Raw genomic sequence first — 56017 nt, 5'->3', positions numbered from 1 at the left:
GCGTACGGGGCTGCGCGCGGTAGACCCCGGCTCCGGGGCGGGTGACGACCAGACCTTCGGCGGCGAGCTGGGCGAGGGCCCGGGAGACGGTGACGGGACTGACCCGGTACTGCTCGACCAGGGCCCTGCTCGACGGGAGCTTTCCACCCACCGAGTAGCGGTCCATCTCGACTCGAAGGGATTCCGCCAGTTCCGCCACACTGCTACGCTCGTACATGACAGCACAGAATAGCGCTACTCTCCCCAACGCGATAGCAGTTCGAGGAATCGGCGCCCGCCGGCCCGCCCTCGGGGGCACCACCCTCGCCGCGGCCGGAGTCGTCACCTTCTCGCTGACCTTCCCCGGCACCGCCTGGGGCCTGGAGAGCTTCGGCCCGTGGTCCCTGTTCGGCCTGCGCTGTCTGCTGGCGGGCCTGACGGCCGGCGCCTTCCTGCTGGCCCTGCGCGTCCCGGTGCCGGCCCGCGCCCACTGGGCGGGGCTGGCGGTCGTCGCCGGCGGCGTCGTCGTCGGCTTCCCCCTGCTCACCACCCTGGCCCTGCAGACCTCCACCACCTCGCACGCCGCCGTGGTGGTCGGGCTGCTCCCGCTCACCACGGCGGTCGTCTCCTCGCTGCGCACCGGAGCCCGGCCCTCGCGGCGGTTCTGGGCCGCGGCCGTCGCCGGAGCGGTCGTCGTCCTCGGCTTCACCGTGGCCCAGAGCGGCGGCGCCCTCTCGGCGGGAGACGCCTTCCTCTTCGCCGCGCTGCTGGTGTGCGCGGCCGGGTACACCGAGGGCGGGCGCCTTGCCCGGCTGCTGCCCGGCTGGCAGGTGATCGCCTGGGCGCTGGTGCTGTGCCTGCCCATCGGCCTGGCCGGCTCCGCGCTCGGGCTCGCGTACGAACCGGTCGAGTTGACCGGCCGCGGAGTGGCCGGGCTGGTCTGGGTGGCGGTCGGCTCCTCCTTCCTCGGCCTCTTCGTCTGGTACCGGGGCATGGCCGAGATCGGCGCGGCCCGCGCGAGCCAGCTCCAGCTCGCCCAGCCGCTGCTGACCCTGCTGTGGTCGGTGCTACTGCTCGGCGAGCACCTGTCCCCGGCCGCGCCCGTCGCCGCCTGCGCGGTGCTCGTCTGCATCGCGGTGACGCAGCGGCCCGAGGGGCCAAAAAGAGGCTGAACGACCTAAACTGCTAACACCGGATCGGACCGCCACCGAGGAGGTCAGCATGCGCGCGACCGAGGGCGACCAGCTGGTTCAGCACGGCAGGATCGTGGGCCAGCACGACAAGGTCGGTGAGATCACCCAGGTCCTGGGAGAGAACGGCACCCCTCCCTACCGCGTCCGCTTCACGGACGGACACGAGGCAGTCATGTCCCCCGGCCCCGACTGCATCGTGAAGCACCCCGCCGACCACGACCAGTGACGGGCTGCCCCTAGAAGACGGCCTGGTCAGCGCGGTGGCACGGCCACCGCCGTCGGATAGTGGTCGGCGACCACCCGGGCCATCGCCCCGTTGGGGTCCGCGTCCACCTGCTTCGCGGAGAAGTAGACGTGGCCGCGGACCTCCGGGTATCCGGCGGCGAACCGCAGGTGCCGGGACAGCTCGCGCGGATCGCGCCAGGCGGCGGTGGAGCTTTCCGCGTCGCAGCGGTACAGCGCCTCCCCCACGTAGAGCTGGACGCGGGTGCCGGCGACGGTCCGCGCCCACCAGGGGACGATGGCGGCGTAGTCGGCGGCCGGGTGGCCGATCTGCCAGTACGCCTGGGGCACGATGTAGTCGATCCAGCCCTCGCGCACCCACTTGCGGGTGTCCGCGTACAGGTCGTCGTACGTGCCGACGCCCGCCTGGGTCGGCGAACCGAGGGGATCGCGGTCGGAGTTGCGCCAGACGGCGAAGGGGCTGATGCCGAAGCGCGTCGCGGGGCGCAGCGCCCGCAGCCGCTCGGACATCTCGCGGACCAGGGTGTCGGTGTTGTGGCGGCGCCAGTCGGCGCGGGTCGCGAAGGCCCGGCCGTACTGCTCGTAGGCAGCGTCGTCGTCGAAATCGCGGCCCTCGACGGGGTACGGGTAGAAGTAGTCGTCCCAGTGCACCCCGTCCAGGGGGTAGCGGGCGACGGCGTCCAGCATGGCGTCCTGTACGAAGCGGCGGACTTCCGGCAGCCCGGGGTTGTAGTACAGCTTGCCGCCGTACGGCACGGTCCAGCCGCGGTTGCGGCGGGCCGGGTGCCCGGGTGCGAGCAGGCTCCGGTCGGTGTGGTTGGCCACCCGGTACGGGTTGAACCAGGCGTGCAGTTCCAGCCCCCGGGCGTGCGCTTCGGCGACCGCCGTGCCGAGCGGGTCCCAGCCGGGGTCGACCCCCTGCTCGCCGGTGAGCCACTGCGACCAGGGCTCGCGCGCCGAGGGCCACATCGCGTCGGCGGTCGGCCGGACCTGGAGGATCACCGCGTTGAGGCGGCGGGCGACGGCGGTGTCGAGGAGGTCCAGCAGCTCGGCGCGCTGCTCCCGCGCGGACAGCCCGCTCTGCGAGGGCCAGTCCACGTTCTGCACGGAGGCGACCCACATCCCGCGGAACGCCGCCGTGTCCGCCGCCCCCGCCCGCGCCTTCCCACCGGCCCCGCCCGCCTCCGGCGGCCCGGCCGCTCTCGCGGGGGCCGCCGCCACCGCCGCCAACACCCCGGCCGCTGCGGCCAGCATTCCCCGCCTCCCGATGGACGCCATGTGACGACTCCGTTCCGCTCCGTGACATTGCCTCGTGTCCGCCCAGCATGCCCGCCCCGGCCCGCCACGCCGGGGAAGGACGGGGGTAACGTCGGGGGGCGTGGCGGGCGCCGGAACGCAGTTACCACTGCACGAGTACGGGGGACCCGCGATGGAGAGCAGCGAAAGGCACGATGTGACGGACCTCCCAGACGACATCGCACGCGTCGGCGTAGTGGGCTGTGGCCAGATGGGCGCGGGCATCGCGGAGGTGTTCGCCCGGAGCGGGCTCGAGGTGATGGTCGCCGAAACCACCGGCGAGGCCCTCGAGCTCGGGCGGACCCGGCTGCACACCTCTCTGACCAGGGCCGCCGAACGCGGCAAGATCAGCGAGGAGGAGCGGGACGCGACCCTGGCCCGCCTGTCGTTCACCACCGATCTCGGCGAGTTCGCCGACCGCGACCTCGTCATCGAGGCGGTCGTCGAGAACGAGCAGGTCAAGACGGAGATCTTCCAGGTCCTCGACCAAGTGGTCACCCGCCCGGACGCGATCCTCGCCTCCAACACCTCCTCGATCCCGCTGGTCAAGCTGGCCGTCGCGACCTCGCGGCCCGACCAGGTCATCGGCATCCACTTCTTCAACCCGGCCCCGGTGCAGCAACTCGTCGAGCTGATCCCGGCGCTGACGACGAGCGACGAGACCATCAAGCGCGCCGAGGCCCTGGTCGGGGGCGCGCTGGGCAAGCACGCCATCCGCGCCCAGGACCGATCCGGCTTCGTCGTCAACGCGCTCCTGATCCCGTACCTGCTGTCCGCGATCCGGATGTTCGAGTCGGGCATCGCGAGCCGCGAGGACATCGACAACGGCATGGAGCTGGGCTGCGCCCACCCGATGGGCCCGCTGAAGCTCGCGGACCTCATCGGTCTGGACACGGTGGCCTCGGTGGCCGACTCGATGTACGCGGAGTTCAAGGAGCCCCTGTACGCGGCTCCCCCGCTGCTCCAGCGCATGGTCGACGCCGGCCGCCTCGGCCGCAAGACCGGCTCGGGCTTCTACCCGTACGGCTGACCCGTACGGCTGACCCGTACGGCCGGCCCTTGCGGTCGGCCGCGGGCAGCCGCGGGGCGGCTCAGCCGAGCCGCAGGTGGTGCAGCAGCAACAGCCCGGCCGCCATGTTGGCGGCCGGGATCTCGCCGCGCGCGATCATGTCGGGGACCAGCTTGAGCGGTACCCACTCGCGGCGCGAGGACTCGAAGTCGTCCTCGGGGTGGCCCACGTACGTGGCCCCGTCAGCCCAGTAGAGGTGGTGGCGGGCGTCGGTCAGCCCGTTGGACGGCTCGACGGTCATCAGGTGGTGCAGGGGTCCGGGCCGCCAGCCCGACTCCTCCTCCATCTCGCGGGCGGCCGCCCGCTCCACGGACTCCCCGTCCTCGACGACCCCGGCGGGCAGTTCCCAGCCCCAGCTGTCGGTGATGAAGCGGTGGCGCCACAACAGCAGCACCTCGTTGGCCGCGTTGACGGCCGTGGCGACGGCGACCGGCCGCAGCCGGATGACGAAGTGGTCCAGGTGCCGGCCGTCGGGGAGCTCCACATCGGCGAGATTCACGTCGAACCAGCGGTTCGTGTACACGGTTTGCTCACTCAGGTTCATCCACTGCACGGTTCTGCCACCTTCCGATCGAGTAGGTGGCAACATGGCAGCAGTTCACCCCGGCCCAGGGGAACGCGCAAAGGGCGGCGCAGAGAACGCCACGGGGGATGTCACAGCGGAACGCGCAGCGCCCCGTCGATGAGCTCGGCCGTGTCCTGCGCCCCCGAACAACCGCTGGTCAGCAGCTGTTCCCGGACCGCCCGCAGCCGGTCGCGCAGGCGCAGCGACTCCATCCCCTTGGCCCGCTCGGCCATTTCGGCCGCCGAGGCCACCGCCTGATCGGCCTCGCCCTGGCGCAGCTGGATCTCGCACAGCATCGCGAGCCGGTGCACCCGGCCCCGGTCGTGCGCCGGGGTCCCGACCGCGGCCGAAGCCTGCTCCCGGGCCGCCCGCAGATCGCCCAGACCGAGCAGCGCCTCCGCGACCTGTACGTTGACCAGCCCGGGCTGTACGTACCCCGTCTCGTCCGGCTCCGTGCCGGGCCGGATCCGCTCCGCCGCCGCCTCGGCCTTGCGGATGCAGGCCAACGCGGCCGCCGTATCGCCGAGTTGCGCGTACGCCTTGGCCTGCATGGCGTACAGGTCCGCGGCCAGGGCCGGGGTGGTGTGCCGTCCCGCGGCGCGCAGGGCCGCCTCGGCGAAGGCCACGGCCTGGCGGAACTCCCGTAGGTGCAGGCACTGGTTGACGATCAACGCGATCACATAGGCACCGAGCCCCCGGTCCCCGCTCGCCTTGGCCAGCCGCAGCGCCTGGTGGAAGTAGCGCTGGGCCAGCCCGTGCGCGTCCGAGTCGTACGCGCAGATGCCCGCCACGGCCACCAAGGAGCCGCCGGCCCGGTGCAGGCTGCGGCCCAGCCCGTCCGAGTAACTGCCGCGCAGCATCGGGGCGGTCTCGGTGCCGAGGAAGCGGACGACCCGGTCGCGGGTGGCCACGCCGCCGGCCCTGCGGTACATCAGCTCGTAGTGCGCGCGGGCAGCCTTGAGGATCTCCACGTGCTCGGGTCCGACGCGGGTCGGCCCCGCGCGGGACACGTCCGCGTCCTCGGGCGGGTTCTCCCACTCCCACACGGGCATCACCGCGGGGGTACCGGTGAGGGCCCCGGCGTCGAGGGGCTGCCGGCCGTTGCCGTCGGAGCGCCACAGGGCCGCCGCCCGGTCGACGAAGCCGCTCAGCGGGGACCCGTTGGCGTCGGCGGGCTGACCGGGCAGCCCGAACCCGACGTCGTCGAGGGAGAGCGGCCGCCGCAGCCGGCCCCCGATCACCTCGCAGATCAGGTCCGGGACCTGACCGCGCGGGCGCTGGCCCTTCAACCACCTGGTCACGGCGGTGTGTTCGTACCTCAGGGCGAGTCCGCGGGTGCGGCCCGCCTGGTTCACGTGCGCGGCGAGTCCGGCGTGGGACATGCCCGCCTCGGCGAGGAGGGCATCGAGCAGTGCATTGGGCTGCATGGGCCCCTCCAAGGGCTCGTCGGATCCAGGCTAGTGGGTGCGCGCTTCACACGGGGTGTGAACGGAGTACGCGCATAAATGCGATACGCACCCTGCCGCCGGGGTCCCCCGGAGCGCTTCACTTAAGGGCCTCGCCAAGAGGTAGCTCGGGTCGTCGGCTCCCCCTCGTACAGTGCGACGACCCGTCAACCGCGCCGCCCGTCCTGTTGTCTGCCCGACACTCCACGGCAGGCGGGCGGCGCGCTTCGGCTCCGCCGGGTCCTGGTTGGTCGCCGGGCCCCGGCCGAGCCGGACCGAGCGCGCGCCGGGCCCACCCACCGGGCCCGGCCCGCGTGGTCCCCCCTCCGGCCCGCGAGTTCCCCGATACCGGCGCGGACGTCCGCGCCCCAGCCGCACGGACGTCCGCGCCCCTCCTGCGGACCCGTCCCTCAGGGGACCGGCCGTCCTCCGACGGGCGTGGCCGGGGTGCGCCCGTCCACCCTCCGCGCGATGCTGGCCGCAGGCAGGCGTGCTCGCTCGCCTGAACCGGACAGGCCGACACGCGGGAGCCGTGAACCAATGGGCCAGTGCACGAGACGTCTGCTGGGCGCCCTGGTCCTGGCCGGCGTCCTGGCAGTACCGGCCTGCGGGTCGCACGGTGACATCGCGGTGTCGAGCGGCAGCGACGGCGACGGTGCCGCTCTCGACGCGCCGACCGAAGCCGAGGTCAGACGAATCGTCCGCCGGTTCCAGGACACGAACCGCACCCCGGGCGTCCTGGTCGGCATCTGGAGCCCGAAGGGAACCTTCGTCAGCGCCACCGGCGTCGCCGACCTCGCGACCGGAGCCCCCCTTCGAACCGACATGCAGTTCAAGATCGCGAGCCAGACCAAGACGTTCACCGCCAACCTCGTCCTGCAACTGGTGGGAGAGGGGAAGGTCGCCCTTGAGGACCACATCTCCACGTGGGTGGCCGGCGTCCCCAACGGGGACCGGATCACGATCCGCCAGCTCCTCAACCACACCAGCGGCCTCGCGGACGGTTTCACGTCGCCCACCGTCCAGGCGAAGATCCCGACCGGCTGCACCGTCGAGGAGCTCCTGGAGGCCGAGGCGAAGTTCCCCCCTGTCGCTCCCCCCGGCACCAAGTGGTCGTACAGCAACTACGGTTACAACCTGCTCGGCCGCGTCGTGGAGCTGGCCGGCGGCCAGAACCTGAGCACCGCGGTCCAGCAGCGCATCGCCCGACCGCTCGGACTGCGCCGCACCCTCCTCCCGACAACGGGCAACGGCCTCAGCGAGCCCTTCACCCACGGGTACGGACTGGGCGACGTGGGCCCCACCCAGGCACCCACCGCCGCCGATGACGCGACGGCGATTCCGGCGTCGTGCCTCTGGGCACACGGAGCCATGGTCTCGACCCTCTCGGACATGCGGATCTGGTCCCGCGCCCTGGCGACCGGCGCGCTGCTCAAGCCGGACGTCTGGGCCGAAGCGACCAAGAACACGATCCCCTTCGTCTTCGCGGGGAACTACAACGGGCCCGGCACGTGGCGGTACGGACTGGGATTCGTCGAGTCCGGCGGGTTCATCGGGGGAGAAGGAAGTTTCGCCGGCTACGAGTCCACCGCCATGTACTCGCCCACGCTCCGGACGGCGATCGAGGTGGTGTCCACCAAGAACCCCAACGCCATCACACCTCCGCCGATGTTCCAGGCCCTCGGCATGGCGGTCTACGGCACCGGTCTCGACTTCGGCCTCACACCCGAACAGGCTCTCGCACCCGCGTTCAAGGGAGCGGCGGGAGCTCCCGGCACCGGCTGACGCACGCGAGGGGGCACACCCCGGAACCGGGATGCACCCCCTCGACGACGAGCGGCAGCGGCTATGCGCCGCGCAGCACCGCGCCCGTGCGCTCGCCCGCCAGGGCGACCGCCGCGTCGCGGGCCGCCGTGGACTCCTCGGCGGTCAGCGTGCGGTCGGCCGCGCGGAAGCGCAGCGCGTACGCGAGGGACTTCTTGCCTTCGCCGACCTGCTCGCCCTCGAACACGTCGAACAGCCGCAGGGACTCCAGCAGTTCACCGGCGCCCTTGTGCAGCGCGTCCTCGACGGCCGAAGCCGGCACCGACGCGTCCACGATCAGCGCGACGTCCTGGGTCGCCACCGGGAAGGAGGAGATCCGGGGCGCCTGGAGGGCCTCGCCGCCGGCCGCCGCGAGGCGGTCCAGGTCGAGCTCCATGGCGCTGGTGCGGGCCGGCAGGCCCATCGCCTTGACCACGCGCGGGTGCAGCTCACCGGCGTGGCCGATGACCGTCTCCACCCCGTCCAGGGTGACGAGCAGCTCGGCGCAGCGGCCCGGGTGCCAGGGTCCGTACTGGCCCTGGCGCACGACGAGCTCCGCACCGGCCTCGACGGCCAGCGAGCGCGCCGCCTGGACCGCGTCGGCCCAGTCGGCCGGACGGCCCTTGCCCCACCAGCCGGCCTGCTCGCGGGCACCGGCGAGCACGACCGCGGCGTAGCGCGGCTGCGCGGGCAGGGCCGCGTTCAGGGTGGCGATCTCCTCGTCGGTGGGACGCCGGTCGACGCCGAGGCGTACGGCGACGCCCGGCTGCGCGGCGGCCCGGAAGACCGAGCCGGTCTCGAAGAGGGCGAGGTCGTGACTGCCCCGGCTGTCGTTGCGGCGCAGCGCGCCGAGCAGACCCGGCAGCAGCGTGGTGCGCAGCGCCGGCTCCTCGTCGGAGATCGGGTTGACCAGCTTGACGACCTGGCGGGAGGCGTCGTGCGCGGACAGCTGGAGCTGGTCGAAGACCGCCTCGCCCAGGAACGGGTAGCTGAGCGCCTCGACGTAGCCCGCGCCGGCCAGCGCGCGGCCCACCCGGCGGTGCAGCTGCTGCCGGGCGGTCAGACCGCGGCCGGAGGGCACCTGCGGGAGGGTGGAGGGAAGGTTCCCGTAGCCCTCCAGCCGGATGACTTCCTCGGCGAGGTCGTTGGGCTCGGCGAGGTCGGGCCGCCACGAGGGCGTGGTGACGACGAGCTCGTCCTGGCCGTAGACGTCGCAGCCGACCTCCTGCAGGCGGCGTACGACGGTCTCCCGGCCGTAGTCCATGCCCGCGACCTTGTCGGGGTGGTCCGCGCTCATCGCGATGGTGCGCGGGGCACCCGGGGCGGTGAGCTCGGTGACGCCAGCCTCGGCCGTGCCGCCCGCGAGCAGCACGAGCAGGTCGACGGTGCGCTGCGCGGCAGCGGCGGCGGCCTGCGGGTCGACGCCGCGCTCGAAGCGCTTGGACGCCTCGGAGGACAGCTTGAGGCGGCGGGCGGTGCGCGAGATCGACACGGAGTCGAAGTGCGCGGCCTCCACGACCACGTCGGTGGTGCCGGTGACGGCGCCCGTCGAGCCAGAGGGATCAAACACAGTGGTGACGGAGTCGGCGATCTCGGTGTTGGCACCGCCCATGACACCGGCGAGCCCGATCGGGCCGCTGTTGTCGGTGATCACCAGGTCCTCGGAGTCGAGCTTGCGCTTGACGCCGTCGAGGGTGGTCAGCTCTTCGCCCTGCTCGGCCCGGCGGACGCCGATGGCGCCGTCGATCCGCGAACGGTCGTAGGCGTGCAGCGGCTGGCCGAGCTCGAGCATCACGTAATTGGTGATGTCGACGGCGAGCGAGATCGGGCGCATGCCCGCCTTCTGGAGGCGGCGCGTGAGCCAGATCGGGGAGCGCGCCTCGGGGTCGAGGCCGGTCACCGTGCGCGCGGTGAAGCGGTCGCAGCCCTGCGGGTCGTCGACCTTGACGGCGTAGCCGTACGAGTTCGGCGCGGGCACGTCGAGCAGCGCCGGGTCGCGCAGCGGCAGGCCGTACGCGGTGGCGGCCTCGCGGGCCACACCGCGCATGGACATGCAGTAGCCGCGGTCCGGGGTGATGTCGATGTCGAGGACCTCGTCGACGAGCTCCAGGAGCTTGATCGCGTCGGTGCCGACCTCGTGCTCGTGGGGCAGCACGATGATGCCGTGCGTGCCGTCGTCGCCCATGCCCAGTTCGTCGCCGGAGCAGATCATGCCGTGGGAGGTGCGGCCGTACGTCTCGCGCGCGGCGATCGCGAAGTCGCCGGGCAGCACCGCGCCGGGCAGCACCACGACGACCTTGTCGCCGACGGAGAAGTTCCGGGCGCCGCAGACGATCTCCTGCGGCTCGCCGGTGCCGTTGGCCGAGCCGACGTCCACCGTGCAGAAGCGGATCGGCTTGCGGAAGCCTTCGAGCTCCTCGATGGTCAGCACCTGGCCGACGACGAGCGGGCCCTTGAGCCCGCCGCCGAGCTGCTCGACGGTCTCGACCTCCAGGCCGGCGTCGACGAGCTTGGCCGCGACGTCGCGACCGGTTTCACCCGCGGGGAGGTCGACGTACTCCCGCAGCCAAGAAAGCGGGACCCGCATCAGATCTCCATCCCGAACGGCCGGGTGAAACGGATGTCACCCTCGACCATGTCTCGCATGTCTTCTACGTTGTGGCGGAACATCAGCATCCGCTCGATGCCGAAGCCGAAGGCGAACCCGCTGTACTTCTCCGGGTCCACACCGCAGGCGATGAGCACCTTCGGGTTGACCATGCCGCAGCCGCCGAGCTCGATCCAGCCCTCGCTGGAGCAGGTACGGCACGGGCGGTCGGGGTTGCCCACCGACTCGCCGCGGCACACGTAGCACTGCATGTCCATCTCGGCGGACGGCTCGGTGAAGGGGAAGAAGTGCGGGCGCAGGCGCGTGGTGGTGCCCTCGCCGAACAGCTCCTGGACCATGTGGTCCATGGTGCCCTTGAGGTCCGCCATGGTCAGGCCCTCGTCCACGGCGAGGAGCTCGACCTGGTGGAAGACCGGGGTGTGCGTCGCATCGAGCTCGTCGGTGCGGTACACCCGCCCCGGGCACACGATGTAGACGGGGGGCTTGCGCTCCAGCAGCGAGCGCGCCTGCACCGGGGAGGTGTGGGTGCGCAGCACGACTCCGGACTCGTCGCCCTCGGTGCCTTCCGGCCCCCGGACGAAGAAGGTGTCCTGCATCTGGCGCGCGGGGTGGTCGGGCGTGAAGTTGAGGGCGTCGAAGTTGAACCACTCCGCCTCGACCTCGGGGCCCTCCGCGACCTCGTACCCCATGGCCACGAAGATGTCCGCGATGCGGTCCATCAGCGTGGTCAGGGGGTGCCGGGCGCCGGCGGGCACGCGGTCGTAGGGCAGCGTGACGTCCACCGCCTCCTCGACCAGCACCCGCTCGTCGCGCTCGGCTTCGAGCGCGACCGTGCGGGCCCCGAACGCCTTGTTCACGGCGCCGCGGGCCTGGCCCACGAGCTTGCCCGCCGTGGCCTTGGCCTGCGGGGGCAGCGCGCCGATCTCTCGGTTGGCGAGCGCCAGGGGCGAGCGGTCGCCCATGTGCGCGGTCTTCGCCTCGCGAAGTTCGTCGAGGTCGCCGGCGGCGGCGAAGGCGGCGAGCGCCTCGTCCCGCATGCGCTCGATCTCTTCCGGTTTCAGTGCCTCGACCTCGACAGGGTCGTACGACTTGTTCGGTGCCGACATCTCTTCCCGTACTTCCGATGGCTGGCTGGTGGGTCCCCCGCGCGACGCGCAGGACGCGCTCGGCACAAGGACACAAAGGTGCCAAAGGTCGAGTCTAAAGGTCGCTGGGGGTGAAGGGGCCCGTGGGCCGCCTGGCGAGACGCTCCGCAGGGCTACTGCGTGAGGTACGCCGGGGCGCCGACGGGCAGGATAAATCGGAACTCGGCGCCGCCGCCGGGGCCGCGGCCGACCGTGATGGTGCCGCCGTGGGCTTCCACGATGCCCTTGACGATGTAGAGGCCCAGGCCGGTGCCGCCGCGCTTGCTGCCCCGCCAGAAGCGGGTGAAGACGCGCTTCATCGACTCTTCGGGGATTCCGGGGCCCTCGTCGGTCACGGTGACGGCGGTTCCCTTCTCGGTCTTCCCCGCGGCGTTCGCGAAGCTGGTCGGCGTCACGTCGATGGTGACGGTTCCCTCGCCGTGGCGCACCGCATTTTCGAGCAGGTTGCCGAGGATCTGGTCAATTTTGTCCGGGTCCGCCCACAGGTCGGGCAGCGGTCGGCTCACACTGACCAGGAACCGCTCCGGGGCCTGCCCGTTCGCGGTGAGCGCCTGGACGTGGCGTCCCACGGCCGTGGAGATGTCGACCGGCTGGCGGCGCACCTCCAAGCGGCCCGAGTCGATGCGGGAGATGTCCAGGAGCTCGGCGATGAGCCGGGTGACACGGTTCGCGTCGGCGTCGACGGTCTCCAGCATCAAGCGCTTCTGGTCGTCGGTGAACCGCTCCCACTTGGCGAGCAGGGTCGCCGTGAACCCCTTCACGGAGGTGAGCGGGGAGCGGAGCTCGTGCGCGACGGTGGCGATCAGCTCGGCATGGCTGCGCTCGGTGCGCCGCCGGGCCTCGGTGCCCCGCAGGGTGACCACGAGCCGGCGCACCGGCCCCTTGGGGTGGGTGCGCACGTACCGGGCGGAGACGAGCACCTCGCGGCCGCCGGGGAGCAGCAGGTTGCGCTCGGGCTGTCCGCGCCGGGTGGCGAGGCCTCCGTAGGGGTCGGTCAGCGCCCACCAGCGGCGGCCTTCGAGGTCCTCCAGCGGGAGGGCGCGCTCGATGCCCAGGCCGAGGGCCTCGCCCGCCACGAGGGCGGTGATCCGGGCGGCGGCGGAGTTGAAGCAGATGACCCGGCCGGTGGCGTCGGCGATGACCAGCCCGTCGGGCAGGTCGTCGGGATCGATCCCGAGCGCGCCGTACCCGCCGTGCCCGTCCGCATCCTCCGGCGCGTCGGGCCCCGGCCCCTCTGGGACGGGACCTACGGGGCCTACGGGGCTCGCGGGCGCGGTCCGGGCCTGCGGGGGCGGGGCGGCGGCTCCCTGGGGCTGCTGTACGGGCACCCGGGCGGCGGGGGCGGCCAGCTGGGGCACGGTCGCCAGGACCGGTGCACCGGCCGCCTTGGCGGCACCTGGCGAGCTGTTCGTACCGACGGTCATGTCCCCGTACCCCACATCTCCGAGTACCACAGTGGGCCCCCCGGGCCGCCACATTACTAGCTGGGGGTCACGGAGCGGCACCCTCCGGGCGCCCGCTGTGCACGCGCGGAGGCGTACAGACACACGGCGGCGGCCGTGGCGAGGTTCAGGCTCTCGGCCTTTCCGTGGATCGGAACCCGTACGACCGCGTCGGCGAGCGCCCTGGTCTCCTCGGGCAGGCCCCATGCCTCGTTGCCGAAGATCCAGGCCGAGGGGGTGCCCATGGTGCCCGCGTCGAGCTCGGCGTCGAGGTCGTCCGTGCCGGCCCCGTCGGCGGCGAGGATCCGTACGCCGGCCGCGCGCAACCCCTCGACGGCCTGCTCCACGGGCACGCCGACGGCCACCGGGAGGTGGAAGAGGGAACCCACGGAGGCGCGTACCGACTTGGGGTTGTACAGGTCCACGGAGGCGTCGGTCAGCACGACCGCGTCGGCTCCGGCGGCGTCCGCGCAGCGCAGCACCGTACCGGCGTTGCCGGGGTCGCGGACGTGCGCGAGGACGGCGACGAGCTTGGGCCGCGCCTTCAGGATCTCCTCGAACGGGGAGTCCAGGAAGTGGCAGACGCCGACCAGGCCCTGCGGGGTGACGGTCTGCGAGACCTCCGCGAGCACCTCGTCGGAGGCGTAGTGGACGCGGGCTCCGGCGGCGTACGCGGCGTCGACGATGTCGGCGTAGCGCTCGGCGGCCTCCACGGTCGCGAACAGCTCGATCAGCGTGGACTCGCCGCCGGCGCCGCGGTGCTCCACGGCCTCGCGCACGGCCTGCGGGCCCTCGGCGATGAAGCGGCGCTCCTTGGTGCGGAAATTGCGCCGCGCCAGGCGCCTGGCGGCGGCCACCCGGGTGGACCGGGGGGAGATCAGCTCGGCGGGGGTGCCCATGGCGGTCGGCTCGCTTCCGTACGTACAGCGGGTGGAACTCAGTCGAACTCGGTGTTCAACGCACCGGACCCGCAGGCGCGAGGCCTGCGGGTCCGGGCAAGTTACTGCAGCCTTGAGGGCGTGCTGCTTAGGCAGCGACCTTCGGGGCGTTGACATCGGCCGGGAGGGCCTTCTGCGCGACCTCGACCAGCGCGGCGAACGCGTTGGCGTCGTTGACGGCCAGCTCGGCGAGGATCTTGCGGTCCACCTCGATGTTGGCGGCGTTAAGACCCTGGATGAGGCGGTTGTACGTCATGCCGTTCTGGCGGGCAGCAGCGTTGATGCGCTGGATCCACAGCCGACGGAAGTCGCCCTTGCGCTTCTTGCGGTCGTTGAAGTTGTAGACCAGGGAGTGGGTGACCTGCTCCTTGGCCTTGCGGTACAGGCGCGAACGCTGACCGCGGTAGCCCTTGGCCGCCTCGAGGATTGCCCGGCGCTTCTTGTGCGCGTTTACTGCCCGCTTGACGCGTGCCACTTTGTACTCCTTGTAGCGGGGCCGTGGATGACTTCACACGACCCGAATTCGATGGGGTCCCGGTCTTGACGTGCTCCCGCTCCCGGAAGGGGAGCGGAGGACGTCACTTGCCGAGAAGCTTCTTGATCTTCGCGGCGTCGCCGGGGGCCATCTCCGCGGTGCCGGTCAGGCGGCGGGTGACACGGGACGACTTGTGCTCGAGCAGGTGGCGCTTGCCGGCGCGCTCACGGAGCACCTTGCCGGTGCCGGTGATCTTGAAGCGCTTCTTGGTCCCGGAGTGCGTCTTGTTCTTCGGCATGGCGCCGTTATCTCCTCGTCGGTGGCGCCCCCACCGGCCCTGGTGGGGGCCGGCTCGCGGGAGCGTCATGTTGTATCGGTGATCCGAGACGGGCTGCCTCGGAATCAGGCCTGTGTAGAGGCCTCGTCCGAGGCGGCTGCCTCGTCGGTGCCGGCCTCGGCCGCGTCGGTCGCCTCGGCCGCTTCGTCGGAAGCGTCCTCCACGTCCACGTCCTCGGCTTCGAGTGCAGCGTTCTCCGCCTCGAGCGCGGCGTCGGCGGCCAGGGCCTCGTCACCACTCTCGTCGCTGGCACGCTCACCCTGGCGCTCGGCCTTGCGGGCGGCCTGCGCCTCGCGGGCTTCGGCCATCGCCTCGGTCTTCTTCTTGTGCGGACCGAGAACCATGATCATGTTTCGGCCGTCCTGCTTCGGGTTCGACTCGATGAACCCGAGGTCCTCGACGTCCGAAGCGAGACGCTGCAGCAGTCGGTAGCCGAGTTCCGGCCTGGACTGCTCGCGACCACGGAACATGATCGTGATCTTGACCTTGTCGCCCTGCTTGAGGAACCGAACGACGTGACCCTTCTTGGTGTCATAGTCGTGCGGGTCGATCTTCGGCCGGAGCTTCATTTCCTTGATGACCGTGTGCGCCTGGTTCTTGCGCGCCTCACGGGCCTTCATGGCCGACTCGTACTTGAACTTGCCGTAGTCCATGAGCTTGCAGACCGGCGGGCGTGCGGACGCCGCGACCTCGACCAGGTCGAGGTCGTACTCCTGCGCGAGCTCGAGCGCCTTGGCAAGCGGCACGATGCCGACCTGCTCGCCACTCGGGCCGACGAGTCGTACCTCGGGAACGCGAATCCGGTCGTTGATGCGGGGCTCGGTGCTGATGGATCCTCCTCGGTAGCACCACACGGCTGCCTGGAGGACAGCCGCTGACGTTTTTCCGTCAGACCGACCGCGGCGGGGAATGAAAAAAGCCCCGCCGGGCACAGGCGAGGGCTCCAATACAACCGGAGCACCGTCGCGTGCGAACCGCGGGGCGCAAAATCGGGCAGCTTTCCATCGTCCGTACGGAACGATGGATACCACCTGACCGGTGACCCGCCTCCCGTGAGGGCGGCTGGGTGGGAGAATCGGAGCCTCCACTTGTGGGCCGGGCACATAAGTGTCCGGCCGGTCGAAGTACATACTAGCACCCGCGTTGCAAGCCCGCCGCACGGCATATCGTGGGGCACATGACTGACGCGACGCCCTCCGGTTCCACCTCTGCATCCCCGGCCGCTCCCGACTACGACGACCTGACCCGCGACATCGCGGACGTGCCGGCCGTCGAGGTCATCACCACGGTGGCCGTCCACCTGCTCAGTGCGGCAGCGGTCAACCTGGGCCTGGACAAGCCGGACTCCGAGTACAAGGACCTCGACGAGGCCCGCAAGCTGATCACCGCCCTGGCCGGGCTGGTCACCGCGAGCGCCACCGAGATCAGCTCCTTCCACGCCGCCCCGCTGCGCGACGGCCTGAAGTCCCTCCAGCTGGCCTTCCGCGAGGCCTCGCTGGTGCAGGACGAGCCGGGGCAGGGCCCGGGCGAGAAGTTCACGGGTCCCGTGTACGCGTAACTCCGGCAAGCAGTACGCGCACCTGCGGAAGCAGCAGGAAGGGCGCCTCCCGATGTCGGGAGGCGCCCTCGTGCGTTGCGGGGGTCAGCGCGTGAAGAGCGGCTCGCCCGGCGGGACCGGGGCCCCCTCCGGGAGCAGCGCCAGGTCCAGTCCGCCTACGAGGCGTGCGCGCAGGGTCTCGTCGGCCGCCAGGGCCTCGGCCACCCGGCGGGCCGCCGCCGCGGCCTGCGGGCCGGCCGCCAGCACGATCGCCAGGGTTCCGTCGGCGTCCGCGCCGCCCGGGCCCAGGTGGGCACCGAGTACGGCCGGTTCGGCGGTCACGACGGCTCGGACGGCCTCGCGCACGGCGGGGTCGGCGAGCGGACCGGCGTCCGTGCGGCCCTCGGCGAGCGCGAGCAGCGCGGGGCCCGCGAGCTGGTACGGGACCGGTCCGGACAGGTCGAGGACGATGGTGTCGGCCTTCTCGTGCGCGGCGGCGGCCAGCGCCTGGTGCAGCGGCACCGCCACCGGGCGGGCGGCCGGGTCCCACAGGGCCAGCGAGGCGATGGAGGTGAAGGCGGGCAGCGCCCGCCGGTCCCCCGCCCGCAGGGTGGGGACGGCCATGTCGCTGGTCTTCTCGCGCTTGAGTCCGGTCTCGGGGTCGGTCTCGACCTCGCCGAGGACCGCGACGACGGGAACCAGCAGGCGGGCGTCCCTCAGGGCCGCCAGCACCTCCGGCTCCTTGGCTCTGTCCACGGCCCAGGCGGCCAGGGCCGCGCTCAGCCGGGGATCGGCGGAGCCGTCGTCGTCGGAGAAACCGGGGTCGGGGATGTTTTTGTTCGCCACAGTTCCCCGAGCCTATCCCGCATCGGGATCCCACCGTCCGGCCCGGGGCCGCCGGGCCAGTACGCCGGCCACCACGAGCAGGACCAGCCCGCCGGCCACGCCCGCCGGGGCTCCGAAGCGGGCCCAGGGCCCGGGGTCGGGCACCGGGTCGGGGCCGGCACCGAAGTAGGTGCCGGCGGCCGCGACGGGTGCGGGCAGCACCGGTTCGGGGGCCATCCCGTCCGCGGCCTGGAGGGCGGCGACCGGGTCCACCAGGCCGAAGCCGCGGGAGTCGTCGCGGCCGCCGGGCGGGGAGCCGGAGGCGGTGTCCTCCAGCAGGTTCTTGATCTGTGCCGGGGACAGGTCGGGGTGGGCGGCCTTGACCAGGGCGACGGCGCCGGAGACGAAGGCGGAGGCGGCACTGGTGCCCCAGCCCTCGTAGTAGGAGCGGTCGGGGTCGGCGATGACCACGCCGACGCCCGGGGCGCTGACGGTGGCGTACCAGTTGCGGGTGGAGAAGGACGCCTTCTTGTTCTTGCGGTCGACGGCCGTGACGGCGATGACCCCGGGGTAGGCGGCCGGGTACGAGATGCGGTCGCCGTCCTTGCCGCCGTTGCCGGCGGAGGCGACGACGACCGCGCCCTTGCCGAGGGCGTACTGGACGGCCTCGTCCTCGGCGGCCTCGTGGTGGGCGGAGCTGCTGTCGTCGCCGAGCGAGAGGTTGATCACGTCGGCGCCGTGGTCGGCGGCCCAGCGGATGCCCTCGGCGAGGGCGCCGCCCTTGTTCTCCCGGGCCTGGTCCCGGCTGGGGTCCTTCTCCTCCAGGATCACCCGGACCGGGAGGATCTTCGCCTGGGGGGCGATGCCGAGGACGCCTCCGAGGCCGAGGGAGCCGTGGCCGTGCCCGGCGATGATCCCCGCCATGGCGGTGCCGTGGCGGGCCCAGGCCCGGTCGCCGCGTCCGGCGCCCATGCCGACGAGGTCGGCGCCCTCCAGGACCTGGCCGACCAGGTCGGGGTGGGTCGGGTCGACCCCGGTGTCGAGGACGGCCACGGTGACCCCGTCGCCCCGGGTGGTGCCCCAGGCCTCCTCGGCGCGCAGGGCCGTCAGCCCCCACTGGCGGTCGCGGATGGCGTCGGCGGCGGCCGGCGGCGCGGCGGTGACGACGAACAGGGCTCCGAGCGCGAGGGCGGCCGGGAGCAGGGCGCGGCGGGTCATCGAGCGGCCTCCCGGGTCGCCGTCGGGGCCTGCGGTGTCTGTGGAGCCGATGCCTGCGGATCCGATGCTTGCGGATCCGGTGTCTGCAGATCCTGCGACGGCTGCGGCGTCTGCGCGGCCGGCCGGCCCTGCGGGGCCGCGAGGCCGCGCAGGGTCCGTTCGATCAGGTCGGCGACGGCCTTGGCCTCGTGGCCGAGGCCCGCCTTGGCCACGCGTCCCCTGGCGTCCTCGGCCATCTTGTCCTCGGCCGGGCTGGGGGCACCGAGGCGGCGGCCGTCGGCGAAGGCGGAGACCGTGTAGACGACGACCGGGGCCTCGGCGAGCACGGAGGCGGTCCAGGCGGCGCGGCGGTTGTCGGGGAATCCGTAGCCGGTCGGGGCGGTCAGGCGGCCGCGCAGGGAGTCCATGGCGGTGGCGTCGGCGGGGGTGAAGACCATGCCGACGGTGACGAGGGAGCTGCGGGTGGCGTCGGTGTAGGTCGCGCGGAGCACACGGGTGCACCCGGTTTCGGCGAACAGCGCCTGCCAGTCGGCGGCGAGCGCCTCGGTGCAGCCGGCGTCGGCGGCGGGGGCGATGCGGGTCCACGTGCGGTCGGCGCCGCCCGGCCCGGCGTCCTGGCCGTCGAGGACGGGCGGGAACAGGGTGTCCACGGGCGCGCTGTGCCAGAGGGACGCGGCCTTGCGGTAGGCGGCTTCGGGCGTCAGGGTTCGCTGTGCGGCCCGGTGGTCGGTGACGGCCTTGTAGCCGGCCGCACCGGTGAGACCGAGGCCGAGGAGGCCGCACAGGGCGGCGGCGAGGACCGTTCCGCGGCGCCGCCGTGGCGGTACCGGGTCCCGGTCGGGCGCGGTCAGGACCCCGCCGTGCGGTGTGGACGTACTCATCCGGCGGCTCAGCCCCCCGTTCCCGTCGGCTGCCTGCCCTTACTTTACGCGCCCGTCAGTGCCGGAATGCCGACCGGGGAGGAGCGACGGTAAACACGTGCGAACTGCCGTCTCAACATCCGAAAAGGGGCATCGGGCGGTCGAGACCTTGATGTGACCGCGGCGGGCTTCCGGGCCTCTGACCTGGCCGGGGGTCCCGCGGCCTCCGCGAACCCCCTACCCACGAGTACACCCATCTGGCAGGCTGCCGCCCATGAACTCCCCCGCCGCCGATCGGGCCCGTTACGACCGGGCCACCGCCCATCTCGACGCTCCGCTCGCCCTCGTGGATCTGGAGGCGTTCGACGCGAACGCCGACGATCTCGTGCGTCGCGCCGGCGGGAAGCCGGTCCGGGTGGCGAGCAAGTCCGTACGGTGCCGCGCGCTGCTCGAACGGGTCCTCGCGCGGCCCGGGTTCGCCGGAATCATGTCCTACACCCTCGCCGAATCGATCTGGCTGGCCCGCTCGGGCTTCGAGGACGTGCTGCTCGCCTACCCGTCCGCCGACCGGGCCGGCTTCGCCGAGCTCGCCGCGGATCCGAAGCTGGCCGGCGCGGTCACCGTGATGGTCGACGACCTCGCGCAGCTGGAGCTCGTGGACCGGGCCCGTGACGGCGGCGTCCAGGAGATCCGGGTCTGCCTGGAGCTGGACACCGCCCTGCACCTCTTCGGCGGCAGGGTGCGCGTCGGCGCCCTCCGCTCCCCGCTGCGCGAGCCCGCCCAGCTCGCCGAGCTGGCCCGCGCGGTGAGCGCCCGGCCCGGCTTCCGGGTGGTCGGACTGATGGGCTACGAGGGCCACGTGGCCGGGGTCGGCGACGCGCTCGCGGGCCGTCCGCTGAGGTCGCGCGCCATCCGGCTGATGCAGGGCGCGGCCCGCAAGGAGCTGGCCGCCCGCCGGGCCGAGGCGGTGCGGGCCGTGCGCGCGGTGGTGCCGGACCTGGAGTTCGTCAACGGCGGCGGCACCGGCAGCGTCCAGCAGACCGCCGCCGAGGACGCGGTCACGGAGATCGCCGCCGGGTCGGGGCTCTACGTGCCGCGGCTGTTCGACAACTACACCTCGTTCAGCGGCCGCCCCGCGGCGCTCTTCGCCCAGCCGGTGGTCCGCCGCCCCGGGGTCGGGGTGGTCACGGTGCTCGGCGGCGGGTACCCGGCCTCCGGCGCGCCCGGCGCGGACCGGCTGCCGGTCCCGTACCTCCCCGAGGGGCTGCGCTACGACCCGCAGGAGGGGGCCGGCGAGGTGCAGACCCCGCTGCTCGGCAGCCCCGCCGACGATCTGCTGATCGGCGACCGGGTCTGGTTCCGGCACGCGAAGGCCGGTGAACTGTGCGAGCGCTTCGACACCCTGCACCTGGTCCAGGGCGACCGGGTGACGGCCACCGCCCCGACCTATCGGGGCGAGGGCCGCACCTTCCTCTAGGGACCTGGGACCCCGGGTCCGGAACCGGACCCGGACCCGGCTAGAAGACGGAGTCCGTCTGGTCCGGGATGACGCTGGTGTCACCCCGGAGCACGGGCCCCGGGGTGCCGTCACGGCCGGTGAAGCCGGTGGTCGCGCACGGGTACGGCGCGGCCTTCTGCTTCTTGGGCTGGATGAACATCGGGTTCACGATCCACTTGCCGTCGCTGTTGTCGTACGCGCGGCACATCAGCTCGTTCTTGTTGCGGTTCACGACGAGCCGCAGCACGGTCGCGTCGCGCAGGAACGAGATGTCGGTGTCGGAGTCGCCCGCGGCGAACACCTGGCGGCGGGCGGCCGGCTGGACCTTCTCGGCCGCGGCGCCGCGGACCCCGAAGATCTCCTTGTTGATCCAGCAGCGCTTGCCGTCGATGTACGTGATCATCGTGTCGGCGCCGTCCGCGACGGACCCGCAGCCCTGCAGGTGGGAGGTGAACTTCCCGCCGTACGTGGTGGTGTTGCGGATGCCGATGACGTGCCGGGCGTCGATGCCCACGCCCTCGGCCCACACCTCGACGACCGGCTGCGGCGAGGCCGAGCTGATCCAGACGTCGAAGCCGGCCTTCTGCAGAGCGGCGACGAGCTCCTTCTGCTGGTCGTAGTAGCGCACCCAGCCGGTGGCGGTGGTGGAGCCGACCTGCTGCTTGGCGTCGACCGGGGCGGCCAAGTTCTCGGCCCGCGCGGCGGCCGCGAAGCCGCGGATATCGCGCGCGGTCCAGCCCTGCATGAGCTGCGGCAGCCAGGCGTATGCGGGCTCGGTCGTACGGCGGTCCCAGCCGGCGAAGGCGGGGGCGGCCGCGCGGGTGGCGGCGGTGCCGTAGACGGCGTTGATCTCGTCGGCGCAGCCGGCTCCCTCGGGGGTTCCGGTGGGCAGCGGGGCGCCGGGCTTCGCGAGGGCGCCGCAGGCCTCGGCCAGGGCCTGGGCGGCGGCCGGGGTCAGGAAGCGGCTGGTGCCGGTCCAGTCGCCACCGGCGGGCTGACGGATCTTGCCGTTGCGCAGCAGCCAGAACATCTGCGCGTCGCCCACGTCGTTCTTGACGACGGTGTTGTCCCAGTCGAAGACCGCGACGGGCTTGTTGCGGTTCGGCCGGTACGGGTTGCACGTGCCGTAGTCGTCGATGAGCTGCTGGAGCCGGGCCTGGTTGTCCCCGTACCAGGCCGCCTTGAGCTGGGGTGTGGTGCAGTGGCCGCCGGGGCGGGCCGCCTGGGCGGCGGGGGCGGCTGCCACGAGGGTGCCGGCGGCTATCGCGGCGGCGGCGCCGACGGCCTGGAGCCGCCGCACGGAACTGAGTCGGGTCACTGAGGTGGGTTCTCCTGGTTCTTCTTCAAGATCGTCGCGGACGGTAGAGCACGACAGCCGGGCGTCGTGCGACGCCCGGCTGTCGGGTGGGTGGTGGGGAGGTGAACGTTTAGAGCGGGGTGACGTACGCGCCGGAGATTCCGCCGTCGACCAGGAAGTCGGTGGCGTTGATGAAGGAGGAGTCGTCGCTCGCGAGGAAGGCGACGGCGGCGGCGATCTCGGTGGGCTCGGCGAACCGGCCCAGCGGGATGTGCACGATCCGGCGGGCGGCGCGCTCCGGATCCTTGGCGAACAGCTCCTGCAGGAGGGGGGTGTTGACGGGCCCCGGGCAGAGCGCGTTGACGCGGATGCCCTCGCGGGCGAACTGCACGCCGAGCTCGCGGGACATGGCGAGCACGCCGCCCTTGGAGGCGGTGTAGGAGATCTGCGAGGTGGCGGCGCCCATCCGGGCCACGAAGGAGGCGGTGTTGATGATGGAGCCCCGGCCCTGGCGCTGCATGTAGGGCAGGGCGGCCTTGCAGCAGAGGTAGACGGAGGTCAGGTTGACGTCCTGGACCCGCTTCCAGGCCTCCAGGCCGGTGGTGAGGATCGAGTCGTCGTCCGGGGGCGAGATGCCGGCGTTGTTGAAGGCGATGTCCACGGAGCCGTAGGTGTCGAAGGCGGTCTTGAACAGGGCCTCGACCTCCTCCGGGCTGGTGACGTCGACCTTGACGAAGGTCCCGCCGACCTCCTCGGCGGCGGCCTTGCCCGCGGTCTCGTCGATGTCCCCGCAGACGACGTTGGCGCCTTCCGAGGCCAGCCGGCGGGCGGTGGCGAGGCCGATGCCGCTGCCGGCTCCGGTGATGACGGCGGTCCGTCCGACCAGGCGGCGGCAGACGATCTCTTCGGTGGGCTCGATGCTCATGGTGTTCAGGCCTCCGTGCTGATGAAGACGTTCTTGGTCTCGGTGAAAGCGGTGAGGGAGTCGGGTCCGAGCTCGCGCCCGAGTCCGGACTGCTTGTAGCCGCCGAAGGGGGTCCAGTAGCGGACGCTGCTGTGGGAGTTGACCGACAGGTTGCCCGCGGCGACGGCGCGCGAGACGCGCAGCGCGCGGCCCACGTCGCGGGTCCACAGGGAGCCGGCGAGGCCGTAGTCGGTGGCGTTGGCCAGGCGTACGGCGTCCTCCTCGTCCTCGAAGGGCAGGACGACGGCGACCGGTCCGAAGACCTCCTCGGTGGCCACGGCGGCGGTGGGGTCGACGCCGGTGACGAGGGTCGGGGGGTACCAGAAGCCGGGGCCCTCGGGGGCGGTGCCCCGGATAACCGTGAGGTCATCGGTGACATAGGACCGTACGCGGTCCAGCTGCACCCGCGAGATCAGCGGCCCGAGCTGCGTGTTCTCGTCGTACGGGTCCCCGACGACCACCTTCTCGACGGCGGGGGCGAGCAGCTCCATGAACCGGTCGTACGCGGAGCGCTGTACGAGGATCCGCGTGCGGGCGCAGCAGTCCTGCCCGGTGTTGTCCAGGAAGGACATCGGGGCCGAGGCCGCCGCCGCCTCCAGGTCCGCGTCGGCGAAGACGATGTTGGGGTTCTTGCCGCCGAGTTCGAGGGTGAGTCGCTTCACCCGGTCGGCGCACTTGGCCATGATCCGCTTGCCGATCCGGGTGGACCCGGTGAACACGATCTTGGCCACCCCCGGGTGCTCGACGAGGGCGTCGCCCGCCACCTCGCCCCGGCCGGGCAGCACCTGGAACAGGTGCTCGGGGAGCCCGGCCTCCAGGGCGAGCTCGGCGAGGCGCAGCGCGGTGAGCGGCGTGGTCTCGGCGGGCTTGAGGATGACCGCGTTGCCGGCGGCCAGCGCCGGGGCCAGGCCCCAGGCGGCGATCGGCATGGGGAAGTTCCACGGCGCGATCACGCCGATGACGCCGAGGGGTTCGAGGAAGGTGACGTCGATGCCGCCCGCGACGGGGATCTGGCGGCCGGAGAGCCGTTCCACTCCCCCGGCGGCGAAGTCGAGCACGTCACGGACGTTGCCGGCTTCCCAGCGGGCGTTCCCGATGGTGTGGCCCGCCTCCCGGACCTCCAGCTGCGCCAGTTCCTCGATGTGCCCGTCGACTACCGAGGCGAAGCGGCGCAGCAGCCTGGCCCGGTCGGCGGGCGCGGCCGCCGCCCAGGTCCGCTGGGCGACGGTGGCCCGCACGACGGCGGCGTCGACGTCGTCCCGTGTGGCGGCCGGGACGACGGCGACGAGTTCCTCGGTGGCCGGATTCAAGACTTCCAGCGCATCGGACACGTGGTGGCCTTTCAGACGTTCGGGTGCGGTGGGTGCGGTGGGTCCGGTAATGCGGTGCACGGGGACCCGCGGGACGGCCCCCTGGGGCGAGACGGCCTAGGTCGTCTCTTTCGGATCTTGTCGGTCGGGCAAGATCCGAAAGAGACGGTCTAAAGGCGTTCGAAGGAGCGGCGCAGTTCCCAGTCGGTCACGGCGGAGTCGTACGCGTCCAGTTCGACGCGGGCCATGTTCCGGTAGTGGGCGACGACCTCGGGGCCGAAGGCGGCCTTGGCGATCTCGCTGTTCTCCCAGAGCTCGGCGGCCTCGCGCAAGGTGGTGGGAACGTGTGCGAAGTCGGCCGTGTAGGCGTTGCCGGCGCAGGGCTCGGGCAGCTCCAGACGGTTCTCGATGCCGTAGATCCCGGCCGCGACCAGGCCGGAGACGGCGAGGTAGGGGTTGACGTCGCCGCCGGGCAGGCGGTTCTCGAAGCGCATGGAGCGGCCGTGGCCGACCACCCGGAGCGCGCAGGTCCGGTTGTCCACGCCCCAGGCGACGGCGGTCGGTGCGAAGGATCCCGGCCGGAAACGCTTGTAGGAGTTGATGTTGGGGGCGTAGAGAAGGGAGAAGTCGCGCAGCGCGGCGAGCTGGCCGGCCAGGAAGTGGCGCATCACGGGTGACATACCGCCGTGGTCGTGCGCGTCCGGCCCCTCACCGGCCATCGCGTTGCGTCCGTCGGCATCGCTGAGCGAGAGGTGAATGTGACAGGAGTTGCCCTCGCGCTCGTCGTACTTGGCCATGAAGGTGAGCGAGACGCCCTCCTGGGCGGCGATCTCCTTGGCCCCCGTCTTGTAGACGGAGTGCTGGTCACAGGTGGTCAGCGCCTCGTCGTAGCGGAAGGCGATCTCGTGCTGGCCGAGGTTGCACTCGCCCTTGGCCGACTCCACGACCAGGCCGGCGGCCTGCATCTCGTTGCGGATGCGGCGCAGCAGGGGTTCGATCCGGCCGGTCCCGAGGACGGAGTAGTCGATGTTGTACTGGTTGGCGGGGGTCAGACCGCGGTAGTTGGAGTTCCAGGCCTGCTCGTAGGTGTCCTGGAAGACCATGAACTCCAGCTCGGTGCCCACCATCGCGGTGTATCCGTGTTCGCCGAGGCGCTCGAGCTGGCGGCGCAGGATCTGCCGGGGTGCGGCGACCACGGGCGAGCCGTCGTTCCAGGCGAGGTCGGCGACGAGGAAGGCGCTGCCCGGGTTCCAGGGGATCCTGCGCAGGGTGGCGAGGTCCGGGTGCATGGCGAAGTCGCCGTAGCCCCGGTCCCAGGAGGACATCTCGTACCCGTCGACGGTGTTCATGTCCGTGTCGACGGCGAGGAGGTAGTTGCAGCCCTCGGTGCCGTGCCGGAGGACCTCGTCGAGGAAGAACTGTGCGGCGAACCGCTTGCCCTGGAGGCGTCCCTGCATGTCGGGGAAGGCCAGGACCACTGTGTCGATTTCACCGCTGGCGACGAGAACGCGGAGCTCTTCGGTCGAAAGCGGCGGCTTGCGGTCTACCACGGGATTCTCTCCTTCGGTGAGCCGAGGAGGCCTAAGGTATTGAATAGAACCATTGCTTGGGAAGGGGAGGCGGCGAGATGACCGATACGGCGAGCGAGGACGAGGCCGCCCGACGGCTCAATCCCGTACTGCGACAGGTGCGGGCGGGCAACGGGTTCGAGGAGGCGCTGGAGCAGATCCTCCAGGTGGTCCGACTCGGGCTGGTACCGGGCGGGGAACGACTTCCGCCGGAGCGCGAGTTGGCCGAGCGGATGGGGATCAGCCGGGTGACGCTCCGCGAGGTGCTGAAGGTGCTCCAGGACCAGGGCCTGGTGGAGGCCCGGCGCGGTCGGTACGGCGGAACGTTTGTCCTGCCCCGCCCCGACACGCCGGCCGGGGGCACCGAGGAGGAGCTGCGGCGCCGGGTCGCGGGCGTGGACATCGAGGACGTCCTGCGCTTCCGCGAGGTCCTGGAGGTGGGAGCGGCCGGCCTGTGCGCCTCCCAGGGGCTGTCGGAGCGGGACACCGACCGGCTGCTCGGCGCACTGACCGCCACCCACGACGCCCCGCTGCCCGACTACCGCCGCCAGGACACGCTCTTCCACCTCACCCTGTGCGAACTCGCCGGATCCGCCACCCTGACGGCCCAGTACGCGGCCGTCCGGGCCACCGTGAACGATCTGCTGGACTGCATCCCGCTGCTCGTGCGCAATCTGGAGCACTCGCAGCAGCAGCACAGCACGCTGGTGGAGGCGGTGCTGGACCGGGACCCGGAGGCGGCCCGCGAGGTGATGCGCGAGCACTGCTGCGGCACGGCCGCGCTGCTGCGGGGCTTCCTGACCTGACCCGGGGGCGGACGGGGGGCCCGGAGAGGGAGCCGAGAGCCTTTCGTAACCCCCGTTTAACGCAGGGGTCTTGCGCCCGCCACGCCCGAGCGGCAAAGGTACGCCCCACAACCATTGCCCTAGGCAGGAGCGCACATGGCCGACGACACCGGCGCACGGCTGGCAGCCGTGCCCGAACCCACCCCGTCCCCCGAGGCCGCTGTCCCCCGAACCCCCGCCCCCGGGGACGGCGCCGACGGCTACCTGGAGCGCCGCACCCTGCGCCGCGGCAGCGCCGGCTGGCTGCTGCTGACGGGTCTCGGCGTCGCGTACGTGGTCTCCGGCGATTTCTCCGGCTGGAACATCGGCCTCGCCCAGGGCGGTTTCGGCGGCCTCGCCATCGCCACCGTCCTGATGGGCGCGATGTACGCGTGTCTGGTCTACTCCCTCGCCGAGCTGTCCGCGATCCTGCCCACCGCGGGCGGCGGGTACGGTTTCGCCCGCCGGGCGCTCGGCACCTGGGGCGGCTTCCTCACCGGCACCGCGATCCTCATCGAGTACATCCTCGCCCCGGCCGCCATCGCCATCTTCATCGGCGACTACGTGGAGTCGCTCAACCTCTTCGGCCTCACCTCGGGCTGGCCGGTCTACCTCGCCTGCTTCGTGATCTTCATAGGCATCCACCTGTGGGGCGTGGGCGAAGCCCTGAGCTTCTCGCTCGTCGTCACCGCCATCGCCGTGATCGCACTGATCGTCTTCGCCGTCGGCGCGTTCACCCAGTTCGACCCCGCCAACCTCGACGACATCGCCGTCGACACCACGGCCGCCGGCGCGAGCTCATGGCTGCCGCTGGGCATCCTCGGGATCTGGGCCGCCTTCCCCTTCGGCATGTGGTTCTTCCTCGGGGTCGAGGGCGTGCCGCTGGCCGCCGAGGAGGCGAAGGACCCGGTCCGCTCCGTACCGCGCGCCCTGTCGATCTCCATGGGCATCCTGGTCCTGCTCGCCCTGGTCACCTTCCTCGCCTCGACCGGTGCGCGCGGAGCCGACGCCATCAAGGACGCGGGCAACCCGCTGGTCGTCGCCCTGGAGGGCGACCCCGGGCTCTCCTGGCTGAAGACCTTCGTCAACTACGCGGGCCTGGCCGGGCTGGTGGCCTCCTTCTTCTCCCTCATCTACGCCGGCTCCCGCCAGCTGTTCGCGCTGTCCCGGGCGGGCTACCTCCCGCGCTTCCTGTCCCTGACCTCGAAGCGCAAGGCCCCGTACCTGGGCCTGCTCATTCCCGGCGCCATCGGCTTCGCCCTGGCCGCCGCCACCGGCAACGGCCCGCGCATGCTGAACATGGCGGTGTTCGGGGCGACCATCTCCTACGCGCTGATGGCCCTCTCCCACATCGTGCTGCGGCGCCGCGAGCCCGGCCTGGAGCGCCCGTACCGCACTCCGGGCGGCATCGTGACCTCCACGGTGGCCTTCGTCCTCGCCCTCTCGGCCCTGGTCGCCACCTTCCTGGTGGACAAGGACGCGGCATTCATCGCCCTGGCCGTGTACGCCGTCGCCCTCGCCTACTTCGCGTTCTACAGTCGGCACCACCTGGTGGCCTCCGCCCCCGAGGAGGAGTTCGCGGCGCTGGCGGAAGCAGAGGCCGAGCTCTCCCGCGACTGACCCGCCCTTCCCCTCTCGCTCCTCCCGGAGGTATTTCCGTGCCCAGGCCGCTCATCGGCATCACCACCTACGTCGAGAAGTCCACCCGCTACGGGGTGTGGGACGTCCCCACCGCCCTCATCCCCACCGGGTACTACGAGCTCGTCCAGGCCTCGGGCGGCACCGCCGTCCTGCTCCCGCCGGACGAACCGGAGGCGGCGGCGGAGGTGCTGAGCCGGCTGGACGGTCTGGTCGTCGCGGGCGGCCCGGACGTGGACCCGGTCCGGTACGGGGCTCCGCGCGACCCCCGTACCGGACCGGCGGCGACCGTGCGCGACGCGTGGGAACTCTCCCTGATCTCCGCGGCCCTGGCCTCGCGCACACCGCTGCTCGGCATCTGCCGTGGCATGCAGGCGCTGAACGTGGTTCTGGGCGGCACCCTGATCCAGCACATCGACGGCCACGTGCTGAGCCCCGGCGTGGTCTCCTGGCACCCGGTCCGCCCGGTCCCCGGCACGCTGTACGCGGCCCTGGTCCCGGAGGAGTCGGAGGTCCCGACCTACCACCACCAGGCCGTCGACCGCCTGGGCCGCGGCCTGATCGCCTCCTCCCACGCCGCCGATGGCACGGTGGAGTCCATCGAACTCCCCGACGCCCCCTGGACCCTGGGCGTCCAATGGCACCCGGAACTGGACAAGGACACCCGCGTGATGTCGGCCCTGATCGCAGCGGCATCCGCCCTTCCGTATCAGCCGTCCGGCGTTTGAGGACCGGGGTCCGGGCAGAGCCCGGGGAACGGTGGAAGGGCGGGTAGGGGACTTCGCCCCCGCAGGGCCGGCTCGGGGGCGGCGGGTCAGCGCCGGGTCAGCGCCGGGTCAGTGCCAGCAGATCCCGCGCGGGCCCCGCCGGCCGCGCCCCGGCGGGCCACACCGCCCGGAGTTCCCGCTCCAGCCCCGCCCCGAGCACCGGCACGGACACCAGCCGCCGCCCCGCCATCTCGTCCCCGACCGCCAGTTCCGACAGCACGCACGGCCCGGCCCCGCTCACTGCAGCCGCCTTCACCGCGGTGGTGGAGGCCAGTTCCAGCAGCGGCTCCGCCAGCCCCCCGCACCCGGCCAGCGCCGCGTCCAGGACCTGCCGCGTCCCCGACCCCCGCTCCCGCAGGATCAGCGGCGTCGCCGCCAGCTCCGCCGGCTCCACCCCGCGCGTGCGCCGGGCCCAGGGGTGCCCGGGAGCCACCGCCACCACGAGGCGGTCCTGCGCGATGACCACCGAGTCCAGTCCCTCCGGCACGCTGAGCCCCTCCACGAAGCCGAGGTCCGCCTCGTGCGCGAGCACCCGTTCGGCCACCACCGCCGAGTTCCCCGCGTGCAGCGACACCGCCGTGTCCGGCCGCTGCCCGCGCAGGGCGATCAGCCAGCCGGGCAGCAGGTACTCCGCGATGGTCATGCTGGCGGCGACCCGCAGCCGGGAGTCGCGGCGGCCCCGTAGCGCCTGCGCGCCCGCGTCGAAGGCCTCGGCCGCCTCCACCACCCGCCGGGCCCAGTCCGTGACCAGCGCACCCTCCGCGGTCAGCGTCGACCCGCGCGGGGAGCGGTCCACGAGCGCGACCCCGAGCCGGGTCTCCATCGCCCGGATCCGGCTGCTGGCGGCGGGCTGGGTGATCCCGAGCCGTCGGGCGGCGGCGCTCAGACTGCCCACGCGCGCGACCGCGAGCAGCAGCTCCATGGCCCCCAGGTCCGGGACCCGGTGCGCCAGGGGAAGCTGCCCCTCGACCCACTCCTCATTACCGTGCCCATTACCCATAACTTCAGTTTATGCCCTCATAGGAAGAGACCCTCTGCCGTCCGGCCCCGCTCGGCGGGACGCTGGACTCATGGCCACCACCCTCGTACGCCCCGGTCCCCCCACCCCCGGGACCTCCACCGCCCCCGCCGCCCCCGAGATCCTCGGCACCGGGACCCACGAGGCTCCCTCCCTGCGGCACCTCGGCCCCAACTGGTACGCCTCGGTCATGGGCACGGCGATCATCGCCAATGCCGGCGCGACCCTCCCGTACCAGCTCCCCGGCCAGCGCGTGGTCTGCCAGATCTTCTGGGTGCTGGCCGCCACCGCCCTCGCGGTCCTGCTGACCGCCAGGGCCGGCCACTGGCTCCACCACCGCGACCAGGCCCGCGCCCACCTCCTGGACCCCGCCGTGGCCCCCTTCTACGGCTGCCTCTCGATGGCCCTGCTGGCCGTCGGCGGCGGCGCGCTCATCGTCGGCAAGGACCTCATCGGCCTCCCCGCCGCCGTCGCCGTGGACACGGTCCTGTTCACCGCCGGCACCGCAATAGGCCTCCTCGCGGCCGTGGCCGTGCCCTACCTGATGGTGGTGCGCCACAAGGTCGAAGCCCACCAGGCCACCCCCGTCTGGCTGCTCCCGGTGGTCGCGCCCATGGTCTCCGCCGCGCTCGGCCCCCTGCTCATCCCCCATCTCCCCGCCGGCCAGGCCCGCGAGGCCATGCTGCTCGGCTGCTACGCGATGTTCGGCCTCAGCCTGCTCGCCACCCTGCTGCTGCTCCCCCTGATTTTCGGCCGGCTGATCGTCAGCGGCCCCCTCCCCCTGGTCCTCACCCCGACCCTGTTCCTGGTCCTGGGCCCCCTCGGCCAGTCCACCACCGCCGTGAACTCCCTCGCGGACATGGCCCCCCAGTCGATGGCCGGCCCCTACACCGGCGCCTTCTCCGCCTTCGCGGTCGTCTACGGGGTCCCCGTGATGGGATTCGCCCTGCTGTGGCTGGCGCTGGCCGCGGCGATGCTGCTGCGGGCCGCCCGCAACGGCATGGGGTTCGCCATGACCTGGTGGGCACTGACCTTCCCCGTCGGCACCTGTGTCACCGGCGCCGCCGGACTGGCCCGGCACACCGGGCTCACCGCCTTCTCCTGGCTGGCCGCGGCCCTCTTCCTGGCCCTGCTGACCGCCTGGCTCCTGGCCGCCGCGAACACCCTGCGCGGCCTGTGCTCCGGCCGACTGCTGGCCGCGCCCCGCTAGGGCCTGTCGTCAAACTCCCTTATGCCTCGGGCGACGACGGGAGTTTGACGACAGGCCCTAGGCCGGGCCCTGGAGCGAGGCCCGCAGGGCCGCCCCCAGCACCTCCGGGGCCCCGACCAGCGAGGGGCCGTACCAGGTCAGGTGACGGCCGTCGACGAACGCCGCCGGGATGCCGGGGAAGGCCTCGGGCCCGTCCCCGGCCGTGAAGCGGTACGGCTCGTCCGGGAACACCACGAGCTCGCAGCCGGCGGCGGCCAGCTCGGCCGCCGGGATCCTCGGGTACCGCTCCGCGTGCCCGGCGTAGGCGTTGCGCACGCCGAGGCGGGCCAGCAGGTCCCCCGCGAAGGTGTCGCGGCCCAGCACCATCCAGGGCCGGCGCCAGACCGGCACGAAGGCCGTCCGCGGCTCTGCGGCCGGCTCCACGCGGGCCCAGGCGGCCTCCGCTTCCGCCAGCCACCGGGGCCGCTCCAGCCTCATGGCCCCCACGAGCACCCGGTCCAGTTCGGCGAAGGCCTGCGGGAGGTCCCGTACCTCGGTGACCAGCACCTCCAGCCCGGCCTCCCGCAGCGCCGCCAGGTCCGGCGCCCGGTTCTCCTCCTCGTTGGCGAGGACCAGATCCGGGCGCAGCTCCGCGATCGCCCGTACGCGGGGGTTCTTCGTCCCCCCGATGCGCACCACGTCCCCCAGGGCGGCCGGGTGCGTGCACCAGTCGGTCACCCCGGCCAGCGCCCCGGGCGCGCTCACGGCCACCGCCTCGGTCAGGGACGGCACCAGCGAAACGACCCGCATCCGGTCAGTGTCCCGGCGAGGGCGGCTCGGAGGTCGCGTGGATGTGCTCGCCGACCGCGACGATCAGGATCCGGGTGTCCTCGGTGACGGCCCGCCAGCGGTGGCGGACCCCGCCGGACAGGAACAGCGCGTCGCCGTTCTCCAGCCGGTACGCGCGCCCCTCGGCCTCCACCTGGCAGGCGCCCGAGACCACGTACATCAGCTCGTCGTTGCGGTGCTGGTACTCGCGGCCCGCGTCCTGGTCCCCGGTGAACTCCAGGGCGTGCAACTGGTGGTGCCCGCGCACGAGGGGCCGTACGCCGGGAACGGGGGTCAGCGCCGAATCGTCGCCGGCCCGTACGAGGTCCACGGTGCGCGCGGTGTCGGAGGCGGCCAGCAGATCGACGGCCGTGGTCTCCAGCGCGTCGGCGACCCGTTCGAGGGACCGCATGCTGGGCCGGGCCCGCTCGTTCTCTATCTGGCTGAGGAAGGGGACCGACAGCCCGCTGCGCGCGGACACCGCGGCGAGGGTCAGGTGCAGGGCCCGGCGTCTTTTGCGCACGGCCACGCCCACCCGGAGCGGTTCCTTGGAGTCCTTGTCCCGATCCCGCTCCTTGTCGTCCGCGCCGGTCGTCGCGCTGGTGCCGTTCTTGCCGTCGGTGCCGTCCCTGTCGTCCATGGCGGGGCTGCCCTCCCCTTGTTTCGGTTGGTCCGGTCCCTGGCACATCGCACATCGGTGTGCTGTAAGCACCTTACGCAGCAACCGGCCCCGGTTTCGCGCTCACGGGCAGAGGAGGCCGTACCTGCGCCACTTTCCGTTTGCCCTCGGTGCATCATCGTGACCGTGACGACGACACGACGCCTGATGCTCCTGGACACCGCTTCCCTCTACTACCGCGCGTACTTCGGCGTGCCGGACTCCGTGAAGGCCCCCGACGGCACTCCGGTCAACGCCGTCCGCGGCCTGCTCGACTTCATCGGCCGCCTCGTGCAGGACCACCGGCCCGACGACCTGGTGGCCTGCATGGACGCCGACTGGCGGCCCCACTGGCGGGTGGAGCTGATCCCGTCCTACAAGGCCCACCGGGTCGCGCAGGAGACGGAGAGCGGCCCGGACGTCGAGGAGACCCCGGACACCCTGGCCCCGCAGGTCCCGATCATCGAGGCGGCCCTGGACGCCTTCGGCATCGCCCGGGTGGGGGTCGCCGGGTACGAGGCCGACGACGTGATCGGCACCCTGACCGGCCGCGCGACCGGCCCGGTGGACATCGTCACGGGCGACCGGGACCTGTACCAGCTGGTCGACGACGCGAAGCAGCGCCGGGTGCTGTACCCGCTGAAGGGCGTGGGCACCCTCCAGGTGACCGACGAGGCGTGGCTCCGCGAGAAGTACGGGGTGGACGGCCCCGGATACGCCGACCTGGCGCTGCTGCGCGGGGACCCGAGCGACGGCCTGCCGGGCGTCCCCGGCATCGGCGAGAAGACGGCGGCGAAGCTGCTGGACGCCTACGGGAACCTGGCCGGAATCATTGCGGCGATCGAGGACCCCAAGTCGAAGCTGACCCCCACCCAGCGCAAGCGCCTGGACGAATCAAGGCCTTATCTAGCGGTGGCCCCCAAGGTGGTCCAGGTCGCCTCGGACGTTCCGCTTCCGGCGTTCGACCCGGCGCTCCCGGCCGTTCCGGCACAGCCGGATCTGGTGGCGGCGCTCGCGCACAGGTGGGGCCTGAGTGGAGCCGTTGAACGTCTGGGCAGCGCACTTCGCCCCTGAGGTGCTAACTTAGGTAATCCTAAGCTTCACGGAGTCAGGGTCGGAAAGTCAGGGAGACGTCGTGGCAGAAGGACGCGCCCGCAAGGTCGGCACCGCAGTCGTCGTGCGGACCGAGCGGTTGAGTCCGCACATGGTGCGGATCGTGTTGGGCGGTGCAGGGCTGGCCGGATTCGGTGCGGGCAGGTACACCGACCACTACGTGAAACTGCTCTTCGCACCGGACGGCGTCACCTACACCACTCCCTGGGACCTGGAGCAGATCCGGGCGGCCCACCCCCGCGAGGAGTGGCCTCGCCAGCGCGCGTACACGGTGCGCGCCTGGGACCCGGCCCACCTGGAACTGACCCTCGACTTCGTGGTCCACGGCGACGAAGGACTGGCCGGCCCCTGGGCCGCCCGCGTCCAGCCGGGTGAACTCGTACGCTTCCTCGGTCCGGGCGGGGCCTACGCCCCGGACCCGGTCGCCGGCTGGCACCTCCTGGTCGGCGACGAGAGCGCCCTGCCGGCGATCGGCGCGGCGATGGAGCGGATGCCCGCCGGGGCGCGGGTCCACGCGCTCGTGGAGGTCCAGGGCCCGGACGACGAGCAGAAGATCGCCACCCCCGACGGCATCGTCCCGGTCTGGATCCACCGCGGTTCCCGCCCGATCGGGGAGGCGCTGACCGAGGCCGTCCAGGCCCTGGCCTTCCCCTCCTCCGACGTACACGCCTTCGTGCACGGCGAGGCCGGCTTCGTCAGATCCCTGCGCCACCACCTGCGCATCGACCGCGGCATCCCGCGCGAACGCCTGTCGATCTCCGGCTACTGGCGCCTGGGCCAGACCGACGAGGGCTGGCGCGCGATCAAGCGGGACTGGAACGCGGAAGTCGAAGCCGAGCAGGAACGCACCCTGGCCGCCGCGTCCTGAAGCGGCGCCCCCGGCGGATGCGGGGTCCCGCAGTCCAGCGGCGGGCCCCGGCCCCCGAGGCCATGACGCAGTCCGACCCGGTCCGGGGTCCCGTAGGAGCCTGTCGCGGAGCCCGGCACTGCATCCGGCACGGGCACGGCACGGCCGGCGGAACCGGCCCCGCAAGGCGGGATCACCCGTTCGGCCGGACAATGGGCCCATGCGTACGCTCCGCGCATTCACGGCAGCCGGAGCAGCCGCCCTCCTGGCCACGGCCGGGACCGCGACCGCCGCGCCGAGCCCGCCGCCCGCCCCCACCGCCCAGCTCACGGACGCCCAAGTCGACACGGCCGTGCGGCGCCTCGACGCCACCGTCGCCGAGATGATGCGCCGCACCGGGGTCCCCGGTGTCTCCGTCGCCGTCGTCCACGACGACAAGGTGGTCTACCTCAAGGGCTTCGGCCTGCGCCGCGTCGGCGACCCGGCCACGGTGAACCCCGACACCGTCTTCCAGGTCGCCTCGCTCTCCAAGCCGATCTCCTCCACCGTCGCCGCCGGGGTCCTCAAGGACCCCGCCGACTTCGACCGGCACGCGGAGCTGCCCGGCTTCACCCTCAAGGACCCGTGGGTGACCTCCCACGTCACCACCGCCGACCTGCTCTCCCACCGCAGCGGTCTGCCCGACCACGCCGGCGACCTCCTCGAAGACCTCGGCTACGACCAGGCGTACATCCTCGACCACCTGCGCCTGGCGCCCCTGACCCCCTTCCGCGCGAGCTACGCCTACACCAACTACGGGTTCACGGCCGGCGCCGAAGCGATCGCCCGCTCCCGAGGCGCCAGCTGGCAGAAGCTCAGCGCCGACACCCTCTTCAAGCCCGCCGGCATGACGCACACCAGCACCGAGTTCCAGGCCTTCGTCGACTCCCCCGACCACGCCGCCACCCACGTCAAAAGCGCGGACGGCACCTGGAGCCCCCGCTTCGTCCGCGACCCCGACGCCCAGGCCCCGGCCGGCGGGGTGAGCAGCACTGCCCGCGACATGTCCCGCTGGCTGCGGCTCCAGCTCTCCGGCGGCACCCTCGACGGCAAGCGGATCATCCCCGCCGACACCCTCGCCCGCACCCACCTCCCCGAGATCGTGTCGCAGCCGCCCGCCTCCCCCACCGGCCGCACCGGCTTCTACGGGCTGGGCTGGAACGTCGGCTACGACGACGCGGGCCGCCTGCGCCTGAGCCACTCCGGCGCCTTCGAGCTCGGAGCCAACACCAGCGTCGGCATGCTCCCGCTGGAGAAGCTCGGCATCGTCGTCCTCACCAACGGCGCCCCCGTCGGTCTCCCCGACGCCGTCGCGGCCGACTTCTTCGACACCGCCGAACACGGGAAGGCCACCACCGACTGGCTGGCCCTGACGGGCGCCCTCTACGCCCAGATCAACGCGGAGGGCCGCTCCCCCACCGACTACGCCCGCCCGCCCACCGGCGCGAAGCCGGCCGGGGAGGACTCCGCGTACACCGGCACCTACGAGAACCCCTACTACGGCAGGGCGACCGTGGCGGCCACGAGCGAGGGCAAGCTGACCCTGTCCCTCGGGCCGGAGCCGATGGTCTTCCCCCTCACGCACTACGACGGGGACACCTTCAGCTTCGAGACCGCCGGGGAGAACGCCGTCGGCCGCACCGGGGTGTTCTTCTCCCCCGCCGACCGCACGGTCCGCATCGAGTACCTGGACGCCGACCACCTGGGCACCTTCACCGGCGGCTAGGCCGTAGGACACGGCCCGGCCGCATAGCCTGTACCCGGTGAAGCGCAGATCCCACATCCCCGACGCGCCCCTGCCCCAGGTCTCCGGCATCGACCCGGTCCGCATGCGGCTGCCCCCCGACCCGGAGGGGACCTGGCCGGACCTCGGCTCCTACCTCACGGCACGCTACGAGGGCACGCGCGGCGCCGAGTCCATGACCCGCCTGCTGCGGGACGGCCGGGTGCTGGGCGTCGGCGGCCGGGTGCTGCGGCCGCAGGACCCGTACGAGCCCGGCGGCTTCCTGTGGTTCCACCGGGACATGCCGCCCGAGCCCGTGGTGCCCTTCCCCATCGGGGTCGTGTACCGCGACGAGCACCTGCTGGTGGCCGACAAACCGCACTTCCTGGCCACCACCCCGCGCGGCAGCCACGTCTTCCAGACGGCCCTGGCCCGGCTCCGGGTGGAGCTCGGCCTGCCCGCGCTGAGCCCCGCGCACCGGCTGGACCGGATGACCGCCGGGCTGGTGCTGTTCAGCATCCGGCCCGAGGACCGGGGCGCCTACCAGTTGATGTTCCAGGAGCGGCGGATCCGCAAGGAGTACGAGGCGCTCGCGCCCCACGACCCGGCGGTGGAGTTCCCCCGGACCCTGCGCAGCCACATCGAGAAGGTCCGCGGGGTGATGGCGGCGACGGAGGTCGCGGGCGCCGAGCCCAATGCCGAGACCCTGGCCGAACTCCTCGCGGTCAAGGGGGACACCGGGCGCTACCGGCTGACCCCGCACACGGGGCGCACCCACCAGCTGCGGGTGCACATGAACAGCCTGGGCCTGCCGATCCTGGGTGACCCGGTCTATCCGGTGGTCCGTGACCCAGCGCCCGACGACTACCGGCGCCCGCTCCAACTCCTGGCCCGCACCCTGGAGTTCACCGATCCCGTCACCGGGATCGCGCACCGCATCGAGAGCGGCCGCACCCTGCGGGCCTGGGAGGACCGGCCCGGCTGGGAAGAGGGCCCCGAGGACCCCGCCTAGGGCCGCCTAGCCGTCCACGCCCGCGATCCGCAGCGCCGCGTCGGCGGTGGCCTCGGCGAAGGTGGCCACCGGGCGCCCGGGATCGGAGCGGTGGATCAGCATGACGCCTTCGATGAGGCCGAAGACGAGGTCGTTGCGGAGCACCAGCCCGGCCCGGTCATCGGCGAGTTCGGCTCCGACGCACGTACCGTCGAGCAACTCCCGGTAGATGTCCTTGAGCTCCTGGCGCATCCGGCGGAAGCGGGCGAAGCGGGCACCGGCGACCTCCGGCAACAGGTAGAGCGCGCCCAGGTTGTACGGCCCTCCGCACAGCAGCATCACGTCCGAGCGGCACAGCTCCCAGAGCCGACGTCCGGCGGGCCGTTCGGCGTCCCGGGCCAGTCGGCGGGCGAGCTCCAGGGAGGGGGCGACCGTGGACTCCAGGAGTTCGGCGAGGAGTTCCTCCTTGCCGCCGAAGTAGTGGTACATCGTGGCCTGGCGCATTCCGGCCCGCTCGGCCACCGCCCGCGTGGTGGTGGCCGCGTACCCCTTGACCGTGAACAACTCGGCCGCCGCGTAGAGGAGTTCCTCGCGCGGCGGCCGTCCGCTCGCCGCTCTGAGCTGATCGGCGCGCGGCCGACCGACCCGTCTCGGCCCCTCGTCCGCTCCACCAGTCATGGCCCGATTTTCTCACGGGACACGCCGAAGCGATCATGGCAAGAGGTGAGATCTGGCCACGACCACTCCTGGAGGAAGCTACAAATCCGGTTAGCCCACCGAACTGTAGGCCACCACACCGCGCAGCAGCGCGTCCACCGCCTTGCGGGCGTTGCGGGCCACGGTGCTGCCACCCCCCGAGGCATCCGAGGAGGGAGGCGCGGAGGAGGAGGGCGCCGCGGCGGCCACCTGCCCCAGTACGTCGATGACCTGCTTGCACCAGCGCACGAAGTCACCGGCCGGCATCTCCGCCTCGCGCAGCACCTCGTCCAGGCTCTTGTCGGAGGCCCACTGGTACACCGCCCACGCAAAGCCGAGGTCCGGCTCGCGCTGGCCCACGCCCTCCGCCTGGTTGATGCCGTGCTCCTCCTCCAGCGCGTCGAGCCGGCCCCAGATGTGGACCATCTCGCCGAGCGCGGCCTTCGCCGCGCCGCCCGGCACCTTCGGCGCCACCGCGTCGTCGGACTGCCGTGCCTCGAAGACCAGCGCCGAGATGCAGGCGGCCAGTTCGGCCGGGCTCAGCCCCTCCCAGACACCGGCCCGCAGGCATTCCGACGCCAGCAGGTCGAGCTCTCCGTAAAGCCGCGCGAGCCGCCGCCCGTGCGGGGTCACCTCGTCCTCGCGCAGGTAGTCCAGATCCGTCAGCAGCGCGTGGATCCGGTCGAAGGTGCGGGCGATGGTGTTCGTCCGCCCCTCGATGCGCTGCTCCAGCTGCCGCGTGTCCCGCTGCAGCCGGTGGTAGCGCTCCGCCCACCGGGCGTGGTCCTCGCGCTCGTCGCAGCCGTGACACGGGTGCGCCCGCAGGGCGGCGCGCAGCCTCGTGATCTCCCGGTCGTCGGCCGCGGCCGCCCGCCCGCGGGGTGCCCGGCCGGGCCTGAAGTCTCCGGCCTTGGTCCTCAGTTGCGAGGCCAGGTCCCGACGGGACTGCGGAGAGCGGGCGTTGAAGGTCTTGGGGATCCGCATCCGGTCGAGGGGCTCCACCGGCACCGGGAAGTCGATCGCGGCGAGCCTCTTGACCTGCCGCTCCGAGGTGAGCACCAACGGGCGCGGACCCTCGGTGTACTCGTGCCCGCGGTGCCCGTTGGAACGCCCGGCCGGCACCCCCGGATCCAGCACCAGCGCCAGCCCGGCGAACTTGCCCGTCGGCACGTGGATGATGTCGCCCGGCTTGAGCTTCTCCAGCGAGCTGGCCGCCTGCGCCCGCCGCTGGGCGGCTCCCTGCTTCGCCAGGTCGTTCTCGCGGTCCTTGAGGTCGCGGCGCAGCCGCGCATACTCCTCGAAGTTCCCGAGGTGGCAGGTCATGCCCTCCCGGTAACCGTCCAGGCCCTCCTCGTTGCGCTGCACCTGCCGGGAGATCCCGACGACCGAGCGGTCGGCCTGGAACTGCGCGAAGGAGGTCTCCAGCAGCTCGCGCGAACGGTGCCGCCCGAACTGCTGGACCAGGTTGACGGCCATGTTGTACGAGGGCTTGAAGCTGGAGCGCAGCGGATACGTACGGGTACCCGCCAGCCCGGCCAGGCCCGCCGGGTCCATGCCCCGCTGCCACAGCACCACCGCGTGGCCCTCGACGTCGATGCCGCGCCGCCCGGCCCGCCCGGTGAGCTGCGTGTACTCGCCGGGGGTGATGTCGGCGTGCTGCTCGCCGTTCCACTTGACGAGCTTCTCCAGGATGACCGTGCGCGCCGGCATGTTGATGCCCAGCGCGAGGGTCTCGGTGGCGAACACGGCCTTCACCAGACCCCGTACGAACAGCTCCTCGACGACCTCCTTGAAGGTGGGCAGCATGCCCGCGTGGTGCGCGGCGATGCCCCGCTCCAGGCCTTCGAGCCATTCGTAGTAGCCCAGGACGTGCAGGTCCTCGGTGGGGATGGAGGCGGTCCGCTCCTCCACGATCTCGCGCACCTTGAGCCGCGCGGTGTCGTCGTTGAGCCGCAGGCCCGCGTACAGGCACTGCTGGACGGCGGCCTCGCATCCGGCCCTGCTGAAGATGAAGTTGATGGCGGGCAGCAGCCCGTCGCCGTCCAGCCGGGCGATGACCTCGGGACGCGAAGGGGTCCAGATCCGGCCGCGGGAGCGCCGCTCGCGCTCGCGGTCGGCCTCGCGGACCATCTTTCCGCGCCGCCGGTCCTTCGGGTTGTACCGGCTGCTGTTCTCCTCGCGCGCCATCCGCAGCAGATCGGGGTTGACCTCGCGGCGCGCGGAGCCGCGGCCGCCGTGGTCGGACCCCTCCTCGAAGAGGTCGTAGATCCGCCGACCCGCCATGACGTGCTGCCACAGCGGTACGGGCCGCTCCTCGGAGACGATCACCTGGGTGTCGCCGCGCACGGTGTCGAGCCAGTCGCCGAACTCCTCGGCGTTGGAGACGGTGGCGGACAGCGAGACCAGGGTCACCGACTCGGGGAGGTGGATGATGACTTCCTCCCAGACGGCTCCGCGGAACCGGTCGGAGAGGTAGTGCACCTCGTCCATCACCACGTAGCCCAGACCGGTCAGCGCCTGCGAGCCCGCGTACAGCATGTTGCGGAGCACCTCGGTGGTCATGACGACCACCGGAGCATCGGCGTTGACGCTGTTGTCGCCGGTGAGCAGGCCGACCTTGTCGGCGCCGTAGCGCTTGGCGAGGTCGGCGTACTTCTGGTTCGACAGGGCCTTGATGGGCGTGGTGTAGAAGCACTTGCGGCCCTGCTGGAGGGCCAGGTGCACGGCGAACTCGCCGACGATGGTCTTGCCCGAGCCGGTCGGCGCGGCGACGAGGACGCCCTTGCCGGCCTCCAGCGCCTTGCAGGCCTCGATCTGGTAGGGATCCAGGTCGAATTCGTACATCTCACGGAAGGGCGCCAGGGCCGTGGCCTCTTCGGCGGCGCGGATCCGGGCAGCGGCGTACCGCTCGGCGGGAGAAAGTTCTTCGGTCATCTTGTCTTCGAGCCTACCCGCCGCCCCTGACAACAGTCGCGATCTTTTGCGCGGGCCCGGCCGTCCTACGTCAGGAGCCGCAGGGCCGCCGGAACGCAACTCGCACTCACCGGGAGGGGGCCCAGCGGCTCGCCGTCCGCGTAGGCCGTGATGCCGGCCGCCTCCAGGGTCACCTTCGCGGCCCGGTGGACGGTGACCTTGGGATGGGCGAGGTGGGTGCCCTTGTAGACCCGGGGAAAAACCTTCAGCAGCGTGGTGCGGCTGCAGTCGCCGACGACGATGACGTCGAACAGCCCGTCGTCGGGAACCGCGTCCGCACAGATGCGCATGCCGCCGCCGTAGGAGGAGCCGTTGCCGACGGCCACCAGCGTGGCCTCGGTCTCCAGGACCGGGCCGTCGTCCAGGGTGATCCGGTACGGGAAGGGCCGGAAGGCGGCAAGCTCCAGGGCCATCGCCAGGTCGTACTTGAACCGGCCGATCGGCAGCCGCATCCGGTTGCCCCGGTCGTTGACCCGCGAGTCGAATCCGGAGCACAGCACGGTCCCGTACCAGGTGCCGGCAGCGCCGTCCCCGGTCCCGGCCCCGGCCACCCGGCCGAGGTCGATCTCGCGGACCCGGCCCTCCTTGAGCGCCTCGGCGGCCAGCCGGCCCGCCCGCGCGGGTTCCCGTACGGGCAGTCCCATCGCGCGCGCGAAATCGTTCCCGGTGCCCACCGCGACCACCCCGAGCGGCACCAGCGTGCCCGCGAGCGCCTGCAGCGCGAGGGAGACCATCCCGTCCCCGCCGACCGCGATCACCGCTCCGGTGCCCTCGCGCACCGCGGTGCGCAGCCGGGCCAGGGCGTCGGGGGCATCGCCGCCGACGACGGTCCGCACCGAGAAACCGGCCTCGCGAAGCGCGGAAGCGGCCGGCTGCGCTGCGTGCGCGGCCCGGCCGCTTCCGGCGGTGGGATTGACGAAGAGGGTGATCTCAGCACTCACCCGCGGGAATGTACCTGCCAGAACAGACCCGCGTCGATCAGGTGGCGTCGTCGTAGCCGTTGATCCGCTGACGTCCGCCGTCGGCCTGCTCGGGCAGGGCTCCCGGAGCCGCCACGGGCTCGACCGCACCCACGGCCGCCGGGGTCAGGTCCACCTCGGAGGCCTCGTCGTCGTCGAGACCCGCGTCGGGGTTGCTCCGCGCCCGCCGCCGGTCGTTGAGCCAGCAGACGAGGAGCGCGATGAAGTACAGGGCGACGATCGGCGCGGCCAGCGCCAGCATCGTCAGCGGGTCACCGGTGGGCGTCGCGAACGCCGCGAAGACGGTGATGCCCAGCACCATGGCCCGCCACCAGCTCGCCAGCCGCTTCGCGGTCAGCACCCCGGTGACGTTGAGCAGGATCAGCAGCAGCGGCAGCTCGAAGGCCAGACCGAAGACCACGACCATGCGCGTGATGAGGTCGAGGTAGTCGTCGACCGGCAGCAGGTTGCTCGCGTTCTCGGGGGTGAACTCCAGCAGGATCACCGCGGTCTGCGGCAGCACCTTGTACGCAAGGACCGCGCCGGCGCCGAACAGCGGTGCGCCGACGCCCACGAAGGCCACGGCGTACTTCTTCTCGTGGTTGTGCAGGCCCGGGGCCACGAAGGCCCACAGCTGGTACAGCCACACCGGCGCGGAGAGCACCACACCGGCGGTGAGGGAGACCTTCAGGGCGATGGAGAACGGCGCGATGAGGCCGTTGACCGTCATGGCGGCGCAGGGCTTCCCGTTGCGCTGCGTGACCACTCCGTTGTTGCAGCCGACGGAGTCCAGGATCGGCTTCATCATGAAGTCGATGAGGTCCTTGTAGAAGAACGCGGCCACGATCGTGATCACGAGGATCCCAAGGACGGCCTTCAGCAGCCGGTTTCTCAGCTCACGCAGGTGCTCGACAAGAGGCATCCGCCCTTCGGCGTCCTTTGCCTTCTGGTCCTGCTTCTCCTGCTTGCGGGCAGACTTGAGCAACCCACGTCCCTTGTCTCGTTGCAGTTGACTGGTGCGAGCGCGGCCGGCGAGGCGGCCGCCGTCAGCCCTGCGTGGTGTGGTTGGGCTCGTTCACGGGCCGGGCACTGGTGACGTCGCCGGGCGACGCCTGGATCGTGCGCGGGGCCGCGGCCTGCTGCTGAGGAGCCGGGTCGGCGACGGAAGCGGCGGTGGCGGCGTCCTCCGCCTCCCCCTCCTTCTTCATCGCCTTCGCCTCGCTCTTGAGGATGCGGGCGGACTTGCCGAGCGAGCGGGCCATGTCGGGAAGCTTCTTGGCACCGAACAGCAGGAAGATCACGGCGACGATCAGGAGGATTTCGAGGGGCTTCAGGTTGCCGATCATGTGTGTCTTCCTTCTCACCGAAACGGCTGGTTGTGGTAGTCAAGACGGCTCTGACCGAGATCGGTAAGCCGTTCTGACAAGGATCGTAACCCCCGGGGGTTAACGCCGGGCAATGCCCCGGGGCATCACTGCTTGCGTGGTCAGACAGTACGACGGTTGCCCGACGATGGCTATGGCCGCACGGAGCGCCCGGCTCTGGCCAGGCCCGTAGCGGCCCGTTCCAGGTCGGCGGAGGCGTCCGCGATCCGGCGCCCCGCGTCCGCGACCTGGACGGAGAGCCTGCGCACCTCCACGAAGACCCGCACGGCGAGCACGGCGAGGACGGCGAGCCCGAGGAAACCCAGAGCGATTGCGAACATCGGCCACAGCATGCGACGAGCCTAGGCCACCGCCCGCCTCACACGCTGCGCAGGGTGCTCACGCCGCCACCGGTCAGCAGTTCCACGATGCGCTCACCGGCCGGCTTGCGGACCGGGGCCCCGCACTCGGGACAGGTGAAGGAGTAGAAGGTCGTACGCCGGCTGCCGCCGATGGCCAGCCGCAGGGCGCCCGCGTCCAGCTCGAAGCGGGCCCGGCAGTCAGGACAGGAAGCCTTGAACGCGACCGACATCGCGCGGATCCCCCCTCGGCCCCTCAGCCCTGTTCCCCGTCTGTGTCGGTACCGCTCCCGGCATCCGCGTCCCCGGCCGCGCCGCCCTCGTACGCGGCGAGCGCCTCCCGGGCCGCCCGGCGGGCGCTGTCCGCCAGCTCCACCGGGGCCACGATCCGCCCCTCGCGGCCCAGCCGCAGCGCGAGGCGCCGCAGCGAGCCCGGGTCAGGGGTGCGCAGGGTGATCCGCAGGCCGCCCTCGGGCAGCTCCTCGGCACTGTCGTGCGGGTAGTACTCGGCCACCCAGCGCCCGCCGGGACCGACCTCGACCACGACCTCCGGGTCCTCGGCGGCCGGCTGGACCAGCCCCTCGGACAGGTCGCGCGGCTCGATGGCGGGCGGGTCGGCCCGCTCGTCGAGCAGCCGGATCTCGGCCACCCGGTCCAGCCGGAAGGTCCGCCGGGCCTCGGAGAGGTGGCACCACCCCTCCATGTAGGTGTGCCCGACGGCGAACAGCCGGATCGGGTCGACCTTGCGCTCGGTGAGCTCGTCGCGGGCGGGCGAGTAGTAGCGCAGCCACAGCCGGCGCCGCTCGGCGATGGCCCGGTCCACGTCGGCGAAGACCCCGCCCTCGGACTCGAAGGTCACCGAGAGCCGCGAACTGGCCCCGGCCACCTCGCCCGCGGCGGCCTCCAGCTTCGCGGTGGCCCGCAGCAGTGCCTGGCGGTCCCCCTCGCGCAGCCCGGGCAGCGTGGCCACGGCGCGGGCGGCCACCAGCAGCGCCGTCGCCTCGTCGGCGGCCAGCCGCAGCGGCTCGGCGGTGGACTCCCCCGAGGCATCGGGATTGCGCCACCAGATGCGCTCCCCGTCGGTGTCGATGTCGAGCAGGTCACCGCCCCGGAAGCTGGTCCCGCACATGGGCAGCACGTCGAGGTCCGAAATCAGCTCGTCCTCGGTGATCCCGAAGGCCCGGGCCACGTCCGCGACGTGCGCACCGGGGCGCTCGCGCAGGTAGGTCACCAGGGACAGCATCCGGCGCGTCTGGTCGATGGCGTTGGCAGCCATGCTGGTACGTCTCCCCCTCAGGGCGTTGCTCAATGATCTTGCCCGGTCCACCCCGCGCGGCTCCGCGCGGTCGGATCAGCCCTTGGCCACGGCCCGCAGCCGGTCCACCACGTCGGCCCGCAGATCGGCCGGCTCCAGCACCACGACATCGGGGCCGAACTCCACCAGCCAGGCGTCCAGTCCGTGCCCGTACGGGATCTCCAGCTCGTCCCAGCCCTCGCCGCCGGCCCCCTCGCGCACCGCCGTGGCCTTGGACCGCAGCGGATAGCCCGCCCCCGCCCGCAGCCGGATCAGCGCGGAGCGCTTCGCGCTCTCCCCGGCCCAGCTCGCCACGGTCTCCCGTACGGTCACCACGTCCGGGACCTCGGCGGTGTACTTGGCCGCCCGCGAGCGGACCTTGCCCGTGATCCGGGACAGCCGGAACACGCGCTCCGCCCCGCGGTCGCGGTCGAAGCCCGCCAGGTACCAGTGGCCGCGCCAGCACTCCAGGGCCCACGGCTCCACTTGCCGGGCCTCGGGACGGGCCGCGGTGGACTTGCGGTAGTCGAAGACGACCGGACGGCGATCGCGGCAGGCCAGCATCAGCGGCTCGAAGGCCGCCTCGTGCACCGGGATCCGCGGCTCGATGGCACTGTGCTGGCCCTCGTACGGGTCCACGGCCTCCGGCATGCCGCCGGCGCGCAGCTTCTGCAGGGCGCCACTGGCCGCCCCGGCGAGCCGCGCCTGCTGCCACACCTTGGCGGCGAGCCCCAGGGCCGCGGCCTCCTCGGCGTCCAGCGCCACGGGCGGCAGCCGGTTGGAATCACGGCGCGCCAGATAGCCGGTGTCGCCCTCCAGGTTCTCGACGGTCTCGATGACCAGCCCGAGCTCCCGCAGATCGTCCTTGTCCCGCTCGAACATGCGGTTGAAGGACTCGTCGTTCCCGGCTTCCATGTAGGCCTCGATGGAACCGCGCAGTTCCCGCTTGCTGAGCGGCCGACGCGTCCCCAGCAGACACAGCGCCAGATTCATCAGCCGCTCGGCCTTGGCAATCGCCATCGACGCCCATCCGCCCTTCCAGACCTTCGAGTCGTGTCCCCGGTACACCCTCGTGACCGCTGACCGTACCGCCCCGACGGTCCTGGGCAAAAGCGAGGGCCCCTGCCTTCAAGGCAGGGGCCCCACACGCTTCGCAGCGTCACATCACAACGGACCGATCAGGCGCCCATCAGGTCGCACACGAAGATCAGCGTCTCGCCCGGCTTGATCGCGCCGCCGGCGCCACGGTCGCCGTACGCCAGGTGGGCCGGGATCGTCAGCTTGCGACGGCCGCCGACCTTCATGCCCTGGACGCCCTGGTCCCATCCGGAGATGACCTGGCCGACACCGAGCTGGAACTGCAGCGGCGCGCCGCGGCCCCAGGAAGCGTCGAACTCCTCACCGGAGGAGAAGGCCACGCCCACGTAGTGGACGGAGACACGGGAACCCGCCTTGGCCTCGGCGCCGTCGCCGACCCAGATGTCCTCGATGACCAGGTCGGTGGGGACCGGACCCTCAGGGAAGTCGATCTCGGGCTTCTCGAGCTTGTCGCTCACGGAACTGCTCCTCAAAAACTTACGAACAGGGGGTACAACCCGGACAGTCTTACACCACGGCGAGGATGTCGAGGCTGAAGACCAGCGTCGAGTTGGCCGGGATGGTGCCCTGCTCCTTGTCACCGAAGCCCTGGTCCGCCGGGATGACCAGCAGGATGCGGCTGCCGACCTTCTTGCCGACGATGCCGTCCTTCAGGCCCTTGACCGACAGCTCCGCCAGCGGCCACGTCACCGACTGGTCGGTGGAGTACGTGCTCTCGAAGGTCTTGTCGTCCTTCCACGTCTTGCCGTGGAACTTGACCACCACGCTGTCGGTGTCCTTCACGACCGCGCCGTCGCCCTCGAGGACGTAGTTCGACACGAGCTTCGTCGGCGCCGCACCGTCCTTCGGGACGGTCACGGAGACTTCCTTGCCGTCCGTGTTCGTACCGACCTTCGGCAGGGCGGCGTCCGCCTGCGGGACCTCCTTGCCCGTGGCCGAAACCGGGACGGTGGTGCCCTTGACGATGTCCACGACGAAGACCAGCGTGGCGTTCGCCTTGATCTTGTCGCCCGAGCCCTGCTCGCCGTAACCGAGGTCCGGCGGAATCACGAGCTCCAGCCGGCTGCCGACCTTCTTGCCCTCGAGGCCCTGGTCCCAGCCCTTGATGACCTGGCCCGCGCCGATGGTCACGTCGAACGGCTTGTCCTTGCCGAAGCTCTGGTCGAACGGCTCCTTGCCGTCCCAGACCTGACCGAGGTAGTTGACCTGGGCGATGTCGCCCTTCTTCAGCGCCGGGCCGTCGCCCTCGCTGATGGTCACCACCTTCAGTTCCTTCGGCGGTGTACCCGTCCCCTTCGCCAGGGTGGGGGTCTCACCGAACTTGGCACCCTTGGTGATCGCGGGCGCCCCGTTCTTCATCTCGGCGGAGTCGGAGCCGCTGTCGCCACAGGCCGCTGTCGACAGCAGCAGAAGGGGTACGACAAGCAGGCCGGCAAGTCGGCGCACGTGTTCCTCAGATCTCAGACGGCACATAGGTCGTCGCCACTCTAAGGCGTGGACAGGGCCCCGTACGAGATCCGTACGAGGCCCTGGCCAAGATCAGTGCGATGCGCGCGGCGCCAAACGGCGCCCTACATCCCCGCGATCAGCTTCTCCACCCGGTCGTCCACCGACCGGAACGGGTCCTTGCACAGCACCGTGCGCTGCGCCTGGTCGTTCAGCTTCAGATGCACCCAGTCGACCGTGAAGTCCCGCCGCTGCTCCTGCGCACGACGGATGAAGTCACCCCGCAACCGCGCCCTCGTCGTCTGCGGAGGCACCGACTTGCCCTCGAAGATCTTGAGGTCGTTGCAGATCCGAGCCGCCTGCCCCTTGCGCTCCAGCAGGTAGTACAGGCCGCGCCTGCGGTGGATGTCGTGGTAGGCGAGGTCTATCTGAGCCACCCGCGGATTCGACATCGTCATGTTGTGCTTCGCCCGGTACCGCTCGATCAGCTGGTACTTCATCACCCAGTCGATCTCGGTCCCGATCCGGTCCAGGTCCTCCGCGTCGATCGCGTCCAGCGTCCGGCCCCACAGCTCCAGCACCTGGTCCACGACACCCTCACGGATGCCCCGGCGCTCCGCGAAGTCCACCGCCTTGTCGTAGTACTCCCGCTGGATCTCCAGCGCGGAGGCCTCCCGACCGCTCGCGAGCCGCACCTTGCGCTGACCCGTGATGTCGTGACTGACCTCCCGGATCGCCCGGATCGGGTTCTCCAGCGTCAGGTCCCGCATCACCGTGCCCGCCTCGATCATGCGCAGCACCAGATCGGTCGCCCCGACCTTCAGCAGCATGGTCGTCTCGGACATGTTCGAGTCGCCCACGATCACGTGCAGACGCCGGTAACGCTCCGCGTCCGCGTGCGGCTCGTCCCGCGTGTTGATGATCGGCCGCGAACGGGTCGTGGCCGAACTGACACCCTCCCAGATGTGCTCGGCCCGCTGACTCACGCAGTAGACCGCACCCCGGGGCGTCTGCAGCACCTTGCCCGCACCACAGATCAGCTGCCGCGTGACGAGGAACGGGATCAGAATGTCCGCCAGCCGGGAGAATTCCCCGTGCCGGGCCACCAGGTAGTTCTCATGGCAGCCGTACGAGTTTCCCGCCGAGTCGGTGTTGTTCTTGAACAGATAGACGTCGCCCGCGATTCCCTCCTCGTGCAGGCGGCGTTCGGCGTCGACGAGCAGGCCTTCGAGAATGCGCTCGCCAGCCTTGTCGTGGGTGACCAGTTCGATCAGGTTGTCGCATTCGGGAGTTGCATACTCCGGATGCGAACCCACGTCGAGGTAGAGGCGGGCGCCGTTCCGCAGGAAGACATTGCTACTGCGGCCCCATGACACAACACGGCGGAAGAGGTAGCGCGCCACTTCGTCAGGAGACAGTCGGCGCTGTCCCCTGAACGTGCACGTGACGCCGTACTCGTTCTCCAGCCCGAAAATGCGGCGGTCCATGACTGAACATTACGCCTTCTGCTCTGTTCTGAAACCGAGTTCGCAGGCGCCGTTTCGATCATTTTCCCGAGAGACCCACCCCACCACCCGCCCGCCAGGCGCCCACCACCCGCCCCCAGGCCCGCCTAAGACCCCGTCACCGACGCCTCCGCAGAGCCCTCCAACGGCCCCGCCGAACCCACGGCCGACCCCGCCACCGGACCCTCCACCGAGCCCGCCACCGGACCCGCCGGCGACTGCGGCGCAGAACCCGCCACCGCACGACTCGCACCCGGACGCGCCAGCACCCGCTGAGTCACCGTCAACACCAGCAGCGCCGCGGCCCCCGCCACACTCGCCACCGCGAACCCCGCCGCCGTACCCCCCGCCTCCACCGAAGGACCCGCCGCCGCCGTACCGATCGCCGCACCCACCCCGAAGAACGTCACCAGCCACGAGAACGCCTCCGTCACCGTCCCCGCCGGAGCGTGCCGGTCCACCACGATGAACGCACACGCCAGAGCCGGAGCCAGGAACACCCCCGCCAGCGCCGCGAACCCCGTCATCGCCACCACACCCGGCACCAGCATCAACGGCAGATAACACACCGCCAGCAACGCCAACAACACCCAGAGCCGCCGCTCCGGCGCACCCGCCCACTGCCGCGCCCCGTACAGCACACCACCGAACAGCGCACCCAGACCCAGCGCCGCCATCAACCAGCCGTACACCGCCTGACCACCGTGCTCGTCCGCGTACGCCACACCCGCCACCGTGATCGACCCCAGCGCCGTCCCCACGAAGAAGAACGCCCCCAGCAACGCCAGCAGACCCGGCGAGCGCAGCGCCCCCAACCAGTGCGCCTCCCGCGGCTCCGAACGCCACGTACGCGAAGGCTCCGACACCACGACCGACAGCGCCCCCAGCACCCCGATCCCGTTGATCACCAGCAGCGCCGCCGCCGGATCCCACAGCGCCACGCACAAGGTCACCAGCAGCGGCCCCACCGTGAACATGACCTCCTGGGCCACCGCGTCCATCGCGTACGCCGCGTGCACCCGCTCCTCCTTGCCGCCCAGCACGCTCGGCCACAGCGCCCGCAGCCCGCCCTCCAGCGGCGGCGTGAACAACCCCGCGACCACCACCGCCGCGTACGCCACCACCACCGACCCGGTACCGGCCAGCGCCAGCCACACCATGCCCAGCGCCGACACCACCGCCGCCGGCAACTGCACCCGCGGCTGCCCGAACAGGTCCACCGCCCGCCCCAGCAACGGCTGCCCCACCGCGTTCGACACCCCGTACACGGCCGCGAGCGCACCCGCCAGGCTGTAGCTGCCACCCTCCGCCCGGGTGAACAGCACGATCGCGATCGGCCCCGTCCCGTTCGGCAGCCGACCTATGAGCGTGCCCACCAGCAGCCTCGCGGCATGCCGGGTCCCGAGCAGCTCCGCGTAACCCGCGGCCATGTCCGCCCCCTTCCGCCCGGAACCAGCCGGGAGTACCAAGTAATACGTATAACGTGACCGGTCATACGTACCATGACCACAGTCGGACGGTCCACCCACCCGACACCCACACCCCCCGTGACCTCGCACTACAGGAGCACCGTGTGACGAGACCCACCAGCCGCGACGTGGCCACCGCCGCCGGAGTCTCCCAGGCCACCGTCTCCCTCGTCCTCGGCGACAAATGGCGCGGCCGCGTCTCCGAACGCACCGCCGACCACGTCCGCCACACCGCCACCGAACTCGGCTACCGCCCCAACCTCGCCGCCCGCAACCTCCGCCTCGGCTCCACCCGCACCGCCCTCCTCGTCGTCCCCGCCCTCACCAACGAATTCTTCGCCCGCGTCTACACCGGCGCCGCCCGCATCGCCGCCGAACACGGCTTCGGCGTCGTCCTCTACCCCTCCCCCGACGGCACCGGCCCCGCCCGCGACCCCTTCGCCTCCGCCCGCGCCGCCCTCGACGGAGTCATCGCCTCCTCCATGGCCGCCGACGCCCTCCACGCCCTCGGCGGCGACACCCTCCCCCTCGTCATGCTCGACAGCGACCCCACCGCCGACACCGCCGACGCCCACGTCAACCTCGCCATCGCCGACGGCATGCGCCAAACCGCCGAACACCTCCTCACCCACGGCCACCACCGCTTCCTCCACCTCGCCTCCGCCATCGACTCCTGGACCTTCGACGTCCGCGCGGGCGCCCTGGCCGCCCTCCTGCCGCCCCCCGCAGAGCTGCGCACCGTACGGGCCCGCCTCAGCGTGGAAGCCGCCCGTACGGCCATGGAAGCCGCCCTGGACACCCCCGCGGACCGCCGCCCCACCGCCGTCGTCTGCGACGACGACATCCTGGCCGCCGGCGCCTGCAAAGCCGCCCGCCGCCTCGGCCTGCGCATCCCCGAAGACCTCTCCGTCACCGGCTTCGACGACCTCGCCCTCGCCACCGCCGTCGAACCGGAACTCACCACCGTCCACCTCCCCGCCGAACGCGTCGGCGAACAAGGCATGACCGCCCTCCTCGCCGTCCTCGAAGGCACCCCCTGGGCCCCGGTCGACATCCCCGTCCACCTCGTCGTCCGCGACTCCACGGGCCCGGTACCGACCGGCTGAACCTCCCGAGCACGCGAAAGCGCCCCCGACCCGAAGGCCAGGGGCGCTCACCCACTCCGTACTCGCCCTACTCGGCTTCCTCTTCAGGAGTCTCGTCGTTCGAGACGGCATCCGCCTGAGCCGCCGCCGGAACGTCAGCCTCCAGCAGCCGCGACAGCTGCCGGCCGCGGATCCGCTTGAACTTGCGCTGCTGAGCCCGCGTACGGTCCAACACCGCCACCTCCAACCGCTCCGCCGGAATCGACTTGTCCGTACCGTTCGCCTGGCTCGACAGCGCCTGCACCGCCAGCTTCAGCGCCTCGGACAGGGTCATCCCGTCCTGGTGCCGCTGATCGAGGTAAGTACTGATCTGCTCGGCGTTGCCACCAACGGCTACCGACCCGTGCTCGTCGACGATCGACCCGTCGTGCGGCAGGCGATAGATCTGGTCACCCGCGGCGGTCGCACCGACCTCCGCCACCACCAGCTCCACCTCGTACGGCTTCTCCCCCGCACTCGAGAAGATCGTGCCGAGCGTCTGCGCGTAGACGTTCGCCAGCCCACGGGCCGTCACATCGTCACGGTCGTAGGTGTATCCGCGCAGATCCGCGTACCGCACACCGCCGATCCGCAGGTTCTCGTACTCGTTGTACTTGCCGGCGGCCGCGAAGCCGATCCGGTCGTAGATCTCGCTGAACTTGTGCAGCGCACGGGACGGGTTCTCACCGACGAACACGATGCCGTCGGCGTACTGGATCACAACAAGGCTCCGACCGCGGGCGATGCCCTTGCGGGCGTATTCCGCCCGGTCGGCCATGGCCTGCTGGGGTGACACATAGAACGGAGTCGACACCGGCTTTCCGTCCCTTTCTTCTGGACGACGAGGAGGTCAGGGCGGGGCTGGTCAGAGCAGGGCGGCGCGCGGACCGTCGGGCTGCTCCAGCCGACGGTTCGTGATCTTGCGGGCCAGCTCCGAGGACTCCTCGTCGGTCAGCCTGCGGAATCCCTCGTCGGTCATGACGGTGACGATGGGGTAGATGTGGCGGTAGAGGTCCGGACCGCCGGTGGCCGAGTCGTCGTCGGCAGCGTCGTACAACGCCTGCACGACGAGCGTCGTGGCCTCCTCCTCCGTCAGCTTGGAGTGGTACAGCTTCTTCATCGAGCCGCGGGCGAAGATCGATCCCGACCCGGTCGCGGCGTAGCCGTGCTCCTCGGAGCGGCCGCCGGTCACGTCGTAGGAGAAGATCCGGCCCCTCTCCTTGGCCTCGTCGTACCCCGCGAAGAGCGGGACCACGGCCAGCCCCTGCATCGCCATGCCCAGGTTGCTGCGGATCATGGTGGAGAGCCGGTTCGCCTTACCTTCAAGGCTCAGGGTCGCCCCCTCGACCTTCTCGAAGTGCTCCAGCTCCAGCTGGAACAGCTTCACCATCTCCACGGCCAGACCGGCGGTGCCGGCGATGCCGACGGCGGAGTACTCGTCCGCCGGGAACACCTTCTCGATGTCCCGCTGCGCGATCATGTTCCCCATGGTCGCCCGCCGGTCACCGGCGAGCACGACCCCGCCGGGGAAGGTGGCGGCCACGATGGTCGTCCCGTGCGGCGCCTCGATGACCCCGTCGGGCAGCTTCCGGTTGCCCGGGAGCATCTCGGGCTGGTGAGCCCCGAGGAAGTCCATGAAGGACGACGACCCCGGCGTCAGGAAGGCTGCCGGTAGACGCCCTGTGCTACGAGTGTTGGGTTCCACAGGTTTCCTTCCACGTAAGCGGCTGCACGCCTCAAGACGTCCGGCCGATCCTTGAGTTGCCCGATTCCTGCGTTGCAGCCGAAGCAAAGTACGCCTCGGACCTTACCCGTCCGATGATCGTGATCAACATGCTCCGCCGGAGCCTCTTGGCAGATCACGCAGACCCCGCCCTGGGCGGCGATCATCTCGTCACGCTCGGCTTCTGTGATGCCGTAATTGCGCTTCAGATGTCCCGCCCGACCCTGGATGGCGCGGCAGGCCTTGCAGCGAGTCGACAGACCGTCAGAAGCGCTTGCGTTCTTGTGCCACTCACTGTGCGGCTTCACCTCACCGCACTGCCGACAGAGCTTGCTGCCGACCGGCACTTCCACGTGTTCCCTGACGGCCTTGCCTTGGGCGGCCTGACGGCGCCTGTAGTGCTCGGCGCCGTAGGCCGCCACGCACTCACGGCACCTGGGCTGCAGCCCGTCGCGTCGGTTTCGATCCGAGGCGAATCCGCTCAGTGGTATGTCACGGGCACACCCGCGGCACCACTTCGTTCCATTGGACATGGAGCACACACTGGCGGATTCGCCTTAGATTCGAAGGCTATTCGCCGCCTTTTTGTACGAAACTCCGAACGAAATCCTCGGCATTTTCCTCAAGTACATCGTCGATCTCGTCAAGTACCGAGTCGACGTCGTCGGAGAGCTTTTCCTGTCGCTCCTTGAGGTCGGTCGACTCTTCGACCGCAGCCTCCTCGACCTCCTCGGTCGAGCGCTGCGCCTTCTGCTGTCCGCCGCCGGTGTCCTTGGTCGCCATGTGTAGCTCACCCCGCTCGGTTCGCACGCTCACGTGAAAGACCCCGCGAATTCGGGATCCCTCAAGATCAGACTCTACGTCGGACCCTACAAGGAGGGCCCGACATCCGTCCCGGTACTTTCATAACGTCCGGATGTGTTCATGATTCCCGGGCCGGGGGCCTTTCAGCCCCCGCGCCGGGTACCGGAAAGGCCTCAGCGGCCCGAGAGCACCCGGACCAGGTCCTCCGCCGTGCGGCAGCGGTCCAGGAGCTCCTTCACGTGGGCACGGGTGCCCCGCAGGGGTTCCAGGGTCGGGACCCGCTGGAGGGAGTCGTGGCCCGGCAGATCGAAGATCACCGAGTCCCACGAGGCCGCCGCCACGTCATCCGCGTACTGCTCCAGGCACCGCCCCCGGAAGTACGCCCGGGTGTCCTCCGGCGGCTTGCTCTGCGCCCGCTCCACCGCCGGCTCCTCCAGCAGCCGCTTCATCTTGCCGCGGGCCACCAGGCGGTTGTACAGCCCCTTCTCGGGCCGTACGTCCGCGTACTGGAGGTCCACCAGCTGGAGCCGGGCCGCGTCCCAGCCGAGGCCGTCCCGGCGCCGGTAGCCCTCGAGGATCTCCCGCTTGGCGATCCAGTCGAGCTCCCCCGACAGGCTCATCGGGTCGGTTTCCAGCCGGCCCAGTACGTCCTCCCAGCGGGCCAGCACATCCTTGGTCTGCTCGTCCGCGTCGGAGCCGAAACGCTCCTCCACGTACTTCCTGGCCAGCTCGTAGTACTCCATCTGGAGCTGTACGGCGGTCAGCGTCCGCCCGCTGCGCAGCGTGATCAGGTGCTGGAGGTCGGGGTCGTGGGAGACCTGGTGGAGGGTGCGTACGGGCTGGTCCACGGCGAGGTCGACGTTGATGTAGCCGTCTTCGATCATGGACAGGACGAGTGCGGTGGTGCCGAGCTTGAGGTAGGTGGAGATCTCGGAGAGGTTGGCGTCTCCGATGATCACGTGGAGCCGGCGGTACTTCTCGGCGTCCGAGTGCGGTTCGTCCCGGGTGTTGATGATGGGGCGCTTGAGGGTGGTCTCGAGGCCGACCTCGACTTCGAAGTAGTCGGCGCGCTGGCTGATCTGGAAGCCGTGTTCGCGGCCGTCCTGGCCGATGCCGACGCGGCCGGCGCCGGTGAAGACGATGCGGGAGACGAAGAAGGGGGTGAGGTGGCGCACGATGTCCGAGAAGGGGGTTTCCCGCTTCATCAGGTAGTTCTCGTGCGTGCCGTAGGAGGCGCCCTTGTTGTCGGTGTTGTTCTTGTAGAGGTGGATGGGCTGGGCCCCGGGGAGCTGGGCGGCCCTGACGGCGGCCTCGGCCATGATCCGCTCGCCGGCCTTGTCCCAGAGGACGGCGTCGAGCGGGTTGGTGATCTCCGGGGAGCTGTATTCGGGGTGTGCGTGGTCGACGTAGAGGCGTGCGCCGTTGGTGAGGATGACGTTGGCGAGGCCGATGTCCTCGTCGGTGAGCTGGCTGTTGTCGGCGGCCTCGCGGGCGAGGTCGAAGCCGCGGGCGTCCCGCAGCGGGTTCTCTTCCTCGAAGTCCCAGCGGGCGCGTCGCGCCCGGTGCATCGCCGCCGCGTAGGCGTTGACGATCTGGGACGAGGTGAGCATGGCATTGGCGTTCGGGTGCCCCGGGACGGAGATCCCGTACTCCGTCTCGATCCCCATTACTCGCCGTACGGTCATGCGGCCCTCCTTGCCCGGCGGCGCTCCCGTTCGGGAGCGGCGCTCAAGTACCGCTGGTGCTCCGGTGCGTCGTGTGCGGTGCCCGTCCCCGCACTGCGCGACCTGCGGTATGGAAGAGCCTAGAACCACTCCGCGCTGGTGGGGAGATCATTTCAGTCATTGACTTTGCCCTGTCACCGGCTGAAAAGAGCGTTTGGTAAAGCAGTCGGCTGCGGGTGGCCGTGGCCGGCCCCCCCCGCCCGCCCCCGTTGTGAGAGGTAAAGAACCG

The 56017-nt window shown here is 71.6% G+C and carries 54 protein-coding genes (1 of these 54 running past the window's edge); 15 read left to right on the top strand and 39 right to left on the bottom strand.

What is annotated here, in order from left to right; all coding sequences use genetic code 11:
* Positions 1 to 217, bottom strand: partial view of a PLP-dependent aminotransferase family protein gene (locus ACFVX6_RS05955; RefSeq protein WP_389688376.1) — the 5' end (the start) only. It extends 1217 nt beyond the left edge of the window; the window shows 217 of its 1434 coding nt (coding positions 1–217); its start codon is at positions 215 to 217; its stop codon lies off the left edge, out of view.
* Here ACFVX6_RS05955 and ACFVX6_RS05950 point away from each other — a divergent pair.
* Entirely contained in the window at positions 216 to 1151 is a 936-nt protein-coding gene (locus ACFVX6_RS05950) for a DMT family transporter (protein WP_389688374.1), read from the top strand. The genes ACFVX6_RS05955 and ACFVX6_RS05950 overlap by 2 nt on opposite strands.
* A 49-nt stretch (positions 1152 to 1200) precedes the next feature.
* Positions 1201 to 1398, top strand: coding sequence for a DUF1918 domain-containing protein (locus tag ACFVX6_RS05945; RefSeq protein WP_266910225.1), 198 nt, complete (start codon positions 1201 to 1203; stop codon positions 1396 to 1398).
* Positions 1399 to 1424: 26 nt separating this feature from the next.
* Here the strand turns inward: ACFVX6_RS05945 and ACFVX6_RS05940 are convergent, their stop codons facing one another.
* A complete protein-coding gene (locus ACFVX6_RS05940; RefSeq protein WP_389688372.1) occupies positions 1425 to 2669 on the bottom strand; it encodes a glycoside hydrolase family 10 protein in 1245 nt (414 codons plus the stop codon).
* 175 nt (positions 2670 to 2844) lie between these two features.
* Between ACFVX6_RS05940 and ACFVX6_RS05935 the strand changes: the two genes are divergently transcribed.
* Positions 2845 to 3741: a 3-hydroxybutyryl-CoA dehydrogenase gene (locus tag ACFVX6_RS05935; protein WP_267814889.1), complete on the top strand. Its 897-nt coding sequence runs from the start codon at positions 2845 to 2847 to the stop codon at positions 3739 to 3741.
* 61 nt (positions 3742 to 3802) lie between these two features.
* On the opposite strand, the gene ACFVX6_RS05930 is transcribed toward ACFVX6_RS05935, so the two are convergent.
* Together ACFVX6_RS05930 and ACFVX6_RS05925 are read right to left on the bottom strand one after the other, a co-directional pair.
* Positions 3803 to 4324: an NUDIX hydrolase gene (locus ACFVX6_RS05930; RefSeq protein WP_284716918.1), complete on the bottom strand. Its 522-nt coding sequence runs from the start codon at positions 4322 to 4324 to the stop codon at positions 3803 to 3805.
* Between the two features lie 110 nt (positions 4325 to 4434).
* Positions 4435 to 5772, bottom strand: coding sequence for a transcriptional regulator (locus ACFVX6_RS05925; protein WP_389688370.1), 1338 nt, complete (start codon positions 5770 to 5772; stop codon positions 4435 to 4437).
* Between the two features lie 558 nt (positions 5773 to 6330).
* Here ACFVX6_RS05925 and ACFVX6_RS05920 point away from each other — a divergent pair.
* Positions 6331 to 7575 carry a serine hydrolase domain-containing protein gene (locus tag ACFVX6_RS05920; RefSeq protein WP_389688368.1) on the top strand — a complete coding sequence of 415 codons (1245 nt, stop codon included), beginning with the start codon at positions 6331 to 6333 and terminating at the stop codon, positions 7573 to 7575.
* Between the two features lie 61 nt (positions 7576 to 7636).
* Here the strand turns inward: ACFVX6_RS05920 and pheT are convergent, their stop codons facing one another.
* The 7 genes from pheT to infC form a co-directional block, all read right to left on the bottom strand.
* Positions 7637 to 10180, bottom strand: a complete 2544-nt coding sequence (gene pheT / locus ACFVX6_RS05915) for a phenylalanine--tRNA ligase subunit beta (protein ID WP_389688366.1) — start codon at positions 10178 to 10180, stop codon at positions 7637 to 7639.
* Positions 10180 to 11307: a phenylalanine--tRNA ligase subunit alpha gene (gene pheS / locus ACFVX6_RS05910; protein WP_389688364.1), complete on the bottom strand. Its 1128-nt coding sequence runs from the start codon at positions 11305 to 11307 to the stop codon at positions 10180 to 10182. Before pheS ends, pheT begins: the two co-directional genes overlap by 1 nt.
* A gap of 152 nt (positions 11308 to 11459) precedes the next feature.
* Complete coding sequence (locus ACFVX6_RS05905) at positions 11460 to 12770, bottom strand: ATP-binding protein (protein WP_389688362.1); 1311 nt, start codon at positions 12768 to 12770, stop codon at positions 11460 to 11462.
* Positions 12771 to 12826: 56 nt separating this feature from the next.
* Positions 12827 to 13687 carry an RNA methyltransferase gene (locus ACFVX6_RS05900; protein WP_266910209.1) on the bottom strand — a complete coding sequence of 287 codons (861 nt, stop codon included), beginning with the start codon at positions 13685 to 13687 and terminating at the stop codon, positions 12827 to 12829.
* 127 nt (positions 13688 to 13814) lie between these two features.
* Positions 13815 to 14201 carry a 50S ribosomal protein L20 gene (rplT, locus tag ACFVX6_RS05895; RefSeq protein ID WP_214948116.1) on the bottom strand — a complete coding sequence of 129 codons (387 nt, stop codon included), beginning with the start codon at positions 14199 to 14201 and terminating at the stop codon, positions 13815 to 13817.
* Positions 14202 to 14304: 103 nt separating this feature from the next.
* A complete protein-coding gene (rpmI, locus tag ACFVX6_RS05890) occupies positions 14305 to 14499 on the bottom strand; it encodes a 50S ribosomal protein L35 (RefSeq protein WP_389688360.1) in 195 nt (64 codons plus the stop codon).
* A gap of 104 nt (positions 14500 to 14603) precedes the next feature.
* Positions 14604 to 15392, bottom strand: coding sequence for a translation initiation factor IF-3 (gene infC / locus ACFVX6_RS05885; RefSeq protein WP_389688358.1), 789 nt, complete (start codon positions 15390 to 15392; stop codon positions 14604 to 14606).
* Positions 15393 to 15715: 323 nt separating this feature from the next.
* Here infC and ACFVX6_RS05880 point away from each other — a divergent pair, with 323 nt between their 5' ends.
* Positions 15716 to 16096 carry a DUF1844 domain-containing protein gene (locus ACFVX6_RS05880; RefSeq protein WP_266910204.1) on the top strand — a complete coding sequence of 127 codons (381 nt, stop codon included), beginning with the start codon at positions 15716 to 15718 and terminating at the stop codon, positions 16094 to 16096.
* Between the two features lie 84 nt (positions 16097 to 16180).
* Here ACFVX6_RS05880 and ACFVX6_RS05875 read toward each other — a convergent pair whose 3' ends face one another.
* From ACFVX6_RS05875 to ACFVX6_RS05865, 3 genes are read right to left on the bottom strand one after another with little or no spacing between them, the layout of a single operon-like run.
* Positions 16181 to 16921: an SseB family protein gene (locus tag ACFVX6_RS05875; protein WP_250740390.1), complete on the bottom strand. Its 741-nt coding sequence runs from the start codon at positions 16919 to 16921 to the stop codon at positions 16181 to 16183.
* Between the two features lie 12 nt (positions 16922 to 16933).
* Positions 16934 to 18118, bottom strand: coding sequence for a type VII secretion-associated serine protease mycosin (gene mycP / locus ACFVX6_RS05870; protein WP_389688355.1), 1185 nt, complete (start codon positions 18116 to 18118; stop codon positions 16934 to 16936).
* The gene (locus ACFVX6_RS05865; RefSeq protein WP_389688353.1) at positions 18115 to 18999 is read right to left on the bottom strand and encodes a hypothetical protein; all 885 of its coding nucleotides are present in this window, start codon (positions 18997 to 18999) and stop codon (positions 18115 to 18117) included. The genes mycP and ACFVX6_RS05865 overlap by 4 nt, the downstream gene beginning before the upstream one ends.
* Before the next feature lie 253 nt (positions 19000 to 19252).
* On the opposite strand from ACFVX6_RS05865, the gene ACFVX6_RS05860 reads away from it, so the two are divergent.
* Positions 19253 to 20455: an amino acid deaminase/aldolase gene (locus ACFVX6_RS05860; RefSeq protein ID WP_389688351.1), complete on the top strand. Its 1203-nt coding sequence runs from the start codon at positions 19253 to 19255 to the stop codon at positions 20453 to 20455.
* 40 nt (positions 20456 to 20495) lie between these two features.
* Here the strand turns inward: ACFVX6_RS05860 and ACFVX6_RS05855 are convergent, their stop codons facing one another.
* The 4 genes from ACFVX6_RS05855 to ACFVX6_RS05840 all read right to left on the bottom strand — a co-directional run bounded on the left by ACFVX6_RS05855 (position 20496) and on the right by ACFVX6_RS05840 (position 25597).
* A complete protein-coding gene (locus ACFVX6_RS05855) occupies positions 20496 to 21794 on the bottom strand; it encodes a haloacid dehalogenase-like hydrolase (RefSeq protein ID WP_389688349.1) in 1299 nt (432 codons plus the stop codon).
* Between the two features lie 109 nt (positions 21795 to 21903).
* Positions 21904 to 22698, bottom strand: coding sequence for a 3-oxoacyl-ACP reductase (locus tag ACFVX6_RS05850; RefSeq protein WP_243334068.1), 795 nt, complete (start codon positions 22696 to 22698; stop codon positions 21904 to 21906).
* A 5-nt stretch (positions 22699 to 22703) separates the two neighbouring features.
* Positions 22704 to 24068 carry an aldehyde dehydrogenase family protein gene (locus ACFVX6_RS05845; RefSeq protein WP_389688347.1) on the bottom strand — a complete coding sequence of 455 codons (1365 nt, stop codon included), beginning with the start codon at positions 24066 to 24068 and terminating at the stop codon, positions 22704 to 22706.
* A 149-nt stretch (positions 24069 to 24217) separates the two neighbouring features.
* Positions 24218 to 25597, bottom strand: coding sequence for a glutamine synthetase family protein (locus ACFVX6_RS05840; RefSeq protein WP_389688345.1), 1380 nt, complete (start codon positions 25595 to 25597; stop codon positions 24218 to 24220).
* A 77-nt stretch (positions 25598 to 25674) separates the two neighbouring features.
* On the opposite strand from ACFVX6_RS05840, the gene ACFVX6_RS05835 reads away from it, so the two are divergent.
* From ACFVX6_RS05835 to ACFVX6_RS05825, 3 genes are all read left to right on the top strand, one after another.
* Positions 25675 to 26421, top strand: coding sequence for a FadR/GntR family transcriptional regulator (locus ACFVX6_RS05835; RefSeq protein ID WP_274552721.1), 747 nt, complete (start codon positions 25675 to 25677; stop codon positions 26419 to 26421).
* Positions 26422 to 26556: 135 nt separating this feature from the next.
* Positions 26557 to 28059, top strand: coding sequence for an ethanolamine permease (gene eat, locus ACFVX6_RS05830; RefSeq protein WP_389688343.1), 1503 nt, complete (start codon positions 26557 to 26559; stop codon positions 28057 to 28059).
* Positions 28060 to 28097: 38 nt separating this feature from the next.
* Positions 28098 to 28805, top strand: a complete 708-nt coding sequence (locus tag ACFVX6_RS05825; RefSeq protein WP_389688341.1) for a gamma-glutamyl-gamma-aminobutyrate hydrolase family protein — start codon at positions 28098 to 28100, stop codon at positions 28803 to 28805.
* A 97-nt stretch (positions 28806 to 28902) separates the two neighbouring features.
* Here ACFVX6_RS05825 and ACFVX6_RS05820 read toward each other — a convergent pair whose 3' ends face one another.
* The gene (locus ACFVX6_RS05820) at positions 28903 to 29844 is read right to left on the bottom strand and encodes a LysR family transcriptional regulator (RefSeq protein ID WP_389688339.1); all 942 of its coding nucleotides are present in this window, start codon (positions 29842 to 29844) and stop codon (positions 28903 to 28905) included.
* A gap of 70 nt (positions 29845 to 29914) precedes the next feature.
* Between ACFVX6_RS05820 and ACFVX6_RS05815 the strand changes: the two genes are divergently transcribed.
* A complete protein-coding gene (locus tag ACFVX6_RS05815; RefSeq protein ID WP_389688337.1) occupies positions 29915 to 31072 on the top strand; it encodes a TDT family transporter in 1158 nt (385 codons plus the stop codon).
* A gap of 57 nt (positions 31073 to 31129) precedes the next feature.
* Here ACFVX6_RS05815 and ACFVX6_RS05810 read toward each other — a convergent pair whose 3' ends face one another.
* Positions 31130 to 31861 (bottom strand): helical backbone metal receptor, encoded by a 732-nt coding sequence (locus ACFVX6_RS05810; RefSeq protein WP_389688335.1) that lies wholly within the window; start codon positions 31859 to 31861, stop codon positions 31130 to 31132.
* Positions 31862 to 31865: 4 nt separating this feature from the next.
* On the bottom strand, positions 31866 to 32519 hold the full coding sequence (locus ACFVX6_RS05805) for a helix-turn-helix domain-containing protein (protein WP_389688333.1): 654 nt from the start codon (positions 32517 to 32519) through the stop codon (positions 31866 to 31868).
* Between the two features lie 186 nt (positions 32520 to 32705).
* Here ACFVX6_RS05805 and ACFVX6_RS05800 point away from each other — a divergent pair, with 186 nt between their 5' ends.
* The 4 genes from ACFVX6_RS05800 to ACFVX6_RS05785 all read left to right on the top strand — a co-directional run bounded on the left by ACFVX6_RS05800 (position 32706) and on the right by ACFVX6_RS05785 (position 37271).
* A complete protein-coding gene (locus tag ACFVX6_RS05800) occupies positions 32706 to 33611 on the top strand; it encodes a 5'-3' exonuclease H3TH domain-containing protein (protein WP_389688488.1) in 906 nt (301 codons plus the stop codon).
* A 61-nt stretch (positions 33612 to 33672) separates the two neighbouring features.
* The gene (locus ACFVX6_RS05795; protein ID WP_389688331.1) at positions 33673 to 34518 is read left to right on the top strand and encodes a siderophore-interacting protein; all 846 of its coding nucleotides are present in this window, start codon (positions 33673 to 33675) and stop codon (positions 34516 to 34518) included.
* A gap of 199 nt (positions 34519 to 34717) precedes the next feature.
* The gene (locus tag ACFVX6_RS05790) at positions 34718 to 36262 is read left to right on the top strand and encodes a serine hydrolase (protein ID WP_389688329.1); all 1545 of its coding nucleotides are present in this window, start codon (positions 34718 to 34720) and stop codon (positions 36260 to 36262) included.
* 37 nt (positions 36263 to 36299) lie between these two features.
* Positions 36300 to 37271: an RluA family pseudouridine synthase gene (locus tag ACFVX6_RS05785; RefSeq protein ID WP_389688327.1), complete on the top strand. Its 972-nt coding sequence runs from the start codon at positions 36300 to 36302 to the stop codon at positions 37269 to 37271.
* Between the two features lie 6 nt (positions 37272 to 37277).
* On the opposite strand, the gene ACFVX6_RS05780 is transcribed toward ACFVX6_RS05785, so the two are convergent.
* From ACFVX6_RS05780 to ACFVX6_RS05720, 13 genes are all read right to left on the bottom strand, one after another.
* The gene (locus tag ACFVX6_RS05780) at positions 37278 to 37928 is read right to left on the bottom strand and encodes a helix-turn-helix domain-containing protein (protein ID WP_389688325.1); all 651 of its coding nucleotides are present in this window, start codon (positions 37926 to 37928) and stop codon (positions 37278 to 37280) included.
* Positions 37929 to 38018: 90 nt separating this feature from the next.
* Positions 38019 to 40880: a DEAD/DEAH box helicase gene (locus tag ACFVX6_RS05775; RefSeq protein ID WP_389688323.1), complete on the bottom strand. Its 2862-nt coding sequence runs from the start codon at positions 40878 to 40880 to the stop codon at positions 38019 to 38021.
* A gap of 65 nt (positions 40881 to 40945) precedes the next feature.
* Positions 40946 to 41860: a diacylglycerol kinase gene (locus tag ACFVX6_RS05770; protein WP_389688321.1), complete on the bottom strand. Its 915-nt coding sequence runs from the start codon at positions 41858 to 41860 to the stop codon at positions 40946 to 40948.
* A 37-nt stretch (positions 41861 to 41897) separates the two neighbouring features.
* The gene (gene tatC / locus ACFVX6_RS05765; protein WP_389688319.1) at positions 41898 to 42863 is read right to left on the bottom strand and encodes a twin-arginine translocase subunit TatC; all 966 of its coding nucleotides are present in this window, start codon (positions 42861 to 42863) and stop codon (positions 41898 to 41900) included.
* A 61-nt stretch (positions 42864 to 42924) separates the two neighbouring features.
* On the bottom strand, positions 42925 to 43224 hold the full coding sequence (gene tatA / locus ACFVX6_RS05760; RefSeq protein WP_389688318.1) for a Sec-independent protein translocase subunit TatA: 300 nt from the start codon (positions 43222 to 43224) through the stop codon (positions 42925 to 42927).
* A gap of 170 nt (positions 43225 to 43394) precedes the next feature.
* Entirely contained in the window at positions 43395 to 43595 is a 201-nt protein-coding gene (locus ACFVX6_RS05755; RefSeq protein ID WP_389688316.1) for a hypothetical protein, read from the bottom strand.
* Positions 43596 to 43621: 26 nt separating this feature from the next.
* Positions 43622 to 43834, bottom strand: coding sequence for a hypothetical protein (locus ACFVX6_RS05750; RefSeq protein WP_356507732.1), 213 nt, complete (start codon positions 43832 to 43834; stop codon positions 43622 to 43624).
* 23 nt (positions 43835 to 43857) lie between these two features.
* On the bottom strand, positions 43858 to 44877 hold the full coding sequence (locus tag ACFVX6_RS05745) for a helix-turn-helix transcriptional regulator (protein ID WP_389688314.1): 1020 nt from the start codon (positions 44875 to 44877) through the stop codon (positions 43858 to 43860).
* Between the two features lie 75 nt (positions 44878 to 44952).
* On the bottom strand, positions 44953 to 45915 hold the full coding sequence (locus tag ACFVX6_RS05740; protein WP_389688312.1) for a helix-turn-helix transcriptional regulator: 963 nt from the start codon (positions 45913 to 45915) through the stop codon (positions 44953 to 44955).
* Positions 45916 to 46073: 158 nt separating this feature from the next.
* On the bottom strand, positions 46074 to 46451 hold the full coding sequence (locus tag ACFVX6_RS05735) for an FKBP-type peptidyl-prolyl cis-trans isomerase (RefSeq protein WP_389688311.1): 378 nt from the start codon (positions 46449 to 46451) through the stop codon (positions 46074 to 46076).
* Between the two features lie 49 nt (positions 46452 to 46500).
* A complete protein-coding gene (locus tag ACFVX6_RS05730; RefSeq protein WP_389688309.1) occupies positions 46501 to 47439 on the bottom strand; it encodes an FKBP-type peptidyl-prolyl cis-trans isomerase in 939 nt (312 codons plus the stop codon).
* A gap of 125 nt (positions 47440 to 47564) precedes the next feature.
* Positions 47565 to 48926: a Pup--protein ligase gene (gene pafA, locus ACFVX6_RS05725; protein ID WP_250740364.1), complete on the bottom strand. Its 1362-nt coding sequence runs from the start codon at positions 48924 to 48926 to the stop codon at positions 47565 to 47567.
* A gap of 125 nt (positions 48927 to 49051) precedes the next feature.
* The gene (locus ACFVX6_RS05720) at positions 49052 to 50374 is read right to left on the bottom strand and encodes an MFS transporter (RefSeq protein WP_389688306.1); all 1323 of its coding nucleotides are present in this window, start codon (positions 50372 to 50374) and stop codon (positions 49052 to 49054) included.
* Positions 50375 to 50517: 143 nt separating this feature from the next.
* Here ACFVX6_RS05720 and ACFVX6_RS05715 point away from each other — a divergent pair, with 143 nt between their 5' ends.
* Positions 50518 to 51519, top strand: a complete 1002-nt coding sequence (locus tag ACFVX6_RS05715) for a LacI family DNA-binding transcriptional regulator (protein WP_389688304.1) — start codon at positions 50518 to 50520, stop codon at positions 51517 to 51519.
* A gap of 67 nt (positions 51520 to 51586) precedes the next feature.
* On the opposite strand, the gene prcA is transcribed toward ACFVX6_RS05715, so the two are convergent.
* The 5 genes from prcA to dop all read right to left on the bottom strand — a co-directional run bounded on the left by prcA (position 51587) and on the right by dop (position 55749).
* On the bottom strand, positions 51587 to 52351 hold the full coding sequence (prcA, locus tag ACFVX6_RS05710; RefSeq protein WP_250740361.1) for a proteasome subunit alpha: 765 nt from the start codon (positions 52349 to 52351) through the stop codon (positions 51587 to 51589).
* Positions 52352 to 52402: 51 nt separating this feature from the next.
* A complete protein-coding gene (gene prcB, locus ACFVX6_RS05705) occupies positions 52403 to 53242 on the bottom strand; it encodes a proteasome subunit beta (protein WP_243334024.1) in 840 nt (279 codons plus the stop codon).
* A complete protein-coding gene (locus ACFVX6_RS05700; protein WP_389688301.1) occupies positions 53194 to 53793 on the bottom strand; it encodes an endonuclease VII domain-containing protein in 600 nt (199 codons plus the stop codon). Before ACFVX6_RS05700 ends, prcB begins: the two co-directional genes overlap by 49 nt.
* A gap of 37 nt (positions 53794 to 53830) precedes the next feature.
* Positions 53831 to 54043: a ubiquitin-like protein Pup gene (locus ACFVX6_RS05695; RefSeq protein ID WP_030294332.1), complete on the bottom strand. Its 213-nt coding sequence runs from the start codon at positions 54041 to 54043 to the stop codon at positions 53831 to 53833.
* Between the two features lie 194 nt (positions 54044 to 54237).
* Positions 54238 to 55749, bottom strand: a complete 1512-nt coding sequence (dop, locus tag ACFVX6_RS05690; protein ID WP_389688298.1) for a depupylase/deamidase Dop — start codon at positions 55747 to 55749, stop codon at positions 54238 to 54240.
* Positions 55750 to 56017 lie beyond the last annotated feature (268 nt).

This window comes from Streptomyces sp. NPDC058289 (assembly GCF_042880975.1).
Lineage (GTDB): Bacteria > Actinomycetota > Actinomycetes > Streptomycetales > Streptomycetaceae > Streptomyces > Streptomyces stoeckheimensis.
This window is presented reverse-complemented; position numbering and strand designations above follow the sequence as displayed.

Bases quoted from the DNA above. Each gene is read 5' to 3' on its own strand.
- ACFVX6_RS05950 (WP_389688374.1), top strand. From the start codon at position 216: ATGACAGCACAGAATAGCGCTACTCTCCCCAACGCGATAGCAGTTCGA.
- ACFVX6_RS05945 (WP_266910225.1), top strand. From the start codon at position 1,201: ATGCGCGCGACCGAGGGCGACCAGCTGGTTCAGCACGGCAGGATCGTG.
- ACFVX6_RS05940 (WP_389688372.1), bottom strand. From the start codon at position 2,669: ATGCTGGCCGCAGCGGCCGGGGTGTTGGCGGCGGTGGCGGCGGCCCCC.
- ACFVX6_RS05935 (WP_267814889.1), top strand. From the start codon at position 2,845: ATGGAGAGCAGCGAAAGGCACGATGTGACGGACCTCCCAGACGACATC.
- ACFVX6_RS05930 (WP_284716918.1), bottom strand. From the start codon at position 4,324: ATGAACCTGAGTGAGCAAACCGTGTACACGAACCGCTGGTTCGACGTG.
- ACFVX6_RS05925 (WP_389688370.1), bottom strand. From the start codon at position 5,772: ATGCAGCCCAATGCACTGCTCGATGCCCTCCTCGCCGAGGCGGGCATG.
- ACFVX6_RS05920 (WP_389688368.1), top strand. From the start codon at position 6,331: ATGGGCCAGTGCACGAGACGTCTGCTGGGCGCCCTGGTCCTGGCCGGC.
- pheT (WP_389688366.1), bottom strand. From the start codon at position 10,180: ATGCGGGTCCCGCTTTCTTGGCTGCGGGAGTACGTCGACCTCCCCGCG.
- pheS (WP_389688364.1), bottom strand. From the start codon at position 11,307: ATGTCGGCACCGAACAAGTCGTACGACCCTGTCGAGGTCGAGGCACTG.
- ACFVX6_RS05905 (WP_389688362.1), bottom strand. From the start codon at position 12,770: ATGACCGTCGGTACGAACAGCTCGCCAGGTGCCGCCAAGGCGGCCGGT.
- ACFVX6_RS05900 (WP_266910209.1), bottom strand. From the start codon at position 13,687: ATGGGCACCCCCGCCGAGCTGATCTCCCCCCGGTCCACCCGGGTGGCC.
- rpmI (WP_389688360.1), bottom strand. From the start codon at position 14,499: ATGCCGAAGAACAAGACGCACTCCGGGACCAAGAAGCGCTTCAAGATC.
- ACFVX6_RS05880 (WP_266910204.1), top strand. From the start codon at position 15,716: ATGACTGACGCGACGCCCTCCGGTTCCACCTCTGCATCCCCGGCCGCT.
- mycP (WP_389688355.1), bottom strand. From the start codon at position 18,118: ATGACCCGCCGCGCCCTGCTCCCGGCCGCCCTCGCGCTCGGAGCCCTG.
- ACFVX6_RS05865 (WP_389688353.1), bottom strand. From the start codon at position 18,999: ATGAGTACGTCCACACCGCACGGCGGGGTCCTGACCGCGCCCGACCGG.
- ACFVX6_RS05860 (WP_389688351.1), top strand. From the start codon at position 19,253: ATGAACTCCCCCGCCGCCGATCGGGCCCGTTACGACCGGGCCACCGCC.
- ACFVX6_RS05850 (WP_243334068.1), bottom strand. From the start codon at position 22,698: ATGAGCATCGAGCCCACCGAAGAGATCGTCTGCCGCCGCCTGGTCGGA.
- ACFVX6_RS05835 (WP_274552721.1), top strand. From the start codon at position 25,675: ATGACCGATACGGCGAGCGAGGACGAGGCCGCCCGACGGCTCAATCCC.
- eat (WP_389688343.1), top strand. From the start codon at position 26,557: ATGGCCGACGACACCGGCGCACGGCTGGCAGCCGTGCCCGAACCCACC.
- ACFVX6_RS05820 (WP_389688339.1), bottom strand. From the start codon at position 29,844: ATGGGTAATGGGCACGGTAATGAGGAGTGGGTCGAGGGGCAGCTTCCC.
- ACFVX6_RS05815 (WP_389688337.1), top strand. From the start codon at position 29,915: ATGGCCACCACCCTCGTACGCCCCGGTCCCCCCACCCCCGGGACCTCC.
- ACFVX6_RS05810 (WP_389688335.1), bottom strand. From the start codon at position 31,861: ATGCGGGTCGTTTCGCTGGTGCCGTCCCTGACCGAGGCGGTGGCCGTG.
- ACFVX6_RS05805 (WP_389688333.1), bottom strand. From the start codon at position 32,519: ATGGACGACAGGGACGGCACCGACGGCAAGAACGGCACCAGCGCGACG.
- ACFVX6_RS05800 (WP_389688488.1), top strand. From the start codon at position 32,706: ATGCTCCTGGACACCGCTTCCCTCTACTACCGCGCGTACTTCGGCGTG.
- ACFVX6_RS05790 (WP_389688329.1), top strand. From the start codon at position 34,718: ATGCGTACGCTCCGCGCATTCACGGCAGCCGGAGCAGCCGCCCTCCTG.
- ACFVX6_RS05780 (WP_389688325.1), bottom strand. From the start codon at position 37,928: ATGACTGGTGGAGCGGACGAGGGGCCGAGACGGGTCGGTCGGCCGCGC.
- ACFVX6_RS05775 (WP_389688323.1), bottom strand. From the start codon at position 40,880: ATGACCGAAGAACTTTCTCCCGCCGAGCGGTACGCCGCTGCCCGGATC.
- tatA (WP_389688318.1), bottom strand. From the start codon at position 43,224: ATGATCGGCAACCTGAAGCCCCTCGAAATCCTCCTGATCGTCGCCGTG.
- ACFVX6_RS05755 (WP_389688316.1), bottom strand. From the start codon at position 43,595: ATGCTGTGGCCGATGTTCGCAATCGCTCTGGGTTTCCTCGGGCTCGCC.
- ACFVX6_RS05750 (WP_356507732.1), bottom strand. From the start codon at position 43,834: ATGTCGGTCGCGTTCAAGGCTTCCTGTCCTGACTGCCGGGCCCGCTTC.
- ACFVX6_RS05745 (WP_389688314.1), bottom strand. From the start codon at position 44,877: ATGGCTGCCAACGCCATCGACCAGACGCGCCGGATGCTGTCCCTGGTG.
- ACFVX6_RS05740 (WP_389688312.1), bottom strand. From the start codon at position 45,915: ATGGCGATTGCCAAGGCCGAGCGGCTGATGAATCTGGCGCTGTGTCTG.
- pafA (WP_250740364.1), bottom strand. From the start codon at position 48,926: ATGGACCGCCGCATTTTCGGGCTGGAGAACGAGTACGGCGTCACGTGC.
- ACFVX6_RS05720 (WP_389688306.1), bottom strand. From the start codon at position 50,374: ATGGCCGCGGGTTACGCGGAGCTGCTCGGGACCCGGCATGCCGCGAGG.
- ACFVX6_RS05700 (WP_389688301.1), bottom strand. From the start codon at position 53,793: ATGTCCAATGGAACGAAGTGGTGCCGCGGGTGTGCCCGTGACATACCA.
- ACFVX6_RS05695 (WP_030294332.1), bottom strand. From the start codon at position 54,043: ATGGCGACCAAGGACACCGGCGGCGGACAGCAGAAGGCGCAGCGCTCG.
- dop (WP_389688298.1), bottom strand. From the start codon at position 55,749: ATGACCGTACGGCGAGTAATGGGGATCGAGACGGAGTACGGGATCTCC.